This is a genomic window from Thermoanaerobacter thermocopriae JCM 7501, assembly GCF_001310975.1.
Lineage (GTDB): Bacteria > Bacillota > Thermoanaerobacteria > Thermoanaerobacterales > Thermoanaerobacteraceae > Thermoanaerobacter > Thermoanaerobacter thermocopriae.
In genome coordinates this window covers 57672-115342 of record NZ_BAZY01000004.1, presented here as the reverse complement: position 1 = coordinate 115342, position 57671 = coordinate 57672, and the positions used below count along the sequence as shown (strand labels likewise).

Annotated in this window: 41 protein-coding genes and 30 pseudogenes (2 of these 71 cut by a window edge); 2 read left to right on the top strand and 69 right to left on the bottom strand. The window is 33.1% G+C overall.

Annotated features, from left to right (window positions below):
• From JCM7501_RS02995 to dprA, 53 genes and pseudogenes are all read right to left on the bottom strand, one after another.
• Nucleotides 1-203: pseudogene (locus JCM7501_RS02995) on the bottom strand (PolC-type DNA polymerase III); it reaches 4015 nt to the left of the window's first position.
• Nucleotides 204-216: 13 nt separating this feature from the next.
• Complete coding sequence (locus JCM7501_RS02990; protein WP_028991715.1) at nt 217-837, bottom strand: glycosyltransferase family 2 protein; 621 nt, start codon at nt 835-837, stop codon at nt 217-219.
• A pseudogene (gene ispG / locus JCM7501_RS02985) lies at nt 837-1897 on the bottom strand (flavodoxin-dependent (E)-4-hydroxy-3-methylbut-2-enyl-diphosphate synthase). The gene JCM7501_RS02990 and the pseudogene ispG overlap by 1 nt, the downstream one beginning before the upstream one ends.
• 12 nt (nt 1898-1909) lie before the next feature.
• Nucleotides 1910-2904 (bottom strand): annotated as a pseudogene (gene rseP, locus JCM7501_RS15750) (RIP metalloprotease RseP).
• 6 nt (nt 2905-2910) lie between these two features.
• Nucleotides 2911-4058, bottom strand: a pseudogene (locus JCM7501_RS02975) (1-deoxy-D-xylulose-5-phosphate reductoisomerase).
• A gap of 15 nt (nt 4059-4073) precedes the next feature.
• Nucleotides 4074-4852, bottom strand: a pseudogene (locus tag JCM7501_RS15745) (phosphatidate cytidylyltransferase).
• Between the two features lie 19 nt (nt 4853-4871).
• A pseudogene (locus JCM7501_RS02965) lies at nt 4872-5620 on the bottom strand (isoprenyl transferase).
• Between the two features lie 44 nt (nt 5621-5664).
• Nucleotides 5665-5844: a hypothetical protein gene (locus JCM7501_RS02960; protein ID WP_012995256.1), complete on the bottom strand. Its 180-nt coding sequence runs from the start codon at nt 5842-5844 to the stop codon at nt 5665-5667.
• On the bottom strand, nt 5844-6398 hold the full coding sequence (frr, locus tag JCM7501_RS02955; RefSeq protein ID WP_028991708.1) for a ribosome recycling factor: 555 nt from the start codon (nt 6396-6398) through the stop codon (nt 5844-5846). The genes JCM7501_RS02960 and frr overlap by 1 nt, the downstream gene beginning before the upstream one ends.
• A 2-nt stretch (nt 6399-6400) precedes the next feature.
• A complete protein-coding gene (gene pyrH, locus JCM7501_RS02950; protein ID WP_012995258.1) occupies nt 6401-7114 on the bottom strand; it encodes a UMP kinase in 714 nt (237 codons plus the stop codon).
• Between the two features lie 117 nt (nt 7115-7231).
• On the bottom strand, nt 7232-7846 hold the full coding sequence (tsf, locus tag JCM7501_RS02945; RefSeq protein ID WP_013150328.1) for a translation elongation factor Ts: 615 nt from the start codon (nt 7844-7846) through the stop codon (nt 7232-7234).
• An 84-nt stretch (nt 7847-7930) separates the two neighbouring features.
• Entirely contained in the window at nt 7931-8638 is a 708-nt protein-coding gene (rpsB, locus tag JCM7501_RS02940) for a 30S ribosomal protein S2 (protein ID WP_012995260.1), read from the bottom strand.
• 142 nt (nt 8639-8780) lie between these two features.
• Entirely contained in the window at nt 8781-9002 is a 222-nt protein-coding gene (locus JCM7501_RS02935) for a hypothetical protein (protein WP_256201052.1), read from the bottom strand.
• A gap of 79 nt (nt 9003-9081) precedes the next feature.
• Nucleotides 9082-10448 (bottom strand): annotated as a pseudogene (locus JCM7501_RS15740) (DUF342 domain-containing protein).
• A gap of 15 nt (nt 10449-10463) precedes the next feature.
• A pseudogene (locus JCM7501_RS15735) lies at nt 10464-11205 on the bottom strand (FliA/WhiG family RNA polymerase sigma factor).
• A 15-nt stretch (nt 11206-11220) separates the two neighbouring features.
• Nucleotides 11221-11709 (bottom strand): chemotaxis protein CheD, encoded by a 489-nt coding sequence (locus JCM7501_RS02920; RefSeq protein ID WP_012995264.1) that lies wholly within the window; start codon nt 11707-11709, stop codon nt 11221-11223.
• Nucleotides 11699-12315 (bottom strand): annotated as a pseudogene (locus tag JCM7501_RS02915) (chemotaxis protein CheC). Before JCM7501_RS02915 ends, JCM7501_RS02920 begins: the two are co-directional and overlap by 11 nt.
• Before the next feature lie 3 nt (nt 12316-12318).
• The gene (locus JCM7501_RS02910) at nt 12319-12744 is read right to left on the bottom strand and encodes a chemotaxis protein CheW (RefSeq protein WP_012995266.1); all 426 of its coding nucleotides are present in this window, start codon (nt 12742-12744) and stop codon (nt 12319-12321) included.
• Between the two features lie 15 nt (nt 12745-12759).
• Nucleotides 12760-14743, bottom strand: a pseudogene (locus tag JCM7501_RS02905) (chemotaxis protein CheA).
• Nucleotides 14733-15316, bottom strand: a pseudogene (locus JCM7501_RS02900) (CheB methylesterase domain-containing protein). The pseudogenes JCM7501_RS02905 and JCM7501_RS02900 overlap by 11 nt, the downstream one beginning before the upstream one ends.
• A gap of 3 nt (nt 15317-15319) precedes the next feature.
• Nucleotides 15320-15946 (bottom strand): flagellar brake protein, encoded by a 627-nt coding sequence (locus JCM7501_RS02895; protein ID WP_028991706.1) that lies wholly within the window; start codon nt 15944-15946, stop codon nt 15320-15322.
• Nucleotides 15943-16797 carry a MinD/ParA family ATP-binding protein gene (locus JCM7501_RS02890; protein WP_028991705.1) on the bottom strand — a complete coding sequence of 285 codons (855 nt, stop codon included), beginning with the start codon at nt 16795-16797 and terminating at the stop codon, nt 15943-15945. The genes JCM7501_RS02895 and JCM7501_RS02890 overlap by 4 nt, the downstream gene beginning before the upstream one ends.
• 3 nt (nt 16798-16800) lie before the next feature.
• Nucleotides 16801-17826 (bottom strand): flagellar biosynthesis protein FlhF, encoded by a 1026-nt coding sequence (locus JCM7501_RS02885; RefSeq protein WP_012995271.1) that lies wholly within the window; start codon nt 17824-17826, stop codon nt 16801-16803.
• The gene (gene flhA / locus JCM7501_RS02880; protein ID WP_012995272.1) at nt 17816-19837 is read right to left on the bottom strand and encodes a flagellar biosynthesis protein FlhA; all 2022 of its coding nucleotides are present in this window, start codon (nt 19835-19837) and stop codon (nt 17816-17818) included. The genes JCM7501_RS02885 and flhA overlap by 11 nt, the downstream gene beginning before the upstream one ends.
• Nucleotides 19838-19847: 10 nt before the next feature.
• Nucleotides 19848-20938, bottom strand: a pseudogene (gene flhB, locus JCM7501_RS02875) (flagellar biosynthesis protein FlhB).
• Nucleotides 20935-21716, bottom strand: a pseudogene (gene fliR / locus JCM7501_RS02870) (flagellar biosynthetic protein FliR). Before fliR ends, flhB begins: the two co-directional pseudogenes overlap by 4 nt.
• A gap of 6 nt (nt 21717-21722) precedes the next feature.
• A complete protein-coding gene (gene fliQ / locus JCM7501_RS02865; RefSeq protein ID WP_012995275.1) occupies nt 21723-21992 on the bottom strand; it encodes a flagellar biosynthesis protein FliQ in 270 nt (89 codons plus the stop codon).
• A gap of 12 nt (nt 21993-22004) precedes the next feature.
• Nucleotides 22005-22670: a flagellar type III secretion system pore protein FliP gene (gene fliP / locus JCM7501_RS02860; RefSeq protein ID WP_012995276.1), complete on the bottom strand. Its 666-nt coding sequence runs from the start codon at nt 22668-22670 to the stop codon at nt 22005-22007.
• Nucleotides 22667-23044 (bottom strand): flagellar biosynthetic protein FliO, encoded by a 378-nt coding sequence (gene fliO / locus JCM7501_RS02855; protein WP_028991703.1) that lies wholly within the window; start codon nt 23042-23044, stop codon nt 22667-22669. The genes fliP and fliO overlap by 4 nt, the downstream gene beginning before the upstream one ends.
• 10 nt (nt 23045-23054) lie before the next feature.
• Nucleotides 23055-23414 carry a response regulator gene (locus tag JCM7501_RS02850; RefSeq protein ID WP_012995278.1) on the bottom strand — a complete coding sequence of 120 codons (360 nt, stop codon included), beginning with the start codon at nt 23412-23414 and terminating at the stop codon, nt 23055-23057.
• A gap of 19 nt (nt 23415-23433) precedes the next feature.
• Nucleotides 23434-24560 (bottom strand): annotated as a pseudogene (gene fliY / locus JCM7501_RS02845) (flagellar motor switch phosphatase FliY).
• Nucleotides 24553-25550 (bottom strand): annotated as a pseudogene (gene fliM / locus JCM7501_RS02840) (flagellar motor switch protein FliM). The pseudogenes fliY and fliM overlap by 8 nt, the downstream one beginning before the upstream one ends.
• A 15-nt stretch (nt 25551-25565) precedes the next feature.
• A complete protein-coding gene (locus JCM7501_RS02835) occupies nt 25566-25961 on the bottom strand; it encodes a flagellar basal body-associated FliL family protein (protein WP_012995281.1) in 396 nt (131 codons plus the stop codon).
• On the bottom strand, nt 25961-26167 hold the full coding sequence (locus JCM7501_RS02830; protein ID WP_012995282.1) for a flagellar FlbD family protein: 207 nt from the start codon (nt 26165-26167) through the stop codon (nt 25961-25963). The genes JCM7501_RS02835 and JCM7501_RS02830 overlap by 1 nt, the downstream gene beginning before the upstream one ends.
• A 48-nt stretch (nt 26168-26215) precedes the next feature.
• Nucleotides 26216-27457: a flagellar basal-body rod protein FlgF gene (gene flgF, locus JCM7501_RS02825; protein WP_012995283.1), complete on the bottom strand. Its 1242-nt coding sequence runs from the start codon at nt 27455-27457 to the stop codon at nt 26216-26218.
• An 80-nt stretch (nt 27458-27537) separates the two neighbouring features.
• Entirely contained in the window at nt 27538-27906 is a 369-nt protein-coding gene (locus JCM7501_RS02820) for a TIGR02530 family flagellar biosynthesis protein (RefSeq protein ID WP_028991700.1), read from the bottom strand.
• 9 nt (nt 27907-27915) lie between these two features.
• The gene (locus tag JCM7501_RS02815; protein ID WP_012995285.1) at nt 27916-28311 is read right to left on the bottom strand and encodes a flagellar hook capping FlgD N-terminal domain-containing protein; all 396 of its coding nucleotides are present in this window, start codon (nt 28309-28311) and stop codon (nt 27916-27918) included.
• A gap of 119 nt (nt 28312-28430) precedes the next feature.
• Complete coding sequence (locus JCM7501_RS02810; RefSeq protein WP_256201047.1) at nt 28431-29693, bottom strand: flagellar hook-length control protein FliK; 1263 nt, start codon at nt 29691-29693, stop codon at nt 28431-28433.
• 16 nt (nt 29694-29709) lie between these two features.
• Nucleotides 29710-30288, bottom strand: coding sequence for a MotE family protein (locus JCM7501_RS02805; protein ID WP_012995287.1), 579 nt, complete (start codon nt 30286-30288; stop codon nt 29710-29712).
• Between the two features lie 10 nt (nt 30289-30298).
• On the bottom strand, nt 30299-30529 hold the full coding sequence (locus tag JCM7501_RS13790) for a flagellar FliJ family protein (protein ID WP_256201046.1): 231 nt from the start codon (nt 30527-30529) through the stop codon (nt 30299-30301).
• A complete protein-coding gene (locus tag JCM7501_RS13785; protein ID WP_256201045.1) occupies nt 30520-30741 on the bottom strand; it encodes a hypothetical protein in 222 nt (73 codons plus the stop codon). Before JCM7501_RS13785 ends, JCM7501_RS13790 begins: the two co-directional genes overlap by 10 nt.
• Nucleotides 30742-30747: 6 nt before the next feature.
• Nucleotides 30748-32060: pseudogene (fliI, locus tag JCM7501_RS02795) on the bottom strand (flagellar protein export ATPase FliI).
• Nucleotides 32053-32824, bottom strand: a pseudogene (locus JCM7501_RS15730) (FliH/SctL family protein). Before JCM7501_RS15730 ends, fliI begins: the two co-directional pseudogenes overlap by 8 nt.
• A pseudogene (gene fliG / locus JCM7501_RS02785) lies at nt 32817-33820 on the bottom strand (flagellar motor switch protein FliG). Before fliG ends, JCM7501_RS15730 begins: the two co-directional pseudogenes overlap by 8 nt.
• 11 nt (nt 33821-33831) lie before the next feature.
• Nucleotides 33832-35343 carry a flagellar basal-body MS-ring/collar protein FliF gene (gene fliF / locus JCM7501_RS02780; RefSeq protein WP_028991697.1) on the bottom strand — a complete coding sequence of 504 codons (1512 nt, stop codon included), beginning with the start codon at nt 35341-35343 and terminating at the stop codon, nt 33832-33834.
• Nucleotides 35344-35370: 27 nt separating this feature from the next.
• The gene (gene fliE, locus JCM7501_RS02775; RefSeq protein ID WP_012995292.1) at nt 35371-35667 is read right to left on the bottom strand and encodes a flagellar hook-basal body complex protein FliE; all 297 of its coding nucleotides are present in this window, start codon (nt 35665-35667) and stop codon (nt 35371-35373) included.
• 7 nt (nt 35668-35674) lie between these two features.
• Nucleotides 35675-36118, bottom strand: coding sequence for a flagellar basal body rod protein FlgC (flgC, locus tag JCM7501_RS02770; protein WP_012995293.1), 444 nt, complete (start codon nt 36116-36118; stop codon nt 35675-35677).
• 5 nt (nt 36119-36123) lie between these two features.
• Nucleotides 36124-36530, bottom strand: a pseudogene (gene flgB / locus JCM7501_RS02765) (flagellar basal body rod protein FlgB).
• 290 nt (nt 36531-36820) lie between these two features.
• Nucleotides 36821-37573, bottom strand: coding sequence for a GTP-sensing pleiotropic transcriptional regulator CodY (codY, locus tag JCM7501_RS02760; protein ID WP_013150347.1), 753 nt, complete (start codon nt 37571-37573; stop codon nt 36821-36823).
• A 33-nt stretch (nt 37574-37606) separates the two neighbouring features.
• Entirely contained in the window at nt 37607-38986 is a 1380-nt protein-coding gene (gene hslU / locus JCM7501_RS02755; RefSeq protein ID WP_012995296.1) for an ATP-dependent protease ATPase subunit HslU, read from the bottom strand.
• A 12-nt stretch (nt 38987-38998) separates the two neighbouring features.
• Nucleotides 38999-39530, bottom strand: a pseudogene (gene hslV / locus JCM7501_RS02750) (ATP-dependent protease subunit HslV).
• A gap of 78 nt (nt 39531-39608) precedes the next feature.
• A pseudogene (topA, locus tag JCM7501_RS02745) lies at nt 39609-41689 on the bottom strand (type I DNA topoisomerase).
• A gap of 50 nt (nt 41690-41739) precedes the next feature.
• Nucleotides 41740-42827, bottom strand: a pseudogene (dprA, locus tag JCM7501_RS02740) (DNA-processing protein DprA).
• Between the two features lie 88 nt (nt 42828-42915).
• On the opposite strand from dprA, the pseudogene JCM7501_RS02735 reads away from it, so the two are divergent.
• Both JCM7501_RS02735 and JCM7501_RS02730 read left to right on the top strand, forming a co-directional pair.
• A pseudogene (locus JCM7501_RS02735) lies at nt 42916-43643 on the top strand (ribonuclease HII).
• A gap of 6 nt (nt 43644-43649) precedes the next feature.
• The gene (locus JCM7501_RS02730) at nt 43650-44021 is read left to right on the top strand and encodes a YraN family protein (RefSeq protein WP_013150351.1); all 372 of its coding nucleotides are present in this window, start codon (nt 43650-43652) and stop codon (nt 44019-44021) included.
• On the opposite strand, the pseudogene trpS reads toward JCM7501_RS02730, so the two are convergent.
• The 16 genes and pseudogenes from trpS to JCM7501_RS02655 all read right to left on the bottom strand — a co-directional run.
• Nucleotides 44010-44992, bottom strand: a pseudogene (gene trpS, locus JCM7501_RS02725) (tryptophan--tRNA ligase). The gene JCM7501_RS02730 and the pseudogene trpS sit on opposite strands and share 12 nt — an antisense overlap.
• A gap of 81 nt (nt 44993-45073) precedes the next feature.
• The gene (locus tag JCM7501_RS02720; protein ID WP_028991692.1) at nt 45074-45940 is read right to left on the bottom strand and encodes a YitT family protein; all 867 of its coding nucleotides are present in this window, start codon (nt 45938-45940) and stop codon (nt 45074-45076) included.
• A 62-nt stretch (nt 45941-46002) separates the two neighbouring features.
• Nucleotides 46003-47534 (bottom strand): annotated as a pseudogene (locus tag JCM7501_RS02715) (YifB family Mg chelatase-like AAA ATPase).
• A gap of 11 nt (nt 47535-47545) precedes the next feature.
• On the bottom strand, nt 47546-48379 hold the full coding sequence (ylqF, locus tag JCM7501_RS02710; protein WP_013150355.1) for a ribosome biogenesis GTPase YlqF: 834 nt from the start codon (nt 48377-48379) through the stop codon (nt 47546-47548).
• 44 nt (nt 48380-48423) lie between these two features.
• A complete protein-coding gene (gene rplS, locus JCM7501_RS02705) occupies nt 48424-48768 on the bottom strand; it encodes a 50S ribosomal protein L19 (protein ID WP_012995306.1) in 345 nt (114 codons plus the stop codon).
• A gap of 21 nt (nt 48769-48789) precedes the next feature.
• Nucleotides 48790-49515 (bottom strand): tRNA (guanosine(37)-N1)-methyltransferase TrmD, encoded by a 726-nt coding sequence (gene trmD, locus JCM7501_RS02700; RefSeq protein ID WP_012995307.1) that lies wholly within the window; start codon nt 49513-49515, stop codon nt 48790-48792.
• A pseudogene (gene rimM, locus JCM7501_RS02695) lies at nt 49515-50017 on the bottom strand (ribosome maturation factor RimM). Before rimM ends, trmD begins: the two are co-directional and overlap by 1 nt.
• A gap of 8 nt (nt 50018-50025) precedes the next feature.
• Nucleotides 50026-50253, bottom strand: a complete 228-nt coding sequence (locus tag JCM7501_RS02690) for a KH domain-containing protein (protein ID WP_012995309.1) — start codon at nt 50251-50253, stop codon at nt 50026-50028.
• 25 nt (nt 50254-50278) lie between these two features.
• A complete protein-coding gene (gene rpsP, locus JCM7501_RS02685) occupies nt 50279-50539 on the bottom strand; it encodes a 30S ribosomal protein S16 (protein ID WP_003866679.1) in 261 nt (86 codons plus the stop codon).
• A gap of 37 nt (nt 50540-50576) precedes the next feature.
• Nucleotides 50577-51916 (bottom strand): annotated as a pseudogene (ffh, locus tag JCM7501_RS02680) (signal recognition particle protein).
• Nucleotides 51917-51929: 13 nt separating this feature from the next.
• The gene (locus tag JCM7501_RS02675; RefSeq protein ID WP_012995311.1) at nt 51930-52283 is read right to left on the bottom strand and encodes a putative DNA-binding protein; all 354 of its coding nucleotides are present in this window, start codon (nt 52281-52283) and stop codon (nt 51930-51932) included.
• A gap of 99 nt (nt 52284-52382) precedes the next feature.
• Nucleotides 52383-53337, bottom strand: a pseudogene (gene ftsY / locus JCM7501_RS02670) (signal recognition particle-docking protein FtsY).
• Nucleotides 53337-56927, bottom strand: a pseudogene (gene smc / locus JCM7501_RS02665) (chromosome segregation protein SMC). Before smc ends, ftsY begins: the two co-directional pseudogenes overlap by 1 nt.
• Nucleotides 56928-57103: 176 nt before the next feature.
• On the bottom strand, nt 57104-57268 hold the full coding sequence (locus JCM7501_RS13115; RefSeq protein WP_169729933.1) for a hypothetical protein: 165 nt from the start codon (nt 57266-57268) through the stop codon (nt 57104-57106).
• 49 nt (nt 57269-57317) lie between these two features.
• On the bottom strand, nt 57318-57578 hold the full coding sequence (locus tag JCM7501_RS02660) for a stage V sporulation protein S (RefSeq protein WP_003869192.1): 261 nt from the start codon (nt 57576-57578) through the stop codon (nt 57318-57320).
• Between the two features lie 63 nt (nt 57579-57641).
• Nucleotides 57642-57671, bottom strand: a pseudogene (locus JCM7501_RS02655) (elongator complex protein 3) (it continues 1073 nt past the right edge of the window).

The following is a 57671-nucleotide window of genomic DNA, read 5'->3' as shown; positions in this document are numbered from 1 at the left end:
AGGCAATTATATTTCTCTTCCCTTTCTACTACAACTTCCACATCTTTAATCAAAGGGAATTTATTAAGCAAAAAATCCTGAAATTTTCTAAACTGTGAATTTGCATTATTGTTAGAGGATACACTTACAATTAATTTTCTCTCTTTTTTTAGCAGTTTTACTTTTTTTATTTCAAATTCCTGCAGAAATAATGCTGGAATCATAAAATCCCTCTTTCTAAATCCCCATTTTTAAAATATCAAAATACATTTTCAATCTCGCATAAAATCCTTTTATTAATCCCAGCTTTTCTTCCTTCATGACATGACTTAGATTCTCAAGAGGCACATTCACTACTCTAAGCTTGTTCTTTTTGGCGTGTTTATTTAACGCAATTTCTACTCCAAACTTGCTGATTTCCATCTTTTCAATGTTTTCTAAAAACTGCCTTTTTATTGCCCTTTGGCCTGACAAAAAGGGTGCTACTTTCTGTGCAAAATCTGTAGATTTCCTTCCACCGGAAAAAATTCCAATTGTCATATCTGCTTCATCCTTTAATACAGGAGATACGAGATTTACAAAATGTTTTTCAGTAAGTCCAATCAAATCGGCATCTAACATGACGATAATGTCGCCTTTAGCATTATCTATTCCTGCTTTTAATGCTTTCCCCTTACCTTGATTTTTCGGCAAATCTACTAGCTTTACATCGTGTTTTAAGGCTTGCTCTTTTGTATCATCCGTAGAACCATCATTTACAACTATGATTTCATCAATCATGTCTATTGTTTCTAAGACTGACAAAACTCTCCCAATATTTTTTCCTTCATTAAAAGCTGGGATTACAACAGAAATCATTAAGAATCCTCCTCGAGTAATTTTTCAATTTCTTTCGTCAATTCTTCTATTAATTCTTCTTCTTTAACTTTTTTATAAACTTTTCCTTTTTTGAAAATAACTCCTTCTCCATCTCCTCCTGCTATACCTATATCAGCTTCTTTTGCTTCCCCTGGTCCGTTTACAACACATCCCATAACAGCAACTTGTAAGGCTTTTTAATATGCCTTGTTCTTTTTTCTACTTCTTGTGCTAATTTTATTAAGTCAATTTTTGTTCTACCGCAGGTAGGGCAGGAAATGACTTCGACTCCTTCTTTTAAAAGACCTAAAGAACGTAAAATCTGTCTCCCTACTCTCACCTCATGGACTGGATCACCCGTTAAAGAAACTCTTATCGTATCTCCTATTCCTAAATAAAGCAATGTTCCTATTCCTATAGCAGATTTTATAGTGCCAGCTTCAATAGTTCCCGCCTCTGTTATACCTACGTGTAACGGATAATCTACTTTTGAAGAAGCAAGTTTATAGGCCTCTATAGTAAGAGGTACATTTGGAGTTTTTAGCGAAATAACTATATCATAAAAGCCCAACTTTTCTAAAATTAAAACGCTTTTTAAGGCGCTTTCCACAACTGCTTCGGCAGTTATTCCCTTGTATTTATATAATATTTCTTTTTCTAAAGAGCCAGAATTTACGCCTATTCTAATAGGAATACCTCTTTCTTTTGCTATTTCTACCACTTTTTTGATATTTTCTTCTCTTCCTATGTTTCCAGGATTAATTCTTATCTTGTCTGCTCCATTTTCAATTGATTTTATAGCTAACCGATAATCAAAATGAATATCTGCTACCAAAGGAATATTTATATTTTTCTTTATTTCTTTTATTGCTTCAGCTGCTTCCATATCCGGAACAGCAACTCTTATAATATCGCAGCCTTCAGCTTCTAGTCTTCTTATCTGCTCTATTGTTTTTTCAATATCGTGGGTATCCGTGTTAGTCATAGACTGAACCAAAATTGGATTATTTCCACCAATCTTTTTATTTCCTATTTTCACTTCTCGAGTAATTTTCCTCATTTTTTTCACCTTTTAAAAAATACGTAAAATATCCCTATAGGTTACAAAAATAAGCAATGCAATCAACAGTAAAAAACCCAAATAATGGATATAGCCTTCTTTTTCAGGTGGTAAGGGTTTCCCTCTTATTGCCTCTGCTAATACAAACAAAATCCTTCCGCCATCTAAAGCCGGCAAAGGCAATAGATTAAAAAGGCCTAAATTTACGCTTATAAGAGCAGAAAAAGCCAGTAAATTCATAACACCTGTTTTGGCGACAGTTCCTACCGCTTGAACAATTCCCACAGGTCCCATAATATCATTGACAGAAACTTTTCCGGTTACTAGCATTACAAGAAACAAAATAATGAGTTTAGAAAAATATATAGTCTGACTAATGGCAGTTTTAATGGCAAGAGATATAGAACGCTTATGCGCTGGGATAATCCCTATCATTACTTTTGAAGCCTCTTTATCAAAACCGGTTTTACTTGTTTTTGTAAAATTTCATTTCCTCTTTGAACTTCAATTGTCAATGTTTCTCCTTTACTTGAGCTTATAGCTTTTTCTAACTCCTCCCATGTATTTATCTTTGTATTATTTACCATTACAATTTTGTCCCCAGGCAATTCCTGCTTTTTCAGCGGGATAGCCTTCCATTACAGATTTTATTTGGGGAATAGGCCTACCTATGCTAAAAAATACAATAAAAAGCAATAAAAAAGCTAATAATATATTCATTAAAGGACCTGCAGCAAAGACAGCTAACCTTACAGGCCAAGGTTTATTTACTATAGCCCGCGGGTCATTAGATTTTTCATCTTCACCTTCTAAAGCAACATAACCACCGAATAGCAATGCTCTAAAAGAATACTCTGTTTCTCCGTATTTCTTTTTCAAAGTCGTGGACCAAAGCCAATAGAAAATTCATTTACTCTAGATCCAGAAAGTTTTGCAACGATAAAATGTCCAAATTCGTGAAACATTACTAAAACGCTTAAAACAATTATACTAATCAATATTGTCAAAATATATCACCTCATATATCTTTTTGCTATTTTTTCCTTAACCTCTTTATCCACATTTATTATATCATCTAAAGTGGGATTTTGTATATTATTATGTTCTTTCATACTCTCCTCTATAATTTCAGCTATTTGTAAAAATTCTATTTTTTTATTTAAAAACAAAGACACAGCTATCTCATCAGCTGCATTTAATACGGTAGTCATAGTTCCTCCAATTTTTAAAGCCTCATATGCTAACGACAAACATCTAAAAGTTTCTAAATCGGGTTTTTCAAAAGTTAATTGGGTTATAACAGAAAAATCCAAAAACTTTACTTCTTTTATGTAGTTACGAGTAGGATAATTTAAGGCATACTGAATGGGTATCCTCATATCGGCAGTAGCCAGTTGTGCAATTATGCTGCCATCTATATATTCTACCATTGAATGAATTATACTTTGAGGATGTACAACAACATCAATTTTATCTTCAGAAATATCAAATAGCCATTTTGCCTCAATTACTTCAAACCCTTTATTCATTAAAGTAGCAGAATCTATTGTGATTTTTTTACCCATTTTCCAATTTGGATGGTTCAGAGCCTGTTCTACGGTCACTTTCTTCAAAGCCTCTTTTTTCTTGCCTCTAAAAGGGCCACCAGAAGCTGTTAAAATCAACCTCGATATTTCTTTTCGGTCATTTCCTTTTAAACATTGAAGTATAGCGGAATGCTCACTATCTATAGGTAAAAGCCTTATGCCTTTCTTTTTGGCTAAATCCATTACGATTTGTCCAGCTGTTACAAGTACTTCTTTATTTGCTAAAGCAATATCTTTTCCTGTCTGGATGGCTGTAATTGTTGGAAGAAGTCCGGCAATTCCTTCTACCGCTATCACCACTAAATCCGCATCATATTTTACAATTTCTTGAAGCCCTTTGCTGCCAGTCAGAATTTCGATATTTTCCTCTAGTTTTTCACGTAATTGATTAGCTTTATCTTCATCTTTTACTGCCACAACTCTAGGATTAAATTCTCTAATTTGTTTAGATAAAAGTTCTACATTGTTATAAGCTGTAAGTCCAACAATCTCAAAATTTTCTCTAAAATTTTTATTACATCTAAGGTTTGTGTACCAATAGAACCAGTTGAGCCGAGAATTATCACTTTTTTCATGAAACGCATTCCTTTCTAAATTATGTATTGAAAAATAAAGTAGATAAAAGGTGAAACAAATAAAATACTGTCAAATCTATCTAAAATTCCTCCATGGCCGGGAATAGTATTTCCAAAGTCTTTAATGTAACAATTTCTTTTTATAAAAGAAGCGATTAAATCTCCACATTGAGCAATTATACTCCCCAATAAACCTATAATCATAGAAAGATATATAGTAACATTTGATTGAGGAAATAACCAAACAAATATAGCAGAGGTAATGATAGAACCTATAATTCCTCCAACAGCTCCTTCTATTGTCTTTTTGGGGCTTATTGTAGGAGCAAGTTTGTGATTTCCAAAAAATCTACCTGTAAAATATGCAAAAGTATCCGTCATCCACGATACTATAAAAACAAACCATACTATATAAATTCCTTCAGGCATTTCTCTAAGTTTTGTATGTACAAAAAGAAAAGAGGTATATAAATGATTCCCAATAAAGTCAGCGCATAATCTTTAAGATTATACTTTTTATTAGTCAAAAATAGTAAAAAAAGCATCATTGCAATTATCACCAATATCTCTCTTTCTGCTATTTTACCTTCTAAAAGATACAAAAGAATTGCTGACAGATATCCAAAAATTTTCACAGGCCGTATCCCAAGATTTTTTGTAGCATTATAAAACTCATTAAGCCCTAATATGCTTATTAACACTAACGCAATTGTAAGAAATGTTCCCCCTTTTATCATAATGAAAAACAAAATTGGCAAACCAATTATCGCACTTATAACCCTTGTTTTTAACATATTTATGTACCACTCCTTACTATACTCCCCCAAATCTTCTTTGGCGAGTTTGGTAATATAATATCGCTTTAATAAGATGCTCTTTTTTAAAATCCGGCCACAATACCTCTGTAAACCAAAATTCAGAATAAGCCGATTGCCATAATAAAAAGTTGCTCAATCTCTTTTCACCGCTTGTCCTTATTATAAGGTCTGGATCTGGCTGATTTTTTGTATACAAATTATCACTTATAGTTTGTTCTGTAATTCCCTCAATGGTTAGTTCTTTATTCAAAACCTTTGTACAAATTTTTTTGACAGCCTTTACAATTTCATCTCTTCCCCCATAATTTAATGCTATATTAAGAACAAGGCCAAAATTGTTTTTTGTTATATTTTGTGCCCGCTCTATTTCAGTTTTACACCCCTGTGGCAAAACAGAAATATCCCCTATGAAGTTAATCAACACATTATTTTTGTTTAATTCATCTACTTCTTTTGAAAGGTACTCAACGAGTAAATCCATTAAAAAATTTACTTCTTCTTTAGGTCTTTTCCAGTTTTCAGTTGAAAAGGCATACAAAGTTAAATATTTTATTCCTAATTCTCTACAGGCTTTTACAACCTCTCTTACAGCATTAACTCCAGCTTTATGGCCATAAAATCTCATCATTCCCTTTTTTTGAGCCATCTCCCATTTCCATCCATGATAATACCTATGTGAGTAGGTAGTTTATTTTTATCAATTTTTCCGGTTAATTCTTTATTTTTTTGTTTAAAAAATGCCATTTATTTTCCTCCTCATTTTTAAGGTCCCCCTCACCAGAGGGGGATTAAACTCTAACAACAGTAATTTCAAGAATATCTTTTTGTTTTTTTATTCTGGCGACTTTTAACCAGTAACCTTTATATTTAAAAATAGATTTTGTTTCTACGATGTTAATTTTTAAATCCTTTGGTATCTTTTCTATAACTTTATGTAAATCCATTCCTATAAAATTGTAATAATTCATCAAATTTCCATTATCTCCTTTTCTTTAGTCTCCGCTATTTTATCTATTTCTTTTATATATTTATCAGTTAATTTTTGAATTTCTTCTTCTCTCTTTTTTCTTTCATCTTCAGAAATTTCGCCGTTTTTTTCCATCTTCTTCACAGTATCATTAGCATCTCTCCTGATTTGTCTTACTGCTACTTTTGCCTCTTCTGCTTTTTTGTAAACCAATTTTACCAATTCTTTTCTTCTTTCTTCAGTCAATTCGGGAAAAACCAATCTTAATACTTTACCGTCTGAAACTGGATTAATTCCTAAATCTGATTTTTGTATTGCTTTTTCAATGTCACTTATTTTCGAAACATCCCACGGTTGCACTACCAAAACTCTTGCCTCGGGAGCTGTAATGGTAGCTAATCTGTTAAGAGGAGTTGGAGTGCCATAATAATCAACCATAATTCGGTCAAGCAATGCAGGATTTGCTCTTCCCGCTCTTATAGCAGCTAATTCGTTTTTTAAAACGCTCAAAGATTTTTGCATTTTTTCTTCGCTAGCTTTTAAATAATCACTCATACTTAAACCTCCTTTACTATTGTACCAATATCTTTTCCTGTTACTACCTTCTTTATGTTTCCGTAAGTAGTAAGGTCAAAAACTATGATTGGTATTTTATTGTCCATACATAAAGAAGTTGCTGTTGAATCCATTACTCCTAAACCTTTGTTTAAAACATCTAAATAAGACAATTCCTTAAATTTTACAGCGTCTTTGTATTTATTTGGGTCTTTGTCATAAACTCCATCTACTTTTTTAGCTAATAATATAACCTCAGCATCTATTTCTGCTGCTCTTAATGAAGCAGCAGTATCAGTTGAAAAGAAGGGATTCCCTGTCCCAGCAGCAAATATAACAACCCGTCCTTTTTCTAAATGTCTTATTGCTCTTCGACGTATATAAGGCTCTGCAATTGCCCTCATCTCAATAGCAGTCTGAACTCTTGTAGGAACTCCCCGTTGCTCTAAAGCATCTTGCAGTGCAAGCGCATTAATTACAGTCGCAAGCATTCCCATGTGGTCTGCAGTAGTTCTGTCCATCCCAATGCCTTCTCTTCCGCGCCATATATTTCCTCCACCAACTACAAGGCCAATTTGGACCCCCATTTCTTTCACTTCTTTTATTTCGTCTGCTATTTTGTTTACAGTGTTAAAATCAATACCAAAACCTTTTTCTCCCGCTAATGCTTCTCCTGAGATTTTCAGAACCACTCGCTTGTAAACAACTGACGACACATTAACACCCCATTCTTATAAGTTCTATAAAAAATTTTGAAAATCCTTCTTAATTTTTTAAGTAATTTGTAAAAAGGGACACAACCGTGTCCCTTTTTGGTTGCCTATTTAATTTTATTACTCATTCGAGGAAGTTTCAATACCTTCTCCTCTTTCAAATCTGACAAATCTTCTTATTACAATGTTTTCTCCTAATTTTGCAATCGTCTCATTTAATAGATCTTGCACTGTTTTTTCTGGGTCTCTAATGTATTGTTGCTCTAGCAAACAATTTTCCTTGTAAAATTTTTCAATACGTCCTTCAACTATTTTTTCTACAACATTTTGCGGTTTCCCTTCATTTAACGCTTGTGCTTTCAAAATTTCCTTTTCTTTTTCCAAAACAGCTTGTGGTACATCTTCGCGAGAAATATAACTTGGATTTGCGGCAGCTATTTGCATGCATATTTCCTTAACAAAATTTTTAAATTCACCAGTATTTGCAACAAAATCCGTTTCACAATTTACTTCTACTAAAACCCCTATTCTTCCACCACCATGTATGTAAGCATCAACTAAACCTTCATTAGCAACTCTACCTGCTTTTTTAGCAGCAGCAGCCAATCCCTTCTCTCTTAAAATATCTATGGCCTTTTCCATATCTCCATTTGCTTCCATTAAAGCTTTTTTACAATCCATCATTCCAGCGCCGGTTCGTTCTCTTAATTCCTTTACAGCTTGTGCTGATATCATTAGAAAAACCTCCTTAAATTATGATATATGATATACAATAGTGGTAAGGAGCTTTGCTTTTTCCTTACCACTAGACAAAAATTTTCACTCTTCAGCGGCAGCAAATTGTTCCCCTTGATTGCCTTCAATCACTGCATCTGCAATCTTGGAAGTAATAAGCTTGACAGCTCTTATAGCATCATCATTTCCTGGAATAGGATAGTCGATTAGATCAGGATCGCAATTGGTATCCACAATAGCTACAATTGGTATTTCCAAACTTCGGGCTTCCGCAACAGCAATAGCTTCTTTTTTAGGGTCAACTATGAATAAAGCCGAAGGCAGAGATTGCATATTCTCTATTCCACCCAAAAATTTCTGCAATCTTTCTTTTTCTTTTCTAAGTTTTATTACCTCTTTTTTAGGAAGAACATCAAAAGTCCCGTCTTCTTCCATTTTTTTAAGTTCTTTTAAACGTTGAATTCGTCCTTTAATTGTTTTAAAATTAGTAAGAGTTCCACCTAACCACCTTTGGTTTACATAAAACATACCGCATCTTTCTGCTTCTTCCCGAATGGAATCCTGGGCTTGCTTTTTGGTCCCAACAAAAAGAATGGTGCCCCCTTCCATGACCAACCCTTTGACAAATTCATAAGCTTGTTCTAGTTTTTCTACCGTTTGTTGTAAATCAATGATGTAAATTCCATTTCTTTCTGTAAAAATATAAGGAGCCATTTTAGGGTTCCATCTTCTTGTTTGATGACCAAAATGTACCCCTGCCTCTAATAACTGCTTCATTGAAATTACCGACATACATGCACCTCCTATGGTTATTCCTCCGCCTAAATCCTCTTGCAAAAAGACCTTTCAGGCACCCTTTTTGCAATCATTAGGCGTGTGTAATTCACTGACAATGAATACTATATTATATATTTTGCTAAATGTCAATATATTATCACACTTTTATGTCTATATGACCCATTGTTTTTTTATTTTTTTTATCTGGATTTTTCTCTTGCTTATTTTTTTGTTCAGAGTTTTGCCTCTCTTTTATAAGCGTTTTTTCTGTTTTTTCAAGTTCATTAGGCTTTGTCTTCTTTATTTCATTTTCTTTATTAGATGAAATTGCTATTTGCTGAGAATAAATGACAGGCTTTTGAAGGTCAATTTGTTTCAAATTTCCTACCTCTACAGCACGAGGTAGAATAGTTTTTAAATCAATAGGGGTATTGGAGGACATAAAAAAATTCATCTCCTTATTTTAGAGGAAAATATTTTATCTCTTTCTCTTTTTTTATAAACATAGCATATTTGATAGGTTCTTGTATTTTTAAAGTAATATCATCAATGACGATTTTAGTTCCTGGAAATATTGTATCAACAACTTTTATAATTCCAATGCTATAACTTTTTATTTCTTCATTTAAAGAATTTAATTCATCCTTTAGTTGTTGATTTAGAGAAATTAAATTTTGAAAAGATTTTTTAGCTTTGTGATAGACATCTTGTTTATCAGGAGACAATTTTTCGATTTTTTCTAAATATTTTATGATTTTTTCTATTTTTTCTAATTGAATATTATTTTGCTCTATTTGAGAAGTTAATTCTGCTATTTTTTGCCTTTTTTTGAGGCAGTACGCCTACTTGTAACTCCGTATACGTTCCCATTTTTGAACCAATATTCGCTGCTACAATTTCTCTTGCAGCTACAATTTTACTACCAATAATTTGACTTTTATTACCTAAAAGTTTTACACTTCCCCCTGCTTTTACCTCACAATAAATTATCGCTTCACTGTATACATCTCCCCCGGCCTCTACACTACAGTTTTGTAAATACTTTGCTGTAATATTTCCTTCTGCGATAATTTTTGCCTTTCCAGCCCCTTGTACCCCTTTGTGAATATTGATATTTCCTTTTGCTATTATAGTAGCGGCTTCTACCACTCCAAAAATTTCTACATTCCCTTCACTTTCAACAATAAAACCTGATTTGACATTCCCAGTAATTTTTTACACTTGCTACCGTTTTTATATTTCCTACAGAAGTATCAACTTCTTTTACTTCCAAAAGAGGATGTACCTCTATTTTGTTGTTTAAAACAACAAGATGGCCATCTATCGCTGCTACAAGCTTATCCTCATCAATATAAGTATTTTTCCCAAGAGGAAGTTTTACATCTTTCCCGTCTAAAGCATCAACTCTTTGTCCAAAAACATTAATTCCTGGTTGCCCTGCGGTAGGATTTATTTTTCGAGCTATTATTTGTCCCTTTTTGATGTTTTTAAATAAGTCTAAATTTTTATAGTCTACACTTCCGTCTTCCAATATTTTTGGTGTCGCTTTTTTTTCTATGTCTATTTCAAAAATTACCTTTCCATCTTCACCATTTATAGGTTTTTTCCCTTCTGCAATTAATACACCTTTTGCATTTTCCAAATTTCTACAAATGCCTTCTATAACGTCGGATTTTATTCCGTACACTATATTATGTTTTTCTAATTCTTGTAACAAGACTTCTTTATTGATACTTATGCCATCGGGGTCTTCAATTAAAGTCAAATAAGCCTGCTGTTTATCTTTTGAAACCTCAATATGTACTCTGTACCTTTTATCATCCATTTTAAAGCCCCCATTTTAAAAGTATTCGCCTAACATCTCCCTTATCCTTTTGATAGCCTTTGTGTGAATTTGTGATATTCTAGATTCTGTTAAATTTAAAATTTTGCTTATATCTTTGTAGTTTAAATCTTCATAATAATACAAAGTTATTACTAGTCTCTCTTTATCTGGTAAATTTTTAATGGCATTTGCTAGCTTTCTTTTTAATTCTTTGTACAATACTTCTTCTTCTGGATTTTTTAATTCAACATCTGAAATAGCATGCAATTTAAAGTTATTTTCAATAGCTTCCTCTAAAGAGTTAATGTTAGAAACATTGATATAGCTTAAAGTTTTTAAAACATCTGTTTCATTTAAGCCACAAGCTTCTGTTATTTCCTCAACTGTAGGTTCTCTATTATATTTTTGTTGCAGTGTTTCTACGGTTTCTTCTATTTTTTTGTATTTTTTTTTTAAGGCTTCGAGGCATCCAATCTTTTTTTCGCAAATAGTCTATTATTTCTCCTCTTATCCTTAAAGTAGCGTAAGTTTCAAATTTTACGCCTTTACTAGGCTGATATTTTTCAATTGCATCGATAAGGCCAAGTACTCCTTGATTTATTAAGTCTTCATACTCAGATTGAGTAACATCAGAAATAATGAGTTTTTTGACAATATGTTTGACAAGTGGCATATACTTGATTATTATTTCATTTCGTAAATTTGGATCTTTACTAGAATTATAAGTTTTCCATATATCCTCCTCCACTAATGCCATACAAAATTCCCCCAATTAAATATATTTTATCCCATAACCAATGGTTTTTACTAATAACCTTCCATCCTCAGAATAAAACTCAATAGTCCTTCCGTAATTCCCACCTATATCTTCCGCAACAATTGGTATACCAAGTTCTCCTAATACTTCTCTAGTAGCAGTGGCGTTTCTTTCTCCTATGTTCATAATGTCAGAATTTATCTTAGAAGAAAACATTTGTGCTCCTCCAGCAATTTTACTAATCAACCTTTTAGGATTAGCACCTATTTTTACCATTTCTTCAATCAAAATTCGGATACCGGTGTCGGCAAACTTAAGTTTATTAGAATTATCAGAAATTTTGTTACTGTAAGGTAACATTATATGTACCAATCCTGCTATTTTAGTTAAAGGGTCATAAAGAACAATTCCAACGCAAGACCCTAGCCCAACAGTTGTAAGAATTCCTGGGCTTTGTGTGACCTTTGCATCTGCCATTCCAACCCTGTAAATTTTATTTTCCATTCACTTCAACTCCAAGTGCTTTTAGTATTAAATCGAAAGAATTAATATCTGGTATTAAGAAAAAATCTCCTTTTATCAGTTTTTCTCCCTCTATAAATTGAGTTTCAATAAACAAAATCTTATCAGAAATTTCTCCATATTTAATAGCCGGAACACTCAAAATTGCTCCTGCCATATCTATACTTATTGCAGGAGGTGAAATTTTCATATTTAAAGAAGTAAGAGTAGATAATGAGCTTACATAACTACCTGCCATAATATTTCCTATCTCTTCTAATGCGGATTTTTCTAACTCACCAAAATCTTCCTTTACTTCTAATCCCATAAGTTTCCAAATAAGAGAAGAGGCACTTTTTATATCAAGAGCAAAAAGAATATTACCTTTTACATCACCCTCTAGGTCGAAATAGATACCCACAATTATGGTATCAGCAGAACCAAATATATCCGATACATCTTTAAAATCTAGAATTTTCACCTTTGGCACTTGCATGTCCACTTTTTTGCCAATTATTGTTGAAAGAGCAGTTATGGCATTTCCCGCCCTATATTTCCTAATTCTTTCAAAATGTCTAAGTACATTTCATTTAAACGGTTAATATCCATTTTTCACACCCTGACATCTAATAATTTTTTTAAATCCAAAATGAGAAATACCTTATCTTTTATTTTCCCTACTTTGCTGACATATTTAGAAAATTCCTCAGAAGTTTCATTAAAAACCAAATTGTCAATATTTTCTTCTGAAATATCCACCACTTCATTAGCATTATCTACCATCATGCCTACTGACATATCGTAAGCTTTCAAAACTACAATTCTTGTATCTTCATCATGCTCTTTTTCTGGGAAGCCCAATTTTGCTCTTAAAGAAATTACAGGAATTATTTCTCCTCTTAAATTTATAACCCCTTTTACATAACTTTCAGTCTGAGGAACTCTAGTTATAGGCATTACTTTTTCTATAGTCTGCACATTTTCAATATTTATTGCATATTCTTCCTCCTCGATTTTAGCGATAACATATAGGCTCAAAATTCTCCCTCCTTGTTAAAACAAATTGTTGGCATCGACAATCAAGGCTACTTGGCCATCTCCCAATATTGTAGCTCCTGCAATAACTTTGACATTAGAAAGATATTTCCCTAATGGTTTTATAACTATCTCTTGCTGGCCAATTAATTCGTCTACAGTACAGCAGGCTAAGTTTTCGCCTTTTTTGATAATTACACACACAAGATTTCCATCATTAGAAATCTTTTTGGTCTCTAATATTTCATTTAATCTTATTATTGGAATTATCTTCCCTCTGAAAAGAACTACTTCCTTCCCTTGAACATTGTGTATTTCTTCCTCTTTTTTATGCACTATTTCTGAAATTGAATTAAGAGGAATTGCAAACTTTTCGTCCCCTACTTTTACTAATAAAGCTTGGATAATTGCTAGAGTAAGAGGAAGTTTAATTATAAATTTTGTTCCCTTATCTATTTCTGATAATACTTCTATTGAACCGTTTAAGGATTCAATTTTATTTTTTACTACATCTAATCCTACCCCTCTACCTGAAATATCTGTAACCTTATCAGCAGTACTAAAACCTGGCTTGAATAAAAGGTCTAAAATTTTATCTTTAGAAAGGTCGTTTACCTGTTCAGCCGTATAAATACCTTTCTCTACTGCTTTTGCTTTGACTTTTTCTATGTCAATTCCTCTTCCATCATCACTAACTTCTATTACGACCTTATTCCCTTCATGATAAGCTCTCAAATTAATGGTGCCTTGTTCCGATTTTCCCTTTTGCAATCTTTCTTGTGGCATTTCAATACCATGATCAATGGAATTTCTTAGAAGGTGAACTAGAGGGTCACCGATTTCATCTATAACAGTTCTATCCACTTCGGTATCTTGGCCATACATATTGAGAATAATTTTTTTGCCTAACTCGTAAGATAAATCTCTTACCATTCTTGGAAATCTATTGAATACCCTTTCCACCGGTACCATTCTCACCTTCATGACAGCATCATGTAAATTAGTAGTTATTCTCTCTAAATATTCAATAGTACTTGCAGTTTCAGAGTTTTTTATTATCTGCCTCCAATCCTTCAAGGCGGGTTTTTATGATTATAAGTTCACTTACTAAATTCATTAAAGTATCCAATCTATCAATGTCTACCCTTACACTTTTTGAGGTTTTATTAAAGCTGTGAGTTTTTTTGATATTCTCAAAACTATGAGATTGTAAAGAGGACACTTCTTTAGAAGATTCCTCCTCTTCCTTACTTAAATCGACATTTATAACTTCTACTTCTATTTTGCTGACTTCAGCAATAGAAAGCAATCTTTTTTCTATATTTTCTTTTTCTTCTTTTGTAAGAATGTGAAGAGTGAAACTATCATCAAATTTTTCATCTTCAATGTCTTCTACAGAGGGGAAGGAATTTATTATATCTGCTATTTCCTCTAGACTATTAAAAATTACAAAAGCACGGGCCGATTTCATAACACATCCTTTGTCAATGTATACTGTTATCTTATAAGCTTTGTAATTGTCTTTTACTGCTTCTTTTATTATATCTTGTTCGTATACGTTCAATATTGTGTCGCTGTTTAAAGCATTATTTTCTTTTTCTAAAACTTCCTTTTTATTTTCAGATTTAGAACTCACACCTGAAAGTAAAAATATAAGTTCATCAATAGCTACATTATCTTCTCCTGTTTGGGATATTAAATCCAGCATTTCGCTTAAAGTATCTACACACTTAAAAAGGATGTCCATGATGGAATGAGAGATATTTGTTTCACCATTTTTTACCTCTTGCAATATATCCTCCATTTTATGCGTTAATTTATTCATGTTTTCAAAGCCCATAGTAGCAGCCATACCTTTTAAAGTATGGGCAGACCTAAAAATCTCATCGATTATTTGCCTATTTTTAGGATCATTTTCTAAAAGCAGTAAATTGCTATTTAAATTTTCTATATGTTCCTGTGATTCTTCAATAAATATATCGATGTATTGATTATTTTCCATAAAATTCCCTCACCTTCTCGATTATTTCTGCTGGAATTTTATCCAAAGAAAGGACTTTATCAACATATCCTGTTTTATAGCATTATAAGGCATTCCTTTTGCCAACGAAGAATCGATATCTTGACATATAATAAAACTTCCCTTCTCTTTTAAATATTTAAGTCCTTTTGAACCATCACTTCCCATACCTGTCAAAATAACAGCTATTATGCAGGCATTTATTTGGGAAGCACTTATGAAAGTAGCATCAATGGAAGGTTTATAAACAGATTCAAAATCAGTAGAAAGTTTAATTTTTATTTTATCATTTTCTTCAATTAATAATAAATTTTTATCACCAGGAGCAATATAAGCTACATTTTTCAAAATTACCTCTCCATCTACTGCTTCTTTTACCTTGAGTTTACAACTTTGGTTTAATCTTTCTGCCATCAATTTAGTAAACTTTTGTGGCATATGTTGTATTACAATTATTGAAGCAAAAAATTCATTGGGTAAATTTGTGAGTATATATTGTAATGCTTTAGGCCCCCCAGTAGAAGCCCCAATTATAACAAGGCAATCATTTTTCATAAATCATTCAATCCCTTTTTGTCTACTTTTTCTCTGCTCTTCAAAGATATAGCTTATAATCTTTTCTCTCACTTTTTCAGAAATGTTCACATAACAAATACCAACTTCATATCCTTTTTCTGGTAATTCATCATACCTGACTACTTTTCCGGTTATCGTTATCTCTTGATCTAATGTAAAAACACAATTTATGATAGTCCCTATTTCCAATTTTTTATCTACCTTACATTTCAATCCTCCACCACTTATATCTTGAATAAAGCCTTTATAAACCTTATCTTCTTCTCCATTAATGGTGTAAGTAAATGGAATCACCTTCTCTAATCTAAAATATTGCCTTCTTTGCAGTCTTTCTACACCGCTTATAGGCATTATTTCTAAAAGAGCAAGTTTTCCATAAAAACTATTTAAAACCTTCGCGTAAAAAGTAAACAAACCTTGTTTTGTAAAATAAATTACTTGAATTATTGAACCTATTCTCATAGGAACTAAATCTCCACTGTATCCTGGCGCATCAATTAATATAGTTCCATTTTCAGAAATATCCTGTACTTGAGATGAGTATATAATCGTTTCTTTATCTAAACCTATTTTCAATTTTTGCCCTGGCTGTAAATTTATCTCATTCATCTAAATCCTCCCCTATTGATAAGTCTAGAAAAAATACCCCACAACCCCTTATTTTCTATAGGAGGAGGTTGATTAGCAATTTGGGCTGCAATTTGCAATATCTTTTTTGAAGTTTTACTATTTTCGTATTTAAGGACAATGGGATTTTGCTCAATTATACATTCCATCATCCTTTCGTCATTTTCTAAATAACCTAAATCAATCAAAGATATACCTAAATAGTTTTTAACTACTGTTTCAAACCTGTCGTAAATTTTTCTGTATTCATCAAAATTCTTCACTTTATTTATCACTACATTAATTTTTTTATCTTCACCTACCAGTGAATACTTAATAAGAGTATAAGCATCCATTATAGACGTTGGTTCGGGAGTTACTATTAGTAAAACTTCATCGGCCGCTTTTAAAAAATCACTAACTACGTTATTAAGCCCTGCACCCGTATCTATTATAATAAAATCGGAATAATAGTCTAAAATTTTAATGTTGTTTAGAAAAAGAGTCAAATCTACTCCTTCCTTAATAAGATTGAAGTCTCCACCTGAAGATATGTATTTTATACCCAAAGGTCCTTCATTTATAACCTCCGTTATTATTTTGTTATTATACAGAACATCTAATAAAGTATACTTAGAAGTAACCCCTAATTCAATCTCGACATTTGAAAATCCCAAATCTGCATCAATAATCGTAACATTATAGCCCAATTTCTTAAGGGCTAAAGAAAGATTTACTGAGATACATGTTTTACCAATTCCTCCCTTGCCACCTGTAATTGTAATAACCCTGCTTCTTTTTATCTTCTTCTTTTGGGAAACCAATTTTCTTAAACTTTCAGCCTGGTCCATCATACGTTAATTCCCCTTTATTATGCTAGAAAGAATAATTTCACTTCTCGCTAAAGTTATATCATCAGGAACTATTTGTCCATTAGTAAAATAAGAAATTGGTCGCCCTGAATAGTAAACAGCATTTAAAATAGAACTGTAATTATCAGTTTCGTCTAATTTTGTAAAAATCAATCTGTAATTTTCTGCAAATTCATATCTCTTTATCACTTCTTTTAAATCCTCCGATTTAGTGGTAGCACTCAAGCACAAATAAGTTTCATCACAATTGGCATATTTAATGAAAGTTTTTAATTCATTTATCCGCTTTTCATCTTTATGGCTTCTTCCAGCCGTGTCTATTAAAACTACATCGTATTTTTCAAATTCTAACTGAAGCTTATGAAGTTCAAAAATATTATTTACTACTTTTACTGGCACCCCTAAAATTTCTCCATAGGTTTTCAGTTGATCTACCGCTGCTATTCTAAAAATGTCTGCTGTAACGAGCATTATATTTTTGCCTTCATTCAATATCAAATTAGACGCAATTTTCGCAATGGTGGTAGTTTTTCCCACTCCGGTAGGTCCAATAAACAAAATTTTTTTGCTTTTTTCAGTATCCAATTTCTGAGGCGGCCCCATAAAAGCTTCTAATCTTTCTTTTAAAATTTTTATTCCCCTTTCATCAAGTTCGTCAATTCCTTCACCTAATAACTCAGAGACTTCCCTTTCTATTCCATAATCTATTAGTTTGGAAACTAAAGTTTTTTCTTTCGTTTGGGTAACCGCTTCATTTTTGTTAGTAGCTATAGTCTTAATCAAATTTTTAAGTTCATTTATATCATTTTTTGTAATACTTTCTTTAGGGATTACCGGTGGGTAATCTTCTACCGCTGCTACTACTTCCACTTTGCTTTTTTTAAAAAGTCCTATAATACCCTTTTGTTTAATTCTGTTTTGATGAAGTATTACAGCATTACTTCCCATTTCAGCTTTTATCATTCGTAAAGCTTCTTGGTAGTCATTAGCTATATATTTTTTAACTTTCATCTAATCTCACCGTCCCCACCGATGTAACTTCAATATTTGGCAAAAGTTCGTTATATGACAAAACAGCAATATCTGGCGAAATTTGTTCTACTAACTTTCGAAGATAAAATCGAGTAACAGGCGCTGTCAGAATCACAGGTTGTCCGCCCTTCAAAGTTATTCTTTTTACCAATTCATGGATGCTTTTTAAAATCTTCTGCGCCAAGGAAGGCTCTAACGCTAAATATGAACCATGCTCTGTCTGAGTTATACTGGAGGATATCAACTGTTCAACACTTGGATCCAACGTTATAACTTCAATTTTACCACCTGCAGCGTATTTATTAGAAATAGTACGAGCCAAAGCCTGTCTTACATATTCTGTTAAAACATCCGTATCTCTTACCGTAGGAGCATAATCAGCTAAAGTTTCCAATATTGTAACTAAATCTCTGATAGATAACCCCTCTCTTAAAAGGTTAGAAAGTACTTTCTCTATTTCACCTATTGTTAAAAGCTTAGGAACCAATTCTTCTATTAAAGCAGGATTTGTGGTTTTTATGTTATCAATTAAACTCTGTACTTCTTGCCTTCCTAAAAGTTCATGAGCATGCTGTTTTATAATATGAGTAAGGTGCGTAGCAATAACAGAAGGAACATCTACTACTGTATATCCCCTTACTTCTGCTTTTGACCTTTCGTTTTCATCTACCCAAATTGCAGGTAATCCAAAAGCTGGTTCTCTTTCTCGAATCCCAGAAATATCTTCATCTATTTCTCCTGCCGTCATAGCCATATACCTATCAACATATACCTTGCCTCTGGCAATTTCATTTCCTCTAATTTTTATAACATATTCGTTAGGCTTTAATTGAATATTATCTCTTAAACGAATCATTGGGACCACAATACCCAAATCCAGAGCAATTTGTCTTCTTATCATAACAATTCTATCTAGCAATTCTCCACTTGCAAGAGGAATCAATTCATAACCAAATTCTAGTTCAATAGGATCAATTTGCAATAATTCATACACTTTTTTAGGATCTCTAATATTTTCTAGCTCTTTTATGTTCTCTTGTTGTTCTTCTTCTTTTATTGCCACTTTTTGAGTTCCCGCAAATCCAAGATATGCAAATAACGAACCCATTAAGATAAGAGGGAATTTAGGTAAAGTAGGCACCAATATCAGTGCAAAGAGTAGCCCAGCAGCCATTTTTAAAATCTGAGGCTGATTGAAAAGTTGTTTTATCAGATCTCCTCCTAAATTCGACTCAGAAGCAGAGCGGCTGACAATTATTCCAGTAGCAGTTGATATTAAAAGCGCTGGTATTTGGCTTACCAAACCATCGCCCACTGTTAAGAGAATATAAGTATTCAAAGCTCTATTTATATCCATTCCCTTCACTGCCATTCCAATAATGAGACCTGCCACAATGTTTATAATGATAATAATTATAGAAGCAATAGCATCTCCTTTGACAAATTTACTAGCGCCATCCATTGCTCCATAAAACTTTGCTTCTTGTTGTATCTCCTCTCTCCTTTCGCGAGCCTCCTTTTCTGTTATGAGACCAGCATTCAAATCTGCATCTATTGCCATCTGCTTTCCTGGCATTGCATCCAAAGTAAACCTTGCTGATACTTCAGATATTCTTTCTGCGCCCCTCGTTATGACAATAAATTGCACAATTGCAATTATCAGAAAAATGATAAATCCGACAATTGGGTTTCCACCTATTACAAAACTTCCAAAAGCCTGTATTACACCACCCGCATAGGCATTACTTAAAATAAGTCTTGTGCTGGAAATGTTAAGAGCCAGTCTTAAAAGAGTAGTTACTAACAATATAGAAGGGAATATAGAAAAATCTAAAGCATCTTTTATATACATAGTAGTTAAAAGTATTAGTATAGACAAAGTTATGTTAAATATCAGTAAGAAATCCATGAGAATGGGTGGTACAGGAATTATTATGAGTAAAACAATTCCTATTACAAAAATAACTACAGTAAGTTCAGAGGCTTTCAAATTATCCCTCCTATTCTTCCTTGAGGCTATAGACATAAGCCAAAACCTCAGCTACAGCTTGATACAGCTCCGGTGGAATCATGTCTCCTATTTCGGTAGACCTGTACAGTGCCTGAGCTAATGGCTTATTCTCTACTATAGGGATATTTAATTTTTTAGCTTCTTCTTTTATTCTGAGGGCAATCATGTCCTGCCCCTTAGCTATCACAACAGGTGCATCATTGACATTGCTGTCGTACATAAGAGCAACAGCAAGATGAGTTGGGTTTGTTATTACGACATCCGCCTTTTTTAGGTCTTGCATCATTCTCCTCATAGAAACTTGTCGCTGTTTTCTTCTTATCTCTGCCTTTATCTGCGGGTTTCCTTCTGTCTCTTTAAACTCTTCTTTTATATCCTCTTTACTCATTTTAAGCTTACCTCATATTCTCTCCACTGGAAGAAATAATCCAATGCCCCAAGAACAATAAGCACAATTCCTATTCTAATAGTAATTCCTAAAAGTATATTTAACGCGTATTTTAATATGTCTTGAACTGACATATCAAGAAGCATTGGTATACCTTTATATTGAGAAGCCAAAAAAGAGTACATTATATAGAAAAGAACTACCACTTTAGCAATAGATTTAGCTAATTCTACCAATGCTCTTTTTGAAAAAATTCTCTTGAAGCCCTCCACAGGGTTTAATCTTTCCAATTTAAAGGCAAGGGGCTCCGTTGTAAATACAAAGCCTACTTGGAGGTAAGTTGATACAAGAGAGACAACAAAAATCAATAAAATTATAGGTATAATTATTGATATTGCTTGTTGCAAGACGTATGTAAGCAAATTTCGTATACCTACTACATTAAAAACATCGTCATTAGCTCCAGAATAGGTATAAAGCAAATATTTTGTTAAAGCCATCATTTTTTCTAAAGAAGGTATTGCAAGTATATTTAGTGCCAAAAAACCTGCTACAATTACTAAAGCAGAAGTTATTTCTCTGCTTTGGAAGACTTGTCCTTTTTTTCTTGCGTCTTGTCGCCTTTTAGGGGTAGCTGGTTCAGTTTTTTCTTCCGCAAACAATTGTAAATTTATTTTGCTCAAAACTATCACCTTGTCATAAACTTCATCAATCTAAAAATATCAGCATTCATTCCGTTAAACATAAAATCTATAATGGCTAAATACATTGGCAACATAATAAGCAAAGTAAAGATTCCAACAAAAATCTTTGCTGGCATTCCTATCATAAAGACATTAAGCTGAGGTATAGTGCGGGAAATTATTCCCAAAACTAAATCTGATAAAAGAGTTGTTAAAATTATAGGAGCACTTATTCTAAAACCTAATATAAACATGTCAGAAACCATTTTTGTCATCACCTGAGACATACCAGACAAATTAAACGCCACTTCTCCAATAGGAATTATATCAACGCTTTTAGCCAACATTGTAAATAATATATAATGACCATTCATAAGCATGAAGATAAGGATTGTCAAAATATATATGAAATTTCCCATTAAAGGAACTTGAGCTTCGCTGTGAATATCTAAAATGTTTACTATCCCAAACCCCAACTGATAATCAATTAGCTGTCCTGCCAAATGTATGGCGCTGAAGGATATCATAGATGCCAGCCCTATCACAAGTCCTACGGTGAACTCAGAGATGACAACGATGAAGTAATCAAAAACATTATTTGTTTGCAAATCAACAGATCCCATCGTATCAAAAACAATTACTGCAGCAAAAAAGCCTAAACCTATTTTAAAAATAGTTGGGACATTTTTGTGCCAAAAAAAGGTGTAAGTATAAAAATGCCAAGCATCCTGACAAAAAGTAATATAAAAACTTGAACACTTTGGAGTAAATACTGAATCATATCCATTTTACATCACTTTATAAAATTATTGATATTCAAAAACAATCTTTGGGTGTAGTTGACTAAAGTAGTAAGCATCCATGGCCCAAATAGAATTAAACTTATAAGTATAGCTACAATTTTAGGAACAAAAGATAAAGTTTGTTCCTGAATTTGTGTGGTAGCTTGAAAAATACTAATCAAAAGTCCTACTACTAATGCTACAGCTAATAAGGGAGTAGCAACTGTCAAGGTAACTGTTAAAGCTTCTCTTCCAATATCTATAACCACTCCTGTATTCAACTTTTTTGCCTCCTATCTAAAGCCTAAAATCAAAGATTTTACAACAAGATTCCAGCCATCCACCAAAATAAAAAGTAACACTTTAAAAGGAAGAGATATCAAAACAGGTGGCAACATAAACATACCCATTGACATTAAAACACTGGCAACTATTATATCAATTATTAAAAAGGGAATGTATATTATAAAACCTATTTCAAAAGCAGTCTTTAGTTCACTTATAATAAAAGCAGGAATGACTACCCTCATAGGTAAATCTTCCACATTACTCACATTAATTTTAGCTAAACTTACGAAAAGATTTAAATCATTTTGCCTTGTTTGCTTTAACATGAAACTTTTCAATGGTTTGATAGCATTTTGATATGCTTCTTCTTGAGTTATCTTCCCTTCTGTATAAGGTTTTATGGCATTATTGTTGATATCTTGCCCAATTGGTGCCATTATGAATAAAGTGAGAAACAAAGCCAAACCAATTAGTACTTGATTAGGAGGCATTTGCTGAAGGCCTAGTGCATTTCTTAAAAAAGATAATACAATCACTATCCGAGTAAAAGAAGTCATCATTATTAAAATAGATGGAGCTAATGTCAATACTGTTAATAACAGAACTATTTGCAGGCTAGTAGCCATATTTGAAGGAGCTGTCACCGATGAAGCTAAATCTCCTAAATTCACTTTTGCTCACCATCTTTTTTAGACAAATATTTGTTTTTTAGCTGTTTTAATTTTTCTATTGAAGTATTCAAATTTGTCACAAAATTTTTATCATTGGTTACAAATTTTAAGTCTTCTTTGTTTATCTCTGTAAGATAAGTTATATTGGTGTTGCTCACGCCTATAAGGAAAAATTTATTTCCTACCTTCAGTATGTATAAGCCTTTATCTCTACCCAACATTACGTAATCTATAACCTGTAAATTAGTAGAACGAGTATATCTTAAAGTACTTTGTCCTATAAATCGAGTTATGTAGTAAGCCAATCCAATTACTAAAAGAAAGGCAATTAAATACCATATAAGTTGAAAGACATATTCTGTGCCATTAGACACTTTAAGCGCCTCACTTCAACAATTTTTTAATCGCTTCTACCACCCTATCAGGTTGGAAAGGCTTTACGATGAAGTCTTTTGCTCCTGCTTGAATTGCCTCGATAACCATAGCCTGCTGTCCCATAGCAGAGCACATTATTATTTTTGCATTGGGATCCTTTGCACGGATTGCTTTTACCGCTTGTATTCCATCCATTTCGGGCATAGTAATATCCATAATAACCAAATCTGGATTTTCTTGAAAATATTTTTCTACTGCTATAGCACCATTTTCGGCTTCTACTACACTCCCCAAATTGTTTTTTGAAATAATATCTTTAATCATCATCCTCATAAAAGCAGCATCATCAACTATCATTATTTTGCTCACAAATGATTCCTCCTCATCTTTATTCTATATTGCTAATTCTTTTGCTTTGGTGTACAATATCTATAATTCTAACCCCAAAATTCTCATCAATTACTACTACTTCCCCTTTAGCTATGTATTTTCCATTTGCTAAAATATCTACTGGCTCACCTGCCAATTTATCTAATTCAATAATAGAACCTTCACTTAATTCTAAAATATCTTTTATAAGTTTTTTAGTCCTGCCTAATTCGACAGTAATCGTAAGAGGTACATCTAAGATCAACTCTAAATTTTCTTTCTCTTCCTTGCCTTCAATTGAAGGTTCTTCATCAAAACTTTGAAAAACTACAGGACTTGCGTTAACTTTTTGTTTCTTTTTGGTAGTTTTCTCCTCTTTTAAGATATTATTATCTGTCTCGACACTTTTTTCATCACTTTCTATTATAGCACTGGCATTCTCTTCTTGGGAAGTCGCCTGTGGTGATTTTTCTTCATTTTTCGACAAAACACTGTGCGCTAGTTCTTTAGCAAAGCCAAAAGGTAAAAGCTGCATAATTTCACTATCAATTATTTCTCCTACCTCCATTTTAAAGGCAACTTTTACTACATCGCCTTCCGGAAATGAAATATCTGTTGGTAAAAAGACAGTAAAATCAACAATAAAAGCTTTAGGCGGTGAAATATTTATAGTCATATTGAGAAGGGTAGAAAGGGAAGTAGCAGCAGAACCTATCATTTGGTTCATGGCTTCTGATATTGCACTTAGATGTAGATCAGTAATATCTCCTTCTTCTACTTCTCCTTCTCCCCCATCATCAAATCTGTCATTTTAAGTACATCTTCTTTTTTTAAAATAAGAAGATTACGACCTTTTAGTCCTTCCGTATACTCTACTTCAACCCCAATGTAAGGAATATTAAATTCTTTTTTTAACTCTTCCCAAGATAGAACCGAAACTTTTGGAGTAGTAATAGTAACTTTATTTCTCAATAACGTATATAAAGTAGTAGCTGAAGTTCCAAAACTTATATTTCCAATTTCTCCTAGTATATCTTTTTCCTCTTCTGTTAACTCACTTCCACTATGAAACTGATTTTCTTTAGATTCTTCAGTTAAGCCTTTTAATAATGCATTTATTTCTTCCTGCGATAAAAAGTCATTCACTTTCTTCATCTCCTTTGTAAATAACTTCTGTTATTTTTACACTGTATTTGTTACTTCTAATTCCAGGTATACCTCTAAATTTGACATTTTTATCAATGATTATATCTACAGGATCTTTAAAGTTTTTATCTAACAGGATTATATCTCCTATTTCAAAATTTAAAAATTCTTTCACCGTAATAGTTGTAGAACCAAGTTGAGCAGTAAGAGGTATATAAGTTTTGCTTATTTTACTTTTTATAAGCTCAGGACTTACTCTCCCTTCTTTTTTCAGACTTGAAACCAAAATTTTGTCGTTAACTTGGGTACAATAGGTTCTAAAGTCAAATGAGGCATGCAAAAATTCATCATTCCTTCTGTCTCATTAATCTTTAGTGATAAAGTGCACAAAGCTACTGTTTCATTAGGAGATATTATTTGAGCAAACTGCGAGTTAGTTTCCACTCTCACTAAAGAAGGATTAATATCTACTATATTGCCCCACGGTTCTTTAAAAAGTGGAAGCATTTGCTTTACAATCTTAGTCAAAAGGCTGATCTCAATCTCAGTATAATCTCTATCTACAAGCTCACCTTTTCCTATTCCTCCTAAAATTCTATCAAGTATTGCATAAGTAGTATTATTATTAAATTCTAAGAGAAAAGGACCTTCTAAAGGAGCTGCATCAATAATGGCAATAAAAACTGGATTATTTAATGAATTACTAAACTCATAATAAGTCAGCTGGTCAACAGAGATCACTGTAACATTTACTACTGTTCTCAAATATCCTGACAAAAAGGATGTCAAAGACCTTGTCAAATTCTCAAAAATCATTTGAAGAGTTCGAAGTTGTTCCTTAGAAAACTTATTAGGCCTTCTAAAATCATAATTTCTTATCTTTTTGCTTTTAGCTTTTTCTTCTTTCTCGATTTTTTGGATATCTGCCTCACCAGAACTAAATGCTTTTAATAATTCGTCTATTTCGCTTTGCGATAATATTTCAGCCAACAGCCCCCCTCCTCCCTATTGAACAATAAATTCATCAAAATAAACATTTATAATTTTTTCCTCGCCTATTATTTTATTTATTCCATTTTTTATATCATTTTTTAACTTTTCCTGTCCCTCTGGTCCTTCTACCTCTTGGGCCGTTTTGCTTCTTAAAATTTGGATTATCAAATCTCTAATTTCGGAATTTCGTTCTTCTAAAGTCTTCAAAATATTTTTATCCGCAACTTGTAACTGTACGGTTGCTTTAACAAATTTTTCCTCTCCTTTTAAATTTGTTATAAACTCTCCGCCTGGAGAATAATTATAATAAGTGATTTCTTGATGAGCTTTAGCGTTAAAATACCAAAACGCTACACCAAAAGACAAAACTACTGCCACGATAACTATTAAAATTGTTTTGTAATTCATTATAACACCTCTTTATCTTTTACTATTGTGAAAATTCTTTTCTTGTAGTCAATAACTTTTTTTATAATTTCCTCAGGCGTTTCTTTTACTACTATTTTTTTGCCTGTAGTAAGGCTTATAACAGTGTCAGGAGTTTTTTCAATAAATTCAATTAAATCTGCATTCACCACAAATTCTTCATTATTAAGGCGCGTAACATAAATCATAATGTCCCTCCATCAAGTCTACTGGGCAAAAGCCCAGTAGACTTAAGTTTATCTCTTCATATTAACAAGGTCTTGCAACATCTCGTCAGAGGCAGTTATAATTTTAGCATTCGCCTGAAAACCTCTCTGAGTAACAATCATATCAGCAAATTCATTGGCCAAATCTACATTAGACATCTCTAAGGTTCCAGGATTTATAGAACCCCTTGTACCTGTACCAGCTGCTCCTATCATTGGCTCCCCTGAGTTTACTGTATTAATAAACATGGTATTGCCTACTTTTTCTAAGCCCATTGGGTTTTGAAAATCAGCAATAGCAATCTGCCCGATTATTTGCTTACGGCCATTAGAATATATCCCTGAGACAACTCCGTATTTGTCTATATTAATACTCTCTAAAGAACCCGCTTCATTTCCATTTTTACTGAGCTCTCTTAAATCTGTCTCGCTAGAAAACATAGTAAGCTGTGAAAGATCCAATTGAACAGGACCAATAGTTGCATTTGTTTCATTGGTATTCATATTAAAAGTAAGTGTACCCGTCGCAGTTGTATTAGGTGCAATCTTTCCATCAGCACCAAAAGTAAGTGTACCTGAACCATCTACAGAGGAAATAGCAGGATCAGAAGAAGACACACTCCAATCCCATGTACTAGCATCAGTTCTTGTAAAAGTAAGTGTAGCTATGTGACTTCCTCCTTGTGAATCATACACTAATATGTTATAACTTATGGAGCCGTTAATTTCTGTAGAAGCGTTTAGATTTCCTCCTATTTCTAATTGTGTGGTTGCTGCAGGCGCTATACTTGACCAGTTTTTAATGCTTATTGGCACTAAATTTCCTGTATCAGTGTTTACTGTTTTACCGTCAGTTGACATCCAACCTAAAACTTTATATCCATCAGGCGTTACTAAATCTCCTTGAGAGTCAAAACTGAAGTTTCCTGCCCTTGTGTACAAATTTGCTCCTCCATTGGAAACTATGAAAAATCCGTTCCCATCAATTGAAAGGTCTGTAGGATTATCCGTCCTTTGGGCGCCACCTCTTGTAAACAATGTGTCAATAGAAGCTATGGCTACTCCGAGGCCAATCTGTTGAGGATTTGTTCCGCCGCCATTTCCTTGCGGTGCAGAAGCACCTTTGATTGTCTGGCTAAATATCTCTTTAAAAGTCATTCTGCTGGCCTTATATCCCACAGTGTTGACATTCGCAATGTTATTACCTATTACATCCATCCTTGCTTGATGAGCTTTCAATCCTGAAACCGCAGAATACATTGACCTTAACATATTTTCTCCTCCTTTTTATTTTCGGTGCTGCTCGCTTTATCAGTCAGTCAAAAGCGATAAGCCCCCTGTTAAGGTCCGGCTTAAATTATCACAGCACCGTCTATATTTGTAAAAACACTATTTTTTAACATTTCTCCATCCATAGCTGTTATAACTGTTTTAGACTTTAAATTTACTACAAAGGCTTTGTTATCCATTATGATTAAAGAATCATTTACTCCTTTTTGAGCAGCTTTGTTTACTGCCTCCAACAGCTTTTGATATTCTTCCTGCGTAATTTTAACATTTCTCATTTCCATCCTCATGAGTGAATGCTTTGAAAATTTTAATTCATCAATTTTTTCATTTAAAACTTCTTTGAATGCTGTAGAAGTCCCATTGTTACTTGTTGCTCTCTGGGCTAAGTAATTGACATTCAGGTTTTGAGGAATTTTCACTATTTCAGACATTTTATCACCTCATTCTGAAACAGCTGTAACAGCATCCAAAGGTACATCTATGCCGTTTACTTCTAAAAAGTATTCTTCATTTTGCTTATAAACAGCATCTACTTTTCCTTCAACAGCTTTAGATTCTCCATTATTGTCGGTAACAGTAGCATATATATTTTTACCTAACAAATTTATAGCTCTTACTGCACTAAAACTAGTGTTTAAGTTTTGCATTTGTTCTAAAGTTGAAAATTGAGCCAGCTGTGCAATAAATTCTTTGTCATCCATTGGGTTTAAAGGGTTTTGATTTTTTAGCTGGGCAACTAAAAGTTTCAAAAAATCGTCTTTTCCTAATTGTTTTTTTGAAGTAATTTCACTGTTATTGTAGACATTCGAAAAACTGTAATTGGTATTTACCTCCACAAAATTCCCTCCTTTCTATGCCCGAACATCAATATGATCATGTGAGATATTGTAAATTTGTTGTAAAGGTTCTGTCTCCTCTGCTTCAGCAAAATCATAGTGTAAATACCCACTATATACTACTCTATGGAAATTCTGTTGTTGTGAATTGCCATTGTAACTTTGCTGTTGGCCATTGTATTGAGAAGTAACTGTAGGTTTTTATCTACTGTCACATTAAAACTATTTATTTTAATTCCCTTTAAATCTAATTGAGTGTTTAAAATACCTATATTAGATTCAATTTGATGCTTCAATTTTTCGCTATCAGTTATGATAGTAGCGCTAATATTTCCTTCTGCCGACTTGAGATTTATCTGAAGTTTTCCTAAAAATTCCGGTTTCAATTGTATACTTATAGTGGAAAATGTGTGGTTTTTTGAAATATTCATACTTTTCACTATTTGGTCAAAAATTTGTGATTCTGGTGCGTCATTTAATTTCGAACTTTGGTAGTTAACCAGTTGGTTTTTGAAGGTTTTCCCATTATTTTCTAAAAAGGTGAGATCATTTGGTTGTAACTGCTTATTTTCTCCAGCATTCTTTTCCTCTTTCACTACCAAAATTTTGGTATTCAAGCCAGATTGTGAATCATTGGTTTCTAGTATGTTTTCTTTGTTCTCTTCAGAGATATGCTGATTATTCAAAGGTAAATTTCTATTTTTTGAAGTTACTAGAGTTAAATTATCCATCGTATCTTTTTTAATGATCTGTTGTGAAAATACAAATGACTCTGTTTCTTGAGTGTTTAAATTTTTTACATCCACATTTTCATCCTTATATAGGTCTAAAACTTCTTTAAAGTTACTGCTTCTAATTGCTGTAGCTATTTTATCTGGTTGCACTTTAATGCCCAGTTTTTCTTCTAACAACTGGCTTATTTTTTGCGATAGTTTATCAACATCCAAAACACCATTATTTAAAAAATCTTGCATCAGTTTTTGTACTTCTTTTTGCAATTCCGCATAAAAATCTTGTTTTTCAATTAACTGTTTGCCATCATCCTTTTGAATTGCTACATTTAACCCATTTATTAATTGCTGCAACAAATTGAAAACATCTACTAATGATAAATCCGCTGTTTGAAAGGATTTTAAATTTTTTTCTTCTTTCAGTGATCGTGTTGTTGAAAAAAGACCATTTAACTCAGCATTGCCATCAGATACCACTTTGTTCATAGAATATTCTTTATTTCTATTAATTGCCTCCTCTTGCTGTAACATTTTTGAAAATTTATTTACCTTATTATCTTTTTGAAAAGATACAACTGTTTTGCTTCTGTCAACCCTTGGCTGCTGTATCTTAAATGGTAATAAATCAGTATCCGGTACTACTCCTATCACTCTTTTCACCTCCTTTCTAAGGCATCATTGTAGCATTTTTCAATAATATATTTGTTATTTTTGCTGCCTTATCAGCATTCAGTGATTCCAATATCTTTGAAGCACTATCTTTGTTCATATAACCTAATATATTTATTACGTCCTCGTCTGACATATTATTGAGTATTTGAGCTGCATTTTGCGGATCCATGTTTTGATAATAACTAGCTATGTCTTTTAAGCTAGTCTGCTTATTTTCTAACTGTTGCTTGAGTAATTCCCTTTCTTTTTGAACTTTTTCTAATTCGGCTTTTAATTTATTGATTTGGTCTTCTTTTTCTTTCAATTCAGTTTCGTACTCAGTAATCTTTTCATTTTTTGCCTTTAATTCTTCTGTTAATTTATTTATCTGTGAATCTTTATCTTCTTGTAGTGCCGGAAAAATTAAACTACCTAAAACCGGAACATCAGCTAATTGTTTTCTTAAAAAAGTTTGGCTTTCGAATAGGTTGAAGTAAATAACCAAGACTGTTCCACCTACAAGTATCAAAAAAATTATTAGAATCGCGAGCCAAATTTTTAATTTTCTATTTGTTTGTATATCTTTATTTTGCATATATATCCTCCTAATAGGATTTAGCTATTCTAAAACTTATTTGTTCATCTACAAATTTATTTTGTTCTACAGCTATCAAGTATTGATATTCTGAAAACTTTTTTTCCTTAAGATTTTCTAACGCCTTTTTTTCTTTAGTGACTTTTAAAAGATTTTCTTTTATAAAATCAGCATCTTTCTCTAGTTTTTTTATTAAAAGTTTTTTGTCTTCAATCATCTGGTTAATTTTTTTTACATACACACCTGATTCAACAATTTTGTGTATAGTAGTTCCTTCTTCATTTCCCCTTTTGTTTTTTCTAAAATTTCATTTAAATGATTAGTTAATTTGCGCAATTCTTCTTTTTGAACGTTTATCTCTGCCATGACCTTTGCTAATTTTTCTTTTTCTATTTTTTCTGATTGTTCCTTTAAATTTAATATTGGTTGCAAAGTAAATTCAAATTTTTTCATGTTTTATCACCTTTTAATAGATTCATATAGCAGTTGTTTTGTAGTTTCAAAGTCATAGGATTCGTCTATTCTCTGCCTTAAGAAATTGTTCATTTTGTCGTTTAACTCAATGGCCTCGTCAATTTTAGGATTGCTGCCAAAATTATATGCCCTATGTTTATTAAATCTTCCGCTTCTGTGTAAGATGCCAAAATATCTTTAAATCTCGCTATTAATTCTTTGTGTTCTTCTGTAATTATGTCATTCATCACCCTGCTAACACTTGCTAATACATCAATAGCAGGATAGTGATTCTTATTGGCAAGTTTTCGAGACAAAACTATGTGTCCATCAAGTATACCCCTTACTGCATCAGCAATTGGTTCATTTAAGTCGTCTCCATCCACCAATACTGTATAAAGGGCTGTAATAGAACCTTTTTTAGAGCATCCAGAGCGTTCCAAAAGCTTAGGCAAAACTGAAAAAACAGAAGGAGTATAACCTCGTGAAACAGGAGCTTCACCTATAGACAAGCCTACTTCTCTTTGAGCCATGGCAAAGCGAGTTACTGAATCCATCATCAAAAGGACATCTAATCCTTGATCTCTAAAATATTCAGCTATAGCAGTGGCAGTCATAGCACCTTTTACTCGTATAAGTGCTGGAGTATCAGAGGTAGCTACTACAACTACAGATTTTTTTAAACCTTCTTCTCCTAGATCTTTTTCCAAAAATTCATTTACCTCTCTTCCTCTTTCGCCTATAAGAGCTATCACATTTAAATCAGCTTTGGCGTTTCTTGCCATCATGCCTAGCAATGTACTTTTCCCTACACCGCTCCCCGCAAAGATACCAATTCTCTGCCCTTTGCCGCAGGTAAGAAGTCCATCTATCGCTTTTATTCCAAGAGGCATAACCTCTCTAATTCTCTTCCTTTCTAAAGGGTCAGGTGGTACATTATTGATAGGAATAGATTTTTCAAATTTAACTGGTCCTTTACTATCTATAGGATTGCCCAAACCATCTAATATCCTCCCAAGAAGCTCCTTCCCTACGCTAACCCTTAGGGTTTGACCTGTAGCTATAACTTTGCTGCCTGCTCCTATTCCCTCCATATTTCCTAAAGGCATGAGATACACTTTTTCTTCTTTAAAGCCCACAACTTCTGCTGAGATTATATTTCCATTGGTAGTCTTGATATTACATATCTCTCCTATATTGGAAAGAGGCCCTGTACTTTCGATTGTCAATCCTATTACTTGAGAAACTTTTCCATAGTATTGAATTAATCTTTTTTCTTGAAGAGCTCTTTTATATTTAGTGAAAATAATCTCACTCATTTAGCACACCTACAAATAAGTTTTTTAAAGCTCTAAGTTGTGTACTAATGCCAGAGTTTATCACTCCAGAATTTGTTTCAATTACACAATCTCCTTTTTTTAATGATAAATCTTTTAAAATATTTACATCATCCAAAAACTCTATGTCTTTAAGAATTTTGTCTTTGTTTTTAATACAGTGTTCATAATCCTCTTCACTAACCCTTACAGTAACTTTGTCAAAGGCATTGTAATTTTCCATTCCTTTTTTGATGAGATTTAATATTATATCTTTGTCCTCTTCCACATATTTACCTATAATTTTTTCTACTGCCTCCAAAATTACACTTACCATATCACTTTCTGCATTTTTATACATTCGTTGTTTTTCTTTGATAATCTCTTCTTTAATAGCCTTTGCCTCTTGTATTATCGCTTTGGCATCTTCTTCTCCTTTTTTATATCCTTCTTGATATCCTACAGTATAACCATCTTGATAGCCCTTTTCTTTATATTCTTCTTCAATTTTTTTTGCTTTCTTTTTCTACTTCTATTAAGATTTTTTCTACATCTTCTCTAGTTTTCCTAAGTATCTCTTGCTGAACTTGTCTTGCTCTTTCTATTATTTGTTTTGCTAAATTATCACTTTCTTTTTTTATATCCTTTGTTTGTCCACTCAGTTCAATTGCATTTTCTGTTTTTTGTTCTTTTTCACTGTTTTTAACAATCCTTAAAACTATGGGAGAGGAGATGTTGATTTGTTGATGTTTATATACTCTATACAATAATTTCATCCCCTCCTCTTGATATCACAATTTCTCCTGCTTCTTCTAATTGTCTTATAACATTTACAATTCTTTGCTGTGCTTCTTCTACATCTTTTAATCTTACAGGCCCCATATATTGTATGTCTTCTCTTATCATATCGGCGAGTCTCTTAGACATATTGCTGAAAATAACCCTTTGAACTTCTTCATTAGAACCTTTAAGTGCAAGAGCAATATCGTGATTGTCTACTTCTCTCAATACTCTCTGTATAGACCTTGAATCTAATGTGACGATATCTTCAAATATAAACATTCTCTTCTTTATTTCTTCTACTAACTCAACGTTATAGTCTCCAGAGTATCCAATATATTTTTCTCTGTACTCCTATCCACAGAGTTTAGTATATCTACAATTGTCTGAATACCGCCTGTAGAAGTATAATCTTGTGTAACTAAAGATGACAATTTTCTCTCTAAAATTCTTTCAACTTCTTTTACTACCTCAGGAGAAATGCTCTCCATCGTTGCTATTCGCATAGCTACTTCTGCCTGTAAGTTCTCAGGCAGTGATGATAGAATTGCTCCTGCTTGTTGTGGTTTTAAATAAGACAAAACCATTGCAATAGTCTGTGGATGCTCATTTTGTATAAAATTTAAAACTTGGGAGGGATTCGCTCTTCTTATAAAGTCAAAGGGTCTTACTTTCAACGAAGAAGTCAATTTATTTATAATCTCAAAAGCTTCTTGCGTACCCAAAGCCTTTTCTAAAACTGATTTTGCATACTCTATTCCACCTTCTATTATGTACTCTTGCGCTACGCACATGTTATAAAATTCATCTATAACTTTTTGCTTTTCTTCAGGAGTAAGATTTTTAATGCTAGCTATTTCTAAAGTTAATTGTTCAATTTCATCTTCTCTTAAATGTTTATATATTCGAGCAGAAAGGTCTGGCCCTAATGCAATCAAAAGCATTGCACTTTTTTGTCTGCCTGTAAGTGCACTTCTAGCCATAATAACACCACCTACTCTTCATTAAGCCATGTCCTAATAATCTGTACAACAATATCCGGCTTTTCTTTTATGAGTTTTTCTATCTGTTTTTTCTTTTCATCCTCATATGTGAAATCTATTTCTTCAATAGGTTCTGCAGTAGCTAAGGCTTCCTCTTCAGCCGTAGCTAAAGAGGTTTCTTTTTTCTTCCTTCTCATCATAATGAAGAATAGCCCGCCACCTAACACTAAAGCCGCTAACATAGCCCATGCATACATGGGCACTCCTTTCGAAACATGTGCTTGCTGCTGCATTGTCTTTAAGAGATCTTGATTAAATTGCATCCCTTGAACTGATACTTGCACACGAGAATCCCCGCCGGCAGCTTTTGCTACCAAATCAGCAATTTGTTGTTTCATAGAATTATTAAGATTTTTATTTACAACCACCGCAACAGAAATACTTTCAATCTTGCCCTGTGCTTCAATAAGGCTCGTTTTGATTTGATTTATTTCATAGTTTATAGTAGTCTCTGTTTTATTGTAATCAGAAGTATTGCTGCCAGTTGTTTGAGTTGTAGGAGGATTGTTTGAAGAAGTACCCGCAGGATTTCCTCCTTGCGTACCTGTGGCTTTTTCTTTAAGCTCTTGTATACTCCTTACAATTCCTTTATTGTCATTGCCTTCAACAGGGAGATACTCTATTCTATCTTCAGTCTTTTTATCAAAATTTAAAGTAACATTTGCTCTAACGACGACATTTCCAGGGCCGAAAACCTGCTCTAAAAGAGTTTGAAGGTTTTGTTGTAAATCTTCTTGAACTTTTTTTTGAAGGGCAAATTGAGAATTCGCATTTTCAGCAGTATCATCACCTTCTGCTGTAAGAATTTTGCCATTATTATCAATCACAGTGACATTTTCAGGTTTTAAACCTTCTACGCTCTTAGATACAAAATCTATGATTCCTTTAACTTGAGAAGAAGATAATGTTACCCCTGGCTTTAATGTTAACATTACTGCTGCTGTAGCTTGGTTAGTAGTATTTGAAAGTACAAAGGCATTTTGGTCAGGTACTACGATGTTGACAATAGCATCCTGCACTCCATCTATAGTTTTTAGAGAATTTTGTATTTCATTTTGAAGAAAATATAAATATTTTTGCCTTCTCTCTTGGTCTGTTGTGGCAAGAGAGTTATTCATAGCGTCTTGAAAACTAAATCCCCCTTCCGGGATTCCCTCTGTGGCCAGTTTCATTCTTACTTCATCTTTGTATTGTGCAGGAACTAAAATTGTTTTTCCATCGTTCGATATTTTATATGGAACCTTAAATTCTGTTTTTAATTTTTCAACTACCACTCCCGCATCTTTTATACTTAGATCAGAATACAAAACTACATAATTAGGCCTATTAACTATGTAAACTAATAAGGAAACGCCTATAAAAAGCAAAATAGCAATAACTCCTAACTGCATCTTTTGTTTCTTATCAAACTTATTCCAAAAGTTTGTCAGTTGCTCTCTAAAGTTGGCAATGAAGTCGGGCATTAATTCACCTCATTTCAATTAAAAACATCACAATGGCATTCTCATTATTTCCTGATAAGCCTCCAGCACTTTATTTTTTATTTGTATTGTAAGCTGCAGTGCAATATCAGCCTTCGCAGCATCTATCATCACTTGATTTATATCGTCAATTTCACCTGTCACAAGTTTTCGGTCATTTTTCATTGCCGTTAATTGCAAATCATTTACCTTATTAAGAGCTTCTTTTAAAAAGTCGCTAAAAGTCTCTATTTTACTGCCACTCTGCGTCGTTTCTAAGGTGCTATTCAAACTTACTGGATTAACAGGTGTTATTTGATTAACCATTTATTGTCTACCCCCTGCCAATTTCTAAAGACTTTTGAAACATGGCTTTTGAAGCATTAAAGGCCGTTACATTGGCTTCATAAGCACGAGTAGCAGAAATCATATCCACCATTTCAGAAACAATGTTTACATTTGGATACTCTACATATCCATTTTGGTCAGCATCAGGATGTCCAGGGTCATAAACCTCTCTAAGAGGAGTTTGGTCATCTTCAGCTATTTGTACAACTTCTACTCCTTTGCCACTGTATTTACCTTTAACTTTATCTAGAATGCTTTCGAAACTGTCAGGTTGTATTTCTTTTAAAACCACTAATTTTCTCCTATAGGGTCCTCCTTGGCTAGTCCTTGTAGTATTTACATTAGCTATGTTTTGAGATATTACATCCATCCTTACTCGCTCTGCAGTTAAACCTGAAGCGCTTATGTCCATCGAGCTAAATAAGTTCATTTAAATTACCTCCCATCTTTTACAGCAGTCATAATAGAATTAAGCTCCCCGCTTACCCTTTGCACAAGTGCATAGTAATACAACTGGTTTTTTGCCAAATTTGCCATTTCAGCATCTATGTCTACATTATTTCCATCTACCTCATGGAAGTATTATTTACTTGAACAATTTCTGGTTGTATGGAATCTACAGGAGGTGGGCCAATGGGTATGTGCTTAGGATTTGTAATATAACCTCTTAACTTGGTACCGTTTATGGCATCTTTTAAAATATTCTCAAATTTGACTTCAGACCTTTTAAAATTAGGAGTATTCACATTAGCAATGTTATTGGCAATTACATTGTTTCTTACAGTGGCTGCGTACAAACCTTTTTGTAATAAATCTATATTTTCAAATCCTGACCCCAGCATTCATTTCCCTCCTCTTATCCGACCACACTATACTTAATTCGACAAAAAAAACAAAAATCCTGCTAAAATAAACCAAAAATAAATATTTAATTTTGCTTTCGTACTACCTTTTTTGTAAAATAATATCAATTTTTATCGAATAATATTATATCATGTCATAATAGTTTACTCCATAAGAAAAAAGTCCTATTTTTATAGGACTTAAGTGTTTAGATAAATTTTTCCCTAAAAACAAAGTTTCCGCTTTTATGCATTAGATTAACATCTTAGCATAAAAGCGGAAACCATTTTTATCTTTTCATTTTCTCTAATTCTTCTAATAACTTATCATTTAGTACCCTTATATGGGTACCTTTCATCCCTAAAGACCTTGACTCAATTATACCAGCACTTTCAAACTTTCTTAAGGCATTTACAATTACGGACCTTGTAATACCTACTTTATCTGCTATTTTACTTGCAACTAATAATCCTTCTTTTCCATTTAGCTCTTCAAAAATATTTTTTATAGCTTCTAATTCAGAATAAGAAAGTGTCCCTAATGCCATTTGAACCACTGCTCTTTTTCTTGCTTCATCTTCTATTTCTTCATTTTTTGACCTTAAAATTTCAAGGCCAACTACCGTGGCTCCATATTCTGCCAATATCAAGTCATCGTCAGTAAATTCTTTTACCCCTCTTGATAAAACCAAAGTTCCTAATCTGTCACCACCACCATTGACAGGTACTATAGTCAAAATTAATTCTGATAAAACTTTATCCTCTTTAAAAAGATTGCCTTTGTCATTGGCTAGCGTCTCAGTCACTCGCAAAAGTTTGTCGTTATATTCTTCAGGTATTATTTTACTTTGAGCAAAAATATCATCTCCATACTCTCTTAATATACTATAACCTAATACTTTACCCTTTCTACTCAAAATATATACGTTGGCCTCAATGACATCTTTTAGGATACTAGCCATTTCATTAAAATCAACTGGTTGAATTCCTGTTTTTTGCAAAATTCGATTTACTTTTCTAGTTTTTTCTAATAGTGTGCTCATATTTCTAATCCTCCTATGTTTTGGTTTTTGTTATTATAAAATGTACTTATTGACTTCGTATTTATTTAGACTATCCTTTAATTGCTCTTTTACATACTCTTCAGTTATCACTATTTGTTGTCCTTTCAGGTCTGGGGCTTTAAAAGATAATTCTTCAAACAACTTCTCCATAACAGTGTGCAATCTCCTTGCACCAATGTCCTCCGATTGCTGATTTATGAGATATGCTACTTCTGCAATAGCCTCAATTGCTTCATCGGTATATTTCACTTCTATTCCTTCTGTTCTTAAAAGCTCTTGATACTGTTTGGTAAGGGCATTTTTAGGCTCTTTCAAAATTCTTATAAAGTCCTCTTTTGTGAGGGGTTTTAAATTAACTCTTACAGGAAACCTTCCCTGTAGCTCAGGGATTAAATCAGACACTTTTGCAATGTTAAAAGCGCCAGCTGCTATAAACAGTATATGGTCTGTCTTAACAGGACCGTATTTTGTCATTACTGTGCAACCTTCAATTATAGGAAGAATATCCCTTTGAACTCCTTCTCTTGATACATCTGGTCCTGCTGTATAACCGCTACTGGCAATTTTGTCAATTTCATCTATAAAAATTATTCCATCGTTTTCTGCTCTTTTAATAGCTTCTTCAATTACTTCGTCCATATCTATAAGGTTTTGGGCCTCTTCAGACTCTAGAATTCTCTTTGCTTCATAAACAGGAACTTTTTTAATTTTTTTCTTTTTAGGTAAAATGTCAGCAAATATATCTTGCAAATTTATATTCATCTCTTCGGAACCTAAATTAGTATACATCTCCAGCATTGGCGTAGATGTATCTGTCACTTCTATTTCCACTACATAATTATCTAGCTCGCCATTTCTTAACTTTTGCCTTATTTCTTCTCTTTTATATTGCATACCATCTTCCTCTGTCTCTTCATTTTTCTCGGCAGAAGGATAATTAAACAACATTTCTAATGGATTTTTAGGTTGTTTTTTCTTTTTTCCGACTATGTAATCAATTAGTCTATCTTCTGCAATTTTCTTCGCTTTTTCAGTAACATTTTTCAATTTTTCCTCTTTCACCATTCTTACAGCAGCCTCTACAAGGTCTCTAACCATAGAATCCACATCTCGTCCTACATATCCTACTTCAGTAAATTTGGTAGCCTCCACTTTTACAAAAGGAGCTTCTACTAATTTCGCAATTCTTCGGGCAATTTCTGTCTTTCCTACTCCAGTAGGGCCTACCATAATTATATTTTTGGGGGTCACTTCTTCTTTAAAATCGTCAGATAAAAGATTTCTTCTATATCTATTTCGTAAAGCCACTGCTACTGACTTTTTAGCTTCCTTTTGTCCTACAATATACTTATCTAGTTCCTCCACAATTTCCTTGGGAGTATAATTCTTCACTTAGAGCACCCCCTATAAAGTCTCAACTGTTATGTTGTTATTGGTGTAAACACAAATCTTTGAAGCTATTTCTAAAGCTTTTTTTGCTATATCTTCTGTATCTAAATTAGTATTATACCGTAGCGCTAAGGCTGCAGCCATAGCATAATTTCCTCCAGATCCTATCCCGATCACATCCTCATCTGGTTCAATAACTTCCCCAGTGCCAGAAATAAGTAAAGTATTCTTTTTATCAACCGCAATCAAAAGAGCCTCTAACTTTCTTAAAATCTTGTCTTTTCTCCATTCTTGTGCCAGCTCTACTGCAGCCCTTTTTAAATTTCCGCCGTATTGTTCCAATTTTTCTTCGAATTTTTGCGAAAGAGTCAAAGCATCAGCTACCGAACCAGCAAATCCTACTATTACTTCTCCATTATATAACCTTCTAATTTTTTTTTGCTCCATGCTTTAAGATCGTATTTTCTCCAAGGGTAATCTGTCCATCACCAGCCACCGACACTTTATTGCCTTTTCTCACTGCAATTATGGTAGTACCCTTAAACATGTTACACCCCTTTAGATAGTTTAATATTAGCACATTTTTCAAAATGCTTCAAGAATTAATTCAAAATTTTTGTTAAATTCATTTAACTTCCTTTTGATAATCACATTCTGCATTAGAACATTTTAGTATATGTATATTCTTTGTATTTTTTTCTATTAATAAGCTGCCACAAACAGGACATTTTTCCTCAACAGGTTTGTCCCACAATATAAAATCGCAATTAGGTGCATTTTCGCAAGCATAATACATTCGCCCTTTTTTACTTTTTTTCCTTACAATTTCTCCACCACATTTAGGGCATTTAACACCAATCTTTTCATACAAAGGTTTTGTATTTTTGCATTCAGGAAAACCAGAACAAGCAAGAAATTTACCATATCTGCCTTTTTTATAACCATGGGTCTTCCGCAGAGTTCACATTTAATATCAGTCACTTCCACTTCTTCTTTTATATCTATCTCTTCCATTTGTTCTTCTGCAATTTTTAAAGTTTTATAAAAATCATTGTAAAACTCTTGCACCACTTCATACCATTTCGCTTGGCCTTCTTCAATCTTGTCCAGCTGCTCCTCCATCTCAGCAGTAAATTTAACATCGACAATTTTAGTAAAAAACTCTTTCAATGCGTCTGTCACAATAAAGCCCAACTCTGTAGGTTTTAAATTCTTATTGTCTTTTACTACATATCCTCTTTCTAACAAAGTAGAGATAGTAGGAGCATAAGTACTGGGGCGGCCTATCCCTTTTTCCTCTAATTCTTTAATCAAAGAAGCTTCCGTGTATCTGGGTGGAGGCTGGGTAAAATGTTGTGTTGGTTTTAATTCCTTCAAAAGCAATTTAGTTCCTTCTTGAAGCACAGGCACAGTTTTTTCTTCCTCTTCTTGTATATCCGTTCCTTCTACATATACCGTCATAAACCCTAAAAATCTTATACTAGAACCAGAAGCTTTAAAAACATATCCATTATTTACTATATCCATAGAAACAGTATCGTAAATTGCAGGTGCCATTTGACTTGCTATGAATCTACTCCAAACTAATTTGTACAATTTATATTGGTCTGGCGTTAAGGAATCCTTTATACTCTCGGGATCCCGGTAAATAGAAGTAGGTCTTATAGCTTCATGAGCATCCTGAACATTGGCCTTTTTAGAAGCGTAATTTGCTCCCGGATTGGCATACTCTTTTCCAAACTTTTCAACTATATATTTATATACCTCCGCTTTAGCTTCATTTGCCACCCTTGTAGAATCTGTCCTTATATAAGTGATAAGCCCTACGCTACCTTCTCCCTTGATTTCTACTCCTTCGTATAATTGTTGAGCGATTAACATAGTTTTCTTTGCAGTAAACCCCAATTTCCTTGAAGCTTCTTGTTGTAATGTACTAGTTATAAAAGGCGGAGAAGGATTCCTCTTTTTGACACCTGTTTTTATTTTATCCACAGTGTACTCTTCAGATAAAGCTGCCAATACTTTGTCTACATCTTCTTTTGTCTTTAACTCAACTTTATCCTCTTTAGTACCATAGAATTTTGCTTCAAACTTGGTAAAATTTTTCTCATCAGAAAGAATCGCCGTAATGCTCCAATATTCTTCTGGAACAAAAGCTTCTATTTCTCTTTCTCTATCGCAAATCAAACGTGCTGCTACTGATTGGACTCTCCCTGCGCTTAATCCCCTCTTTATTTTTTTCCAAAGAAGAGGACTTATTTTATATCCTACCAATCTGTCAAGAATTCTTCTAGCTTGTTGCGCATCTACCAAATTTAAATCTATAGAGCGAGGGCTTTTAAGAGCAGTTTGCACTGCATTTTTTGTAATTTCATGAAATTCTATGCGACAAGGCTCCTCAATATTCAAATTTAACAATTGAGCAATATGCCAGGAAATTGCTTCTCCTTCTCTGTCAGGGTCAGTGGCCAAAAAAATTTTATCTGCATCCTTTGCTTCTTTTTTTAAATTCTCTATAATAGCCCCTTTTCCCCGGATAGTTATGTACTTAGGGGTAAAATTGTTTTCAATATCTATACCTAATTGACTTTTTGGCAAGTCCCTAACATGTCCCATGGAGGCCGCTACTTTAAAATTTTTGCCTAAAAATTTAGAGATAGTCTTAGCTTTAGCTGGAGATTCCACAATAACTAGAGATTTTGCCATTTTGACACCTCCAAAACAATTTATAATTATATCAAAGTTTTTGACAATTATCAAAATATTTTTTTCTCATATTTATTGCCAGGAAGTTTTTCAATCATACCTTTTAACATTAAAGAAGATAAAATTACATTGACTTTTGAGATTTTTATTTTCACATGGCCTGCTATTTCTTCTATATCCCTTGGAGCTTCACAAATAAAATCGTACACTTCCTTCTCTTCCTCCGTAAGAGAAGACATAAGATTTTCCTCAATCTTTTGTTGCACATCCTCTCTTAAATTAAATTCTTCTAAAATATCCTCAACACCAATTACAATTTTCGCACCTTGTTTTATCAGCTCATTTGTTCCTCTACTATAAGCACTCGTTATATTTCCAGGTACTGCAAAAACTCTCTTCCCTGTTCTAAGGCAAATTGAGCCGTCAATAAAGATCCACTTTTTATTCCTGCTTCTACTACCACTACCCCAAGAGATAACCCACTTATGATTCTATTTCTCAGAGGAAAATTTTGTGGCAGTGGAGAAGTATCAAGAGGAAACTCTGAAACCAGCAATCCCTCCTCACTAATTTGCTCCATCAGCTTTTTATTTTCTCTTGGATAAACTATATTTATACCATTTCCTAAAACAGCAATAGTTTTTCCTCTTTCCTTTAAAGCTCCTATATGAGAAAAACTATCTATTCCTCTCGCCATGCCACTTACAACTGTTATGCCTCTTTCTGATAGCTCATATGCCAATTTTTGTGCCACTTGTTTCCCATAAAAAGTAGCATTTCTTGAGCCCACCATGGCAATGCACAAATTATCTTTTAAATTTATATTACCCTTCAAATATAAAACAGGAGGTGGGTCATAAATATTCTTTAATTCTTCTGGATATTCCTCTTCTTCTAATGTATATACACTTATTTTTAAATTTTGCAATCTTTCTATATAATCAAAAGGATTCAATTTCTGAGCTTCTATTATCTTTTGCGCTAATTTTTTACTCCCTACTGCTCTAAAAATATCAATTTCTTTTGCTTTATACACTTCTTCCGCAGTTTTGAAAAATTCCATCAGTTGAACAAAATTTTTATACCCTATCCCTTTGACAGCGCTTAACCATATTTTAAAAACCTTTTCCCTTTCCATAATTGCTCCCCTTTAACACCGTTTCCTTAATTATCTTTATTATAATACATAACCTGTGATAAAATAAAGAAAAAAGAAAGGTGATAGAATGTCAAACTTGTATAACCTACGCCAACTCAAAAACTATTTGTACCAAAATCCCTTTTGTGACTTTCAATCTCTTAACATAAATAAAGCGGCTAAAAAGTGGCTTGAGAAAGAAATAGAAAGAATAAACAATCTAAAATGCTATGAAAACCAATTATATCAATTAAATTTAAACTTCATCGCCGGAATAGACGAGGCGGGAAGAGGCCCTTTAGTTGGACCAGTAGTTGCCGCCTGTGTAATACTTCCTAAGAATGTTTTCATCCCTGAGATAAATGACTCTAAAAAACTATCTGAAGAAAAAAGAGAAGTATTGTCAGAGGTAATAAAAAAAGTAGCTATCTCTTATACTATTGGAATAGTTGATTGCGAAGAAATTGATAAAATAAATATACTAAATGCTACCTACAAAGCCATGCAGATTGCTATTTCAAAAATACAACAAAAAATTGATTACCTTTTAGTAGATGCTATCACCATTCCTCAAATAGAGATAAATCAAAAAGCAATAATAAAGGGAGATTCAAAAAGTATCTCTATAGCTGCTGCCTCTATACTGGCGAAGTTGAAAGAGATAAAATAATGAAAGAATATCATAAAATCTATCCTCAGTATAATTTTGAAAAAAACAAAGGTTATGGTACAAAAGAACATATTGAAGCTTTAAAAAAATACGGTCCTTGTCCTATACATAGAAAAACTTTCATCGAAAAAATTCTGAAAGGATGAAAAACATTGAACAAAAAAACAATAGGCAGCTTAGGAGAAAAAATAGCTGCCCAATATCTATTAAAATCAGGTTATAAAATTTTAGAGAAAAATTTTAAATGCAAAATTGGGGAAATAGATATAATAGCTCTATTCAAAAAAGAAATAGTTTTTGTAGAGGTAAAAACAAGAACCTCTACCTTTTTTGGAACTGGAAGTGAAGCTGTAAATTTTCATAAACAACAAAGAATATTGAAAATTGCCCAGTTGTACTTAGCTTCAACAGAAAAATTTCGAAATTTTCAGCCTCGTTTTGACGTGATTGAGGTTTATTTAAATCCTGATACATTAGCCTTTGAAAAACTAAGCCATTTCCCAAACGCTTTTTTAATCTTTTAATATCAATCCCATCTTTTCTTTTACTTCTTTCAAAGTTTTTTCTGCAACAGCTTGAGCTCTTTCCGCCCCTTCCTTTAAAACCTTCAAAACATAATCTCTACTTAAGTCTTTATAATTTTTTTGTATAACAGTCAATTTATCTATTACAACCTCTGCTAATTCCTTCTTTAAAGTGCCATAACCCTGTCCTTTAAATTTATTTACAACTTCTTCTATTTCCATACCTGTAAATAAACTATAAATAGTCAAAAGATTGCTAACACCCGGTTTGTTTTCCCAATCAAGCCTTATTTCAGTCTCAGAATCAGTCACTGCTCTCATTATTTTCTTTTTGATTACAGAAGGCTCGTCCAAAAGATTGATTCTATTATTTGGGTCACTGTCACTTTTACTCATCTTTTTAGTAGGGTCAGTAAGACTCATTATCCTCGCGCCAAATTTTAAAATCATAGGCTCAGGAACAACAAAAGTTTTACCAAATCTGTTGTTAAAACGTTGTGCAATGTCTCTTGTCAGTTCTAAGTGTTGCTTTTGGTCTTCTCCTACAGGAACATAATGGGTATTGTATAAAAGTATATCTGCTGCCATTAAATCAGGGTATGTAAAAAGTCCTACAGAAACTGTCTCTTTTCCTTTGCTCTTTTCTTTAAACTGAGTCATTCTGCTTAGCTCACCAAAATATGTCATGCATTGTAAAAGCCATGCTAATTCTGCATGAGCAGAAACATGAGATTGAACAAAAAGATTAACTTCTTAGGATCTAAGCCTATTGCAAGGTAAAGGCCCGCCAATTCAATAGTGTTTTCTTTTAATTTTATTGGATCTTGGGGTACTGTCAAAGCATGCAAATCCACTACACAAAAAAAGCACTCATAATCTTCTTGTAGAGCGACAAATTGTCTCATTGCACCCAAGTAATTACCTATGTGAATGTCTCCCGAGGGTTGTACTCCTGAAAAAACTCTTTTCAAGCTATCAACTCCTTTTCAATTGAGTATTTTATGTCGTTTAGAAAAAATTATAAGAGAAAATTTCAAAATTTGCAATGAAATTTAAAATAATTCCCTCATAAATCCTTTCCCATGGACTTCGGCTACATCTAATATAGAGATAAAAGCATTTTCATCTATTTGGTGTACGATAAATTTAAGTTGTGGAAGCTGTGTCAAAGATACAATGGAATACAAAACCTTTTTGTTCTCTTTGGTATAAGCACCCTCTCCATGAAGCAAAGTAACCCCTCTTTTTAATGTAGTCATTATTCCTTTGCTCACTTCTTCTACTTTATCAGTAACCACCAGCACCATTTTTTGCCTATTAAAACCTTTTATAGTTTTATCCACCATGTAGGAAGTAATGTACATAGAAACAAGAGTGTAAAGAGCACTGGTCAAACCAAAAAATATAGCTCCAATGGCTACGATAAAAAAGTTAACAATAAAAGAAATATGCCCAATTTCAAAGTTATCATATTTCTTTTTTACAATCACAGAAATTATATCTAAACCACCAGTTGAACCGTGATTACTAAAAACTATTCCCATACCTAAACCATTTAACACTCCGCCGTATAAACTCAAAAGTAATGGATCATTTATATGCAAGATATTTTTTATTGCATAAGTAAGCACCAAAAACAAAGAAAGTGATACAGTACCTATAATAGTAAAAATTGTAAACCTTAAATTTACTTTTTTATAGCTCAAAATTAAAAGTGGGATGTTTAACAAAAATATAGTGTATCCTGCAGGAAACTTGGTTAAATACTGTATAATAAGTGCAATACCAGAAACTCCTCCACTTAAAAGTTTAGCATGAACAATAAACATGTTAATACCAATAGCAGACATTAAAGTCCCCATAAGAATAAAGAAAATATTTTTTATACTTTCTCTATTAAAAAAACTTGTTATCTCCAAGCTAACACCTTCTTATCACATTTGAGACTTAATTACTTTACATAAAATTTTTATTGTAATTTTTATTTATACCAATATTTGCTATCAATAATTCTATACTGTAATGCTTCTGCTACATGTTCAAACTTAATATTTTCTGCACCTTCCAAATCAGCAATTGTACGAGCAACTTTTAAAATTTTATTATATCCTCTTGCACTCAAATAAAACTTTTCGAAAGCTTCATTTAAAAATTTTTTAGTATCTTCATCAAGTTTGCAATACTTTTTCAACATATTTCCTTTTAATTGAGAATTGACATATATGCCAGTACCTTTATACCTTTTAAGTTGCATTTCTCGTGCTTTTATGACTCGTTCGCGAATTTCCTTGGAACTTTCTGCTTGTGTTTCTTCTTCGAAATATTTATCTTTTTTAAGAGGTTTTACCTCCACATGTAAATCAATTCTATCTAACAAAGGTCCTGAAATTTTATTTTGATATCTTCTTATTTCATTTACACTACAATGGCATTCGTGAGTATCATCACCATAATAGCCACAAGGACAAGGATTCATAGCTAAAATCAAAATAAATTTGCTTGGATAGCTAAAGCTACCATTTACACGAGTAATTGTAACCACTTCATCTTCTAACGGCTGCCTTAAAACTTCTATTGCATCTTTTTTAAATTCAGGAATCTCATCTAAAAATAACACTCCATAGTGGGCAAGGGATACTTCTCCAGGCTTAGGATATTTTCCTCCCCCAACTAAAGCAACTGTAGAGATAGTATGATGAGGAGCTCTAAAAGGTCGAGTAGTGATAAGAGGTGTACCTTTTGGAAGCAATCCTGCTATACTGTATATTTTGGTGACTTCTAAAGCCTCTTCAAAACTTAACTGAGGAAGAATAGTAGGAAAACGCCTTGCCAACATAGTTTTACCCGCTCCAGGTGGTCCTATCATTAAAACATTGTGACCACCTGCAGCGGCAATCTCAAGTACCCTTTTTGCATTTTCCTGCCCTTTTACTTCAGCAAAATCTATATCGTATTCTACATTATCAAAAAAATTATTAATATCTAAAGTAAAAGATTCTATTTCCCTATCTCCATTTAAAAACTCAACCACTTCTTTTAAATTTTTCACAGGATATACTTTTATCCCCTCTACAACTGCCGCTTCATGAGCATTTTCATAAGGAACAACAATAGAGGAAATACCTTTTTTCTTTGCCCCTATTACCATTGGCAGTATACCATTTACGCCTCTTATACTTCCGTCCAAAGAAAGTTCACCTACAAAGGCTATGTCTTCTTTTTCCTCTTTTATCTCCTCTGTGCATTTTAAAATCCCTACTGCTAAAGGTAAATCGAAAGCAGTGCCTTCTTTTTTAGTATCAGCTGGTGCTAAATTTACAGTAATTTTTTTGAGGGGAAATTCAAAGCCACTGTTTTTGATAGCAGACCTTACTCTGTCTCTTGCTTCCTTAACTTCTGTATCACCCAAGCTACAATATCAAAAGAAGGAATTCCAGTAGATAAATCTACCTCCACCTCTACCACATAGGCATTTATACCTAAGACCGCCATACTTTTTACTTTAGAAAGCATAAAAATCCCCCTTATGGTCTTTCCAGAGAAATCTTCCCCAATTTTCCTTTTCGAAAATCTTCCAACAAAATATGAGAAGTTTTTAAGGTATCTACTTCTCCGCCTGCAATTAAACATCCTCTTTTTTTACCTATTTCCTTTAAAAGTTCAAAATCTTCCATTACTATTTTATCAATTTTATATCGGGACATCAAATAATGGGGGTAATACTTTTTTAAGACTGCAACTAAGTTTAATGCTATTTCTTCTATGTTTAATATTTCATCTTTTATAGCTCCTGTAATTGCCAACATAATTCCTGTTTCTTTATCGTCAAATTTTGGCCAGAGTATGCCAGGAGTGTCTAAAATGTCGAAATAAGGAGTTTTTATCCAATGCAAAGTCCTTGTAACCCCCGGCTTGTCGCCAGTCTTTGCCCTTTTACTGCCAATTAATTTATTAATAAAAGTAGATTTCCCAACATTGGGAACACCCACAATTATTCCTCTCAGCCTTGGAATCATTCCTTTTTGCCTTTTCTTCTCCAAAATATCTTGACAAACTCTCTGAGTTGCTTCATTTATCTCTTTAAGTCCAAACCCTGTAATTGAATTAACTTTTATCGCTTCTATTCCCTTTTCTTTAAAATATTCTATCCATAAATCCGTAATTACATCATCTGCTAAATCAGCTTTATTTAAAAGGATAAGCCTTTTTTTATTTTTTACAATATCATCAATATCTGGGTTTCTGCTGCTCTTAGGTATTCTCGCATCTACTATTTCGTATATTACATCTACTAACTTAAGGTTAGAAACTATCTCCTTTTTAGATTTTGCCATATGTCCAGGATACCATTGTATCATATCTAATTCCTCCATATATTTGAAAAAGGGTTTATAACCCCTTTTTACATTAATTCTTTTATCTTTGTAGCAGCTTTTCCTACTCTCTTTCTCAAATAATACAATTTTGCTCTTCTGACTTTACCTCTCCTTATAACCTCTATCTTTTCAATTCTTGGAGAGTGAAGTGGAAAAGTCCTTTCGACTCCCACACCATAAGACACACGTCTTACCGTAAAAGTCTCTCTTAGGCCTGAACCGCTTTTTTTGATTACTATTCCCTCAAAAGGCTGAATTCTTTCCCTATCTCCTTCAATAACCCTATAATGTACTCTTATAGTATCTCCTACATTAAAAGGAGTTAAGTCTTTTCTCATTTGCTGACTTTCCACTACTTTTATTAAGTCCATTATTTTCCCTCCTTCCAGCTTCTAAATGTCAAACCCTCTTTCTCGTAAAAATTTTTTATCTTCTTCCGTCAAAATTGCCTTTTTAAGTAAATCAGGCCGTTTTAAAAAAGTTATCTCTAAAGACTTTTGTCTTCGCCATTTAGCTATTTCAGCATGATTACCACTTAGTAAAACTTCTGGCACCTTCATGCCTCTAAAAACTTCTGGTCTTGTATACTGGGGATATTCCAACAAACTATTACTAAAGGATTCTTCTACAGCGCTTTGAGGATGTGAAAGAACTCCTTCAATAAGTCTTGTTACAGCATCAATAATAGCCATTGCGGCTATTTCTCCGCCTGTCAATATAAAATCTCCTAATGAAATTTCTTCATCAATAACAGAATAGACTCTTTCATCAATTCCTTCATAGTGGCCACACAAAAGGGCTATTCTTTCTAATTTAGACATTTTAACCGCTATTTCCTGACTAAAAACCTTACCTTTAGGACCAAGGTAATATACAGGAATATTACCTTGACTCTTTACAAATTCAATTGCGTCAAAAAGAGGCTGAGGCATCATCACCATTCCTGGTCCGCCTCCATAAGGATAATCGTCTACCTTTTTATGTTTATCCTTTGAAAAATCTCTTATATTTATCAAGTTAACTTTTAATTTTCCTTTTTCAATAGCCCTTTTCAAAATACTATAGGATAAAACACTATCAAACATTTCAGGAAATAGGGTTAAAACGTCAAAAATCATCATAGCCCCTCCAAAAGGTGGACCACCATTACTTTATTGTCAACATCTACTTTTTTGACAACTTCTTTTATAGCAGGAATTAGTATTTCCCTCTCCTCACCTTTTATTACATACACATCATTTGCACCAGTTTGCAATACCTCTACCAATGTACCTACAAAATCTCCTTCCTCTGTATACACCTTCATCCCAATTAAATCTTTGATAAAATATTCATCTTTTTCTAACTTTAAAGCATTTTGAGAATCAACCTTTAAAAAGGCCCCCTTTAATTTTTCTGCCTCGTCTCTATTGTCAATTCCCTTTAATTTTACACAAACTCTTTTAGATATAATCTTGACATATTCAATGTCATATTTGCGGGGCCTTTGTTGGTCATCAAAAACCCAAACATACTCAAGTTCATAAAACCTTTCAGGAACATTGGTAAGAGGATATACTTTAACTTCCCCCTTAATGCCATGGCAGAAGTAACTTTTCCTACATTATAATAATCAGCCATACCACCACCTAGATTATCTCAACAATCACGCGTTTCTTTTCTTTTAAAGCAGCAGCTCTAACCAATGTGCGAATTGCTTGAGCAATCCTTCCCTGTTTGCCAATTACTTTTCCCATATCTTCGGGAGCAACTTTAAGCTCTATTATAACAGATTGCTGTCCCTCAATTTCATTGACTTCTACAGCATCAGGATTGTTAACTAACGCCTTGGCTATAGTTTTAACCAATTCTCCCATTATTACACCTCCTCACAAGAGAGGATTATTGAGATGCACTATTACCAATTATACCTTCTTTTTTAAACAGTGACTTTACAGTATCTGAAGGTTGGGCACCAACACTGAGCCATTTTTTAGCCTTTTCTACATCTATTTTTATTTCAGCAGGCTGGGCTATAGGATTGTAATATCCTATCTCATCAATAAACCTTCCATCTCTTGGTGACCTTGAATCTGCTACTACTATTCTGTAAAAAGGTCTTTTCTTAGCCCCAAACCTTTTTAATCTTATTCTGACTGCCACTTTCTCACCTCCTTCAAAAGTTGCCCACCTTCCGATATTATCTAAAGAAAGGCAGCCTCATTTTACCTTTCTTTAGGTCTTTATCAATATCAGCAAATTTCTTCATCATCTTTTTGGTTTCTTCAAACTGTTTTAAGAGGCTATTTACCTGTTGGATGGTGGTACCGCTGCCTTTGGCTATTCTTTTCTTTCTACTGCCATTTATAATAGAAGGGTTTTGCCTTTCTTCTTTAGTCATAGATTGAATAATGGCTTCTATCCTCTTTAAATCTTTTTCTGAAATGTCTACATTCTTAAGCATGTTTTTGTTCATTCCAGGAATCATACTGAGGAGGTGATCTAAAGGTCCCATATTTTTAAGGCTCTGCAGCTGTTCTAAGAAATCTTCCAGTGTGAACTGTTTTGTTAAAAGCTTTTGCCCTAACTCTTGTGCCTTTTTCTCATCAATTGCTGCTTGGGCCTTTTCAATTAAAGTCAAAACATCTCCCATTCCCAAAATACGAGAAGCCATTCTATTAGGATAAAAAGGCTCTAAATCTGTCAACTTTTCGCCTGTGCCCACATATTTTATAGGTTTTTGTGTAACAGCCTTAATAGAAAGAGCTGCTCCACCCCTCGTATCTCCATCCAATTTTGTCAATACAACTCCTGTTATATCTAACCTTTCATTGAAGGAAGACGCTACGTTTACTGCGTCTTGACCAGTCATCGCATCTACTACTAACAAAATCTCATCTGGTTGTACTGCCCTTTTTATATTTACAAGTTCCTCCATCAATTCTTCATCTATGTGAAGTCTACCCGCAGTATCTATAATAATTACGTCAGAGTTATGAGACCTTGCATAATCAATAGAAGCTTTTGCAATATCAACAGGGTTTGCTTTGTCCCCCATTGTAAAAACTGGTACATTTACATTAGCTCCCACAACCTGTAACTGCTTTATGGCAGCCGGTCTGACGACGTCACAAGCTACTAGTAGTGGATTTTTTCCCTGCTTCTTTAACAAGTTTGCCAATTTCCCACAAGCAGTGGTCTTTCCAGAACCTTGAAGTCCAACCATCATTATAACTGCAGGAACTTTATTCCCTATATTTAACCGGCTTTGAGTAGACCCCATAAGGCTATAAGCTCATCATTGACTATCTTTATCACCTGTTGCCCCGGGGTCAGGCTTTCCATCACTTCTTGCCCTAAAGCTTTTTCTGTAACAGAGTTTATAAAGTCTTTTACTACCTTAAAGTTGACATCCGCTTCTAAGAGGGCAACTTTTACTTCCCTCATAGCTTCTTTTATATCTTTTTCTGTGAGTTTTCCTTTTCCTCTTAACTTTTTAAAGATTTCCTGCAGCCTTTCAGATAGGCTTTCAAAAGCCATTAAAATTTACCTCCTACAGATTTAGCTCCTCTATTTCACGAGCTATCTCCTCAATAATTTTTAAAATTTCTGGGTCTCTTTCTCTTTGCCGTATTATTTCAATGCCCTTTTTTATCTTACCCAGTCTATTCATTATTTCTTGATGTCTTTTTACCAACCCTAATTTTTCCTCAAAAAACTCTAACGAGCTTTCTGCTCTTTTTAAAGTGTCATAAACTCCCTGCCGTGAGATATCCAAAAGTTCGGAAATTTCTCCAAGAGAATAATCATTTAAATAGTACATTTCAAAAATTTCTCTTTGCTTATCTGTAAGCAAAGCACCATAAAAATCATACAAAAGAGTCATAAATAAAAAATCTTCATCCACAAAAATCCCACCCGTTAAGGTCCTAACCTTTACATTAAGATTTTATATGAAGGGCTGCATTTTGTCAAGCTGTGTTTTTTCATTTTTTTACGATTTAATTTACTGAAAAATAGCAGAAACGAAAGATTTTGCATCAAAAGCTTGCAAATCCTCTATTCCTTCCCCCATTCCTATATATCGTATAGGTACATTTAATTCTGATTTTATAGCTACAACAATTCCACCTTTTGCCGTTCCATCTAATTTGGTAAGTACAATACCGGTTATATCAGAAACTTCTTTAAATATTTTCGCCTGTTGAAGAGCATTTTGACCAGTTGTAGCATCTAAAACTAAAAAGGTCTCAACTCTCGCTTCAGGATATTCCCTATCTATAACTCTGCGAATTTTCCTCAATTCCTCCATCAGATTCTTTTTATTGTGGAGTCTACCTGCAGTATCACAAATAAGTATATCTATTCCCCTTGCTTTTGAAGCTTGAATGCCATCAAAAATAACAGAAGCTGGATCTGAGCCTTCTTGGTGTTTGATAATTGGACAGTTAACTCTCTCTGCCCATATTTCTAGCTGGTCAATAGCTGCAGCTCTAAAAGTATCACCTGCTGCTAGCATAACTTTTTTGCCTTCTTTTTTGTACATATAAGCTAATTTTCCAATTGTAGTAGTCTTTCCTACTCCATTTACTCCGACGATCAATATCACCATAGGAGAAGTCAAGGTAAAAGGTTTTACATCCTTTTGCAAAATTTCATAAACTTCTTCAGCTAAAAGTTCTTTTATTTGAGATGCATCATAAATCTTCATTTCTTTTGCCTTTTGACGTATTCCTTCTATAATCTTAGAAGTAGTACTAATACCTATATCAGCCAAAATTAAAATCTCTTCTAATTCTTCCAAAAGTTCTTCGTCAATTTTTCTACCTATTGTAACAATACTATCTATTTTAGAAGTCAAATTTTCTCTTGTTTTCAATAGTCCTTCTTTGATCTTTTGAAAAAAACCTTTTTTTTTCTTCAGCAGTTTCGGATTCTTTTTTAGATTTGTCAAAAAAAATTAAGCATGTTTTACCAAGCCTCCTATTTTGTCGTCAGTATTAAGTTTAAGGGATAACAATTTGGAAACTCCTTTTTCTTGCATTGTTACACCGTATATCGCATCAGCCACCATCATTGTCCCTTTTCTGTGGCTTACAACTATAAACTGAGTATCTTTTGACAATTCTTTCAAAAACTCAGCAAATCTCTCCACATTTGCATCATCTAATGCTGCATCTATCTCATCCAATATACAAAAAGGAGTAGGTTTTATAATTAGCATTGCAAATAAAAGGGAAATGGCAACTAATGCCTTTTCTCCTCCTGAAAGAAGAGAAAGGGTTTGCAATTTCTTTCCTGGGGGCTGTGCTTTAATTTCTATACCTGTTTCTAAAAGATTGTCTTCGTCAGTAAGTATTAACTCTGCATTACCCCCTCCAAAAAGTCGCCTAAACGTCTCCTTAAATTGAATCTGTAGGATTTCAAAACCATCTTTAAATTTTGTTTTGATAATTTTATTTGCTTCTTCGATTACAGAAATCAAAGATTCCTTTGCCTTTATAATATCTTCCATCTGAGATTTTAAAAAATCATACCTTTCCTTTACCTCTTTATATTCTTCAATAGCATCTATATTCACATTACCTAATCCTTTTATAGCCTTTGTCAAATGATCTGCTCTTTGTCTTAATTTTGAAATCTCGCCTTCTTCAGCTTCTTCAAAAGCTCTGTCTAAGGTCAATTCATATTCTTCCCAAAGCCTATTTTTGATATTGTCAATCTCTATCTGAAATCTTTGCATTTCCATTTCTACTTTATGAAATTCTTCATTAATATTAGTAAATTCTTGTTGTAAAATCGAAAATTTTTCTTTACGTTTTTGTAAATCCTCTTCTTCTTGGAAAATATTATCTTCTAAAGAAGAAATATCTTTTTGAATTTTTTCTACTTCTTGTTGTAATTTATATATTTCTCCTTGCAACTTTTCCCTATCTAAACTCAAATTGACCTTTAAGCTTTCTATTTCTTTAATATTCTTTTCCTTCTCTACTATATTGTTTTTTTCTCTATCAAATTCTTGCCGTTTATCTTTTAAGTTATGAAGTTCATTCTGAAGCTTTTGTTCGATTTTGGCGATTTCAATTTTCAAAGCAGTGATTTCTTTGTCTAAAATTGCTAAATTTTCCTCTTCTTTATTGTTTTTTTCTTTAAAACCATTAATCAAGGCATCCAATCGTTCTTTTTCTTTTTCTAAGCTTTCTAACTCTTTTAAAAACCGGTCAATTTCTTGTTGATAATTTCTAACATTTTCCTTTAATTCGCCAATTTCTAAAGTATAACTTTCTAGTTGATTTAATAAATTTCCTATTTCTTTTTCTAATGAAATCCTCCTTTGCTCATTAGAAGTTATATTATATCTAATATCAGAAACTTCTTTGTTCAATAATTCTATTTGCTCCTCTTCATGAATTTTATCATTCATTTTTTGTCTGATTTCTTCTTCCACTATTTCTTGTTGATTTTTTAAGCTATCAATTTCTTTTTTCAGTTTAGTTATCTCTTCTTTTCTCTTAAAGATGCTTTGAAGTTTAGGTTTTAAACTACCACCAGTTATTGCGCCACCCGGATTTATAACCTCTCCTTCTAATGTTACAATTTTATAAGCTTGATTATATTTTTTAGATAACCTCACTGCATTTTCAATTGTATCTACTATAATAACACGGCCTAGCAAAAAATTAAAAATTTCTTCTAAATTATCGTTATATTTTATTAGCTTAGAAGCAACTCCAATTACGCCTCTCTCAGACAAAATATTGCTTTCTTGCTGAGAAAGGATCCTGCCACGAATCAAATCAAGAGGCAAAAAAGTAGCTCTCCCCAAATTTTCTTTTTTTAGCCTTTCAATCAATTCCGCCACTTTATCAGAAGATTTTATAACTATATTTTGTACATTTGAACCTAATGCTACCTCAATTGCTGTGCTATAAGTATTTTCAACCTCTAAAAGTTCCCCCACAACTCCAATTATGTTTTCTTTAAAAGAAGGAATATTTTCAGAGAGTTTTAACAAGTTCCGCACAGTTCCACTATAGCCTTCGTAATTTTTATCCATCTCCTCTAAAATCGAAAGTCGTGACCTTTTTCTTTCAATTTGTTCTTTAATAATTTTTAAATTATTTTCCTTCAAAATTATTTCATTCTCAATTTTCTGCAAAGCTTGCTGTTCAGTAATCTTTTGTTGATTCTTTTTATCTAGTTCTTTTTGTAAAATTTGTAATTCTTCAACAATTTTATTTTTTTCTTTGTCTAGCTTTTCTATTCGATTTTGAATCTCCTCTATATGTTTTTTTAAGTTTTGCTGCCTACTTATTACCTCTTCCTTTAGAGAATTGTTTAAAGACAATTTTCCTTTCACATCTGCTATGCTATTTAAAATTTCAATTATATCTTCCTTAGCCTTTTCAATTTCTTCTATCTTATCTTTTTGCTGCTTTTGTACACTTATGTATTCTTCCTGAAATTGTTTTAATTTCTCTTCTAATTCTTTTTTGTTTAGATGTAAAAGCGCTACATTAGACTCTACCCTTTTAAGTTCTTCCCTCAAAAGTTCTTCACGTTTTACAGCTTTTTTCAATTCCTCCCTGTAAAGCTCTGTAGTTTCTTCTAAATTTCTAAGCTTCTCTACTATTAATTCCCTTTTTCCTGAGACTATCTCTATCTCTCTTAACTTATTGTGATATTCCTCTTTTTTACTGTCTAATTGCTGTTTCAGGTCATGAATTTCTTTTTCTTTATATAGCAAATTTTCCTCTTGATTTATTTTATGTATTTTTTTTTACATTCAATTGACTTTTTAGGTTCTCATATTTTCCTTTTAAAGCATCGTACTGATTCATAGACTTCTTTGCTAATTGAATATATAAACTTATATCTACTTTTCTTTTTTCCTTGTGGAGTTTTAGAAACTCTTCTGCCTTGCTTTTTTGCGTTTCCAAAGTAGTAAGCTGTTTCTCTAATTCTGCAACTATATCGTTCAAACGAATCAGATTATCATTAGCTGCTGCCAGTTTCTTTTCTGCTTCTTCTTTTTTATATCTGTACTTTGAAATACCTATTGCTTCCTCAAAAATTTGTCTTCTATCTTCTGGTTTCGCAGATAGGATTTCGTCTATTCTACTTGTCCTATTATTGAATAGCCTTCTTTTCCTACTCCTGTATCTAAAAAAAGCTCGTATATGTCCCTAAGACGACAAGGAGTCTTATTTATAAAAAATTCACTTTCGCCAGATCTAAAAATTTTTCTGGTAATAACTACTTCCGTATAATCAAAAGGAAGATAACCATCGGAATTGTCTAAGGTAAGATTTATTTCACAAAAACCTAAAGGTTTTCTATTCTCGCTACCTGCAAAAATTACATCCTCTAACTTAGAACCTCTTAAACTTTTGATACTTTGTTCTCCCAGAACTAATCTAATAGCGTCAGAAATATTACTTTTGCCACTTCCATTTGGACCTACAATTGCTGTTACACCTTTTTCAAAATTAAGAGTTACTTTGTCTGCAAAAGACTTAAAGCCTTGAAGTTCAAGTTTCTTAAGGTACATACCACCACTCCTTATGCACCTTCCATTTTACCACATCTCCATTTAAATTTCATCTTTTATTTTTCAGTATTATACCCATTCGGCCTCTTTGCCGCAGGGGCCAGCCTCCGGGGCCCTTGCCTTCGGCCCCGTCTTCGTCTCTCGGTCTTATTAAGTTTAGCTTCTGTTCTGTCAAGTCACCTTATCTCTCCCCATCCTGTTAGCACTTGAAACAATCCATCATAAGCCGTATCATGATAACTTCTTATAAAATGTGGTATCTCCTTTTCTTTTAAAATGCCTTCTATCAATTTCGCTTCTATTTCATTTTCCAACACTAAAATTTTAGCGAAGTCTTCCATTAAAATCACCTCTATATAAAAATAAAACCTGCTAAAAAGCAGGTTTAGATTATCTTGGTTCTACAATAAATTTTATCGCTGTCCTCATTTCGCCGTCTATCTCAATCTCTGAAAAGGCAGGAATCGCAATTAAGTCTATACCATTTGGTGCCACAAACCCCCTTGCTATTGCAATAGCCTTAACCGCTTGATTTACTGCACCTGCACCAACCGCCTGAATTTCTGCCGAAGATTTTTCTCTTAAGACGGCTGCTAATGCACCTGCTACAGACTTAGGTTTAGATTTAGCTGATACTTTTAGAACCTCCACTGTCAAATAACCTCCTTCATACATTATTGTGAAAATGAATACATTTATATATTTATATATTCGCTAAAAAACCAATATTTCCTTCTTTTTAAA

What these genes read in the sequence shown, in the direction of transcription:
- JCM7501_RS02990 (WP_028991715.1), bottom strand. Translation starts at nt 837, where the DNA reads ATGATTTCTGTTGTAATCCCAGCTTTTAATGAAGGAAAAAATATTGGG.
- JCM7501_RS02960 (WP_012995256.1), bottom strand. Translation starts at nt 5,844, where the DNA reads ATGAATTATTACAATTTTATAGGAATGGATTTACATAAAGTTATAGAA.
- frr (WP_028991708.1), bottom strand. Translation starts at nt 6,398, where the DNA reads ATGAGTGATTATTTAAAAGCTAGCGAAGAAAAAATGCAAAAATCTTTG.
- tsf (WP_013150328.1), bottom strand. Translation starts at nt 7,846, where the DNA reads ATGATATCAGCACAAGCTGTAAAGGAATTAAGAGAACGAACCGGCGCT.
- rpsB (WP_012995260.1), bottom strand. Translation starts at nt 8,638, where the DNA reads ATGTCGGTAATTTCAATGAAGCAGTTATTAGAGGCAGGGGTACATTTT.
- JCM7501_RS02920 (WP_012995264.1), bottom strand. Translation starts at nt 11,709, where the DNA reads ATGGAAAATAAAATTTACAGGGTTGGAATGGCAGATGCAAAGGTCACA.
- JCM7501_RS02895 (WP_028991706.1), bottom strand. Translation starts at nt 15,946, where the DNA reads ATGAATGAGATAAATTTACAGCCAGGGCAAAAATTGAAAATAGGTTTA.
- JCM7501_RS02890 (WP_028991705.1), bottom strand. Translation starts at nt 16,797, where the DNA reads ATGATGGACCAGGCTGAAAGTTTAAGAAAATTGGTTTCCCAAAAGAAG.
- JCM7501_RS02885 (WP_012995271.1), bottom strand. Translation starts at nt 17,826, where the DNA reads ATGAAAGTTAAAAAATATATAGCTAATGACTACCAAGAAGCTTTACGA.
- JCM7501_RS02835 (WP_012995281.1), bottom strand. Translation starts at nt 25,961, where the DNA reads ATGAATTACAAAACAATTTTAATAGTTATCGTGGCAGTAGTTTTGTCT.
- JCM7501_RS02830 (WP_012995282.1), bottom strand. Translation starts at nt 26,167, where the DNA reads ATGATTTATGTTACGCGCCTTAATAATGAAGAATTTGTGGTGAATGCA.
- flgF (WP_012995283.1), bottom strand. Translation starts at nt 27,457, where the DNA reads ATGTTAAGGTCAATGTATTCTGCGGTTTCAGGATTGAAAGCTCATCAA.
- JCM7501_RS02820 (WP_028991700.1), bottom strand. Translation starts at nt 27,906, where the DNA reads ATGTCTGAAATAGTGAAAATTCCTCAAAACCTGAATGTCAATTACTTA.
- JCM7501_RS02805 (WP_012995287.1), bottom strand. Translation starts at nt 30,288, where the DNA reads ATGCAAAATAAAGATATACAAACAAATAGAAAATTAAAAATTTGGCTC.
- JCM7501_RS13785 (WP_256201045.1), bottom strand. Translation starts at nt 30,741, where the DNA reads ATGAAAAAATTTGAATTTACTTTGCAACCAATATTAAATTTAAAGGAA.
- fliF (WP_028991697.1), bottom strand. Translation starts at nt 35,343, where the DNA reads ATGCCCGACTTCATTGCCAACTTTAGAGAGCAACTGACAAACTTTTGG.
- fliE (WP_012995292.1), bottom strand. Translation starts at nt 35,667, where the DNA reads ATGGTTAATCAAATAACACCTGTTAATCCAGTAAGTTTGAATAGCACC.
- flgC (WP_012995293.1), bottom strand. Translation starts at nt 36,118, where the DNA reads ATGAACTTATTTAGCTCGATGGACATAAGCGCTTCAGGTTTAACTGCA.
- codY (WP_013150347.1), bottom strand. Translation starts at nt 37,573, where the DNA reads ATGAGCACACTATTAGAAAAAACTAGAAAAGTAAATCGAATTTTGCAA.
- ylqF (WP_013150355.1), bottom strand. Translation starts at nt 48,379, where the DNA reads ATGATACAATGGTATCCTGGACATATGGCAAAATCTAAAAAGGAGATA.
- rplS (WP_012995306.1), bottom strand. Translation starts at nt 48,768, where the DNA reads ATGGACTTAATAAAAGTAGTGGAAAGTCAGCAAATGAGAAAAGACTTA.
- trmD (WP_012995307.1), bottom strand. Translation starts at nt 49,515, where the DNA reads ATGATTTTTGACGTTTTAACCCTATTTCCTGAAATGTTTGATAGTGTT.
- JCM7501_RS02690 (WP_012995309.1), bottom strand. Translation starts at nt 50,253, where the DNA reads ATGGGAGAATTGGTTAAAACTATAGCCAAGGCGTTAGTTAACAATCCT.
- JCM7501_RS13115 (WP_169729933.1), bottom strand. Translation starts at nt 57,268, where the DNA reads ATGGAAGACTTCGCTAAAATTTTAGTGTTGGAAAATGAAATAGAAGCG.